Here is a 56,677-nt window from a genome sequence, read left to right on the forward strand (position 1 = left end):
GACGCCCGGTCCCGGGCACCGCGCACCGGCCACCGCCCGCAGCGCGCCCGTGTCGTCGGCCCAGCCCCACCAGTGCGTGCCCGTCGCCGCCGGGTCGAGCTCGGCGGCGGGGTTCGCGTCGTCGAGCAGCGCCCGCGCCGCGGCACGGTCCGCCTCGTCCACGAGCCCGACGACGCGCTCCTCGCCGGTCTGGTACGGCGGCGGTTCCGCCGTCCAGAACCAGTCCCACGCCGAGACCGGGTCGGTCCGCAGGTGGGCGGGGAGCGCACGCCCGGTGCGCGCCGCGAGCCCGCGTGCGGCGGCTGTCGTCCCGCGCGGGAGCGCCGACCTCGCGACGCCCGGGGCGAACCGCTCCCCGGCGTCGAGCAGCAGCCGCGCCGCCGCGTCGGCGGAGCCGACGCCCCACAGGACGTCGCCTCTGCCGGGGAGCGTGCGGTGCACGACGAGCGCGTCGTCGTCCGCGAGGACGTCGACCACGTGCCACCCGCGCGCCTCGGCCACGACGACGGGGTGCGAGGCCCACGACGACGGGACACGACGGCACGCGCCGACGGGCGAGGCCGGAGCGCCGACCGGCGTGGTCGGCGCGCCCTCGCGCGTGGTGCTGCCCGTCACTCCGCGGCGGCCGCGGGGAGGTTCCCCGGCTCGCCCTTCGGCGCGGGCTTCGCGTCGACGCCCGCCTCCTTGCGCTGCTCCGGCGTGATGGGCGCGGGCGCCTGCGTGAGCGGGTCGTAGCCGCCACCGGACTTCGGGAACGCGATGACGTCGCGGATCGAGTCCGACTGCGTGAGCAGCGCGACGATGCGGTCCCAGCCGAACGCGATGCCGCCGTGCGGCGGCGCGCCGAACTTGAACGCGTCGAGCAGGAAGCCGAACTTCTCCTGCGCCTCCTCGGGCCCGATGCCCATGACGTCGAACACGCGCTCCTGCACGTCGCGGCGGTGGATACGGATCGACCCGCCGCCGATCTCGTTGCCGTTGCACACGATGTCGTACGCGTAGGCGAGCGCCTCGCCCGGGTTCTGCTCGAACGTGTCGACCCAGTCCGGCGTCGGGGACGTGAACGCATGGTGCACGGCCGTCCACGCGGAGCTGCCGAGCGCGACGTCGCCCTCCTGCGCGGCCTCGCCCGTCGGCTTGAACAGCGGCGCGTCGACGACCCAGACGAACGCCCAGGCGTCCTCGTCGACCTGACCGGTCCGGTGGGCGATCTCCTGCCGCGCGGCGCCGAGCAGCGCGCGCGACTCGGAGGTCTTGCCCGCCGCGAAGAAGACCGCGTCGCCCGGCTGCGCGCCGGTGGCCTCGCGCAGGCCGTCGCGCTCGGCGTCGGACAGGTTCTTGGCGACCGGGCCGCCGAGCGCGCCGTCCTCGCCGAACGTCACGTACGCGAGGCCGCGGGCGCCGCGCTGCTTGGCCCACTCCTGCCACGCGTCGAACTGGCGGCGCGGCTGGGAGGCTCCGCCGGCCATGACGACGGCGCCGACGTACTCCGCCTGGAAGACGCGGAACGGGGTGTCCGCGAAGTAGTCCGTGAGCTCGACGAGCGGGTTGCCGAAGCGCAGGTCGGGCTTGTCGGTGCCGTACAGGCGCATCGCCTCGTGGAACGTCATGCGCGGGATCGGGGTCGGCACCGTGTAGCCGATCAGCTCCCACAGCGAGACGAGGATCTTCTCCGCGAGCGCGATGACGTCGTCCTGCTCGACGAAGCTCATCTCGACGTCGAGCTGGGTGAACTCGGGCTGACGGTCGGCGCGGAAGTCCTCGTCGCGGTAGCAGCGCGCGATCTGGTAGTAGCGCTCCATGCCGGCGACCATGAGCAGCTGCTTGAACAGCTGCGGCGACTGCGGCAGCGCGTACCAGGAGCCGGGCGACAGGCGCGCGGGCACGAGGAAGTCGCGCGCGCCCTCGGGCGTGGAGCGCGTGAGGGTCGGCGTCTCGATCTCGACGAAGTCCTCGGCGTCGAGCACGCGGCGCGCCGCCTGGTTGACCTTCGCGCGCAGGCGCATCGCGTGCGCCGGCGCAGGCCGGCGCAGGTCGAGGTAGCGGTGCTTGAGACGCGCCTCCTCGCCGATCGTCTCGGTGTCCGCGAGCGCCGTCGAGACCTGGAACGGCAGCGCCTCGGAGGTGTTGAGCACGACGACGTCGCTCGCCAGGACCTCGATCTCGCCCGTGGGCAGGTTGGGGTTCTCGTTGCCCTCGGGGCGGCGGGAGACCTCGCCCGTGACCTGGAGCACGAACTCGCTGCGCAGCGGGTGCGCGACGGCCTCGTCGCGGATGACGACCTGGGCGATGCCGGAGGCGTCGCGCAGGTCGATGAAGGCCACTCCCCCGTGATCGCGGCGCCGGTCGACCCATCCCGTGAGGGTGACGGTCTGACCGGTGTGCTCGGCCCGCAGTGAGCCGGCCGTGTGGGTGCGGAGCACGGAGTTCGTCCTTCCATGTGGTGCGGGGGTCTGTGGTGCGGGAGCGCGCGAGAGCGAGGCGCGCGGACGCCCGTGCGAGTCTAGTCGCTGACGTCCCCGAGCCCACCAGGAGGATCCCATGCCCCGCACGATCGCCACCGCACGCCGGGTCGGGCGAGACGAGCTCGTCGAGCTCCTGCGCTCGCGTCACGACGGCGTCCTCGTCACCACCCGCTCCGACGGCTCGCCGCAGCTCAGCCCGGTGACGTACGGCGTCGACGACGCGGGGCGCGTGGTCGTGTCGACCTACCCGGAGCGCGCGAAGGCGGTGAACCTGCGCCGTCGCCCGCAGGCGTCGCTCCTGTCGCTCGGACCGGGCTTCTCCGACCCGTGGGTGCAGGTCGACGGGACCGCCGAGGTGATCGAGCTGCCGGAGGCCGTCGAGCCGCTCGTCGACTACTACCGGGCGATCTCGGGCGAGCACCCGGACTGGGACGAGTACCGCGCCGCGATGGTCGCGCAGGGCAAGTGCCTGCTGCGCGTGACGGTCACGCGGTGGGGGCCGGTCGCCACGGGCGGCTTCCCCGCGCGCCTCGCGGGCGACTGAGCGCGGGGTGCGGGATGGCGCGCACGTGGTCGTCCGACGTGCCGCGGCCGCCGGCGGTGATCGAGCTGCCCGGCCTGCCGGCCGCGCGGCTGCGCACGTTCCGCGAGGAGCACGCCGCACTGGGGGCGGCGCTCTCGCACGTGCCCGACGTCCCGCGCTGGACGTTCGTCCCGGCACGGATGTCGGACACGGACGCCGCGCGGTGGGCGGCGCGGTCGGTGGCCCGCGCGGAGCAGGGAGCGGCGGCGCGGTTCGTCGTCGAGCGCGCCGGTGAGCCCGGGGCCGCCGAGGCCGCCGAGGCCGCCGAGGCCGCCGAGGCCGCCGAGGCCGCCGAGGCCGCCGAGGCCGTGGGGATGGTCGGGCTCGCCGGTCTCGACGGGACCGCCCCCGAGGTGTACTACGCGTTGCTGCCGGGCGCGCGCGGGCGAGGTCTGGCGACCCGCGCGGTCGTGACGCTCAGCGCGTGGGCGCTCGCGTCCGGGTACGCCGAGGTGCGCCTCCTCACGCGCGTCGGGAACGACCCGAGCGAGGCGGTCGCGCAGCGCGCCGGGTTCGTGCACGCTGCGAGGACGACCGACCACCGCGACGGCTCGGCCGTCCGGGTGTGGGTGGTGCGGCCGGCGGGGTCCTAGCGCCGCGCCTCAGAAGAGCACCTGCTCGACGCCCGCGCCCGCGACGTCGAGTCCGCCGCCGTCGACGGGCATGCCCGCGAGCGCGCCGGGGTGCTGCGCCGGCGGTGCGCCGGGGCCGGTCGGCGACGACGACCCGGTGAGGCTGCCGCAGGGGTACGCCCCGTCGACGGGTGGACCGCCGTCGCCCAGGCCACCGAGCTCGCCGCGGCGGTAGCGGCCCTCGACCCCGGCGGGCACGCGGCGGCCCGAGACGCCGAAGCCGCGCGCCTCGAGCATCGGTCGCACGCGGTCCCACAGCCAGGAGCGGTAGGCCTTCGACGCGTAGGTGCCGCGGCCGTAGACGCGCTCGTACCCGGGGACGAGCCGGGGGTGCTCGCGCGCGAGCCACGACATGAACCACTCGCGCGTGCCGGGCTTCAGGTGCAGCGGGAGCACCGTGACGCCCGTCGCGCCGGCGTCCCGCACCGCGTCGAGGAGCTCGGTGAGCGCAGGGGTCGAGTCGGTCAGCCACGGCAGCACGGGGGCGACCATGACCCCGCACGGCAGGCCCGCGTCCCGGACCGCCCGGATCAGGTCGAGCCGTGCGCGCGGCGTGGGCGTCCCGGGCTCGACCGACGCCTGCAGCTCCGGGTCGAGCAGTGCGAGCGAGACGCCGATGCCGACCTCCACGCGCGACGCCGCGTCGGCGAGGAGCGGCAGGTCGCGACGCAGGAGCGTGCCCTTGGTGAGGACGGACAGCGGTGTCCGGGAGTCCGCGAGCGCCGTGATGATCCCGGGCATGAGTCGGTAGCGGCCCTCCGCGCGCTGGTACGGGTCGGTGTTCGTGCCGAGCGCGACGGCCTCGCGCGTCCAGCTCCTGCGCGACAGCTCGGCGCGGAGCACGTCGTCGACGTTGACCTTGACGACGACCTCCCGGTCGAAGTCCTCGCCCGCGTCGAGGTCGAGGTACTGGTGCGTGGGTCGCGCGAAACAGTACGAGCAGGCATGGCTGCACCCGCGGTAGGGGTTGATCGTCCAGCGGAACGGCATGCGCGACATCGCCGGCACCTTGGACAGCGCGCTCTTCGCCGTCACCTCGTGGAACGTGATCCCCGCGAACTCGGGCGTGCGCACGCTGCGCACGAGGCCGACGCGCTCCAGCCCCGGCAGCGCGCCGTCGTCCACGCCGATCGCCTGTCCGTCCCACCGCACGACACTATCCGAACAGATGTTCGATCCGCGGTCAAGGCGCGGTCCTGAGCGCGGCCCTCCGGAGGGAGGCCCGCCGTCTCAGCCGGGCGGTTCGGCGGGCCCGACGACGGAGCGCTCGGCGGGGACGCCGCGCGCGACGATGCGCGACCCGCCCCGCGCACGTGCTCGCGGTGGTGGCGGAACGCGAGCGGCACGCCGCGCGCCGTCGTCGCGTCCGGGCCGTCCATGACCTGCACGTGCGGCTGCGTCGAGCTGCCCGAGCTCCCGCACTCCCCGAGGACGGCACCCGCCGCGACAGCGTCGGGCCTCTCACGTGGCCCGCCCGGGCGCCGGGGCCTGCGCCGTCAGCCCTCGGCGGGGACCGCCCGCGGCCACCAGTCCTCGGCCGGCGGCTCCCACGTCGCGGGATCCGCGTCCACCTGCTCGCCGGAGCGGATGTCCTTGACCTGGTCAGGCGTGGGGGTGCCGTCGTCACCGGTCCCGCCGGGGAACCACACGAACGGGATGCCGCGCCGGTCCGCGTGGCGGATCTGCTTGCCGAACTTCGCCGCGCTCGGCGCGACCTCCACGGGGATCCCGCGGGCGCGCAGCGCGGTCGCGACCGCGTCGGACGACGGCCGCGCGTCCTCGGTCGTCACCGCGACGACGACAGCGCTCGGCACCGACCGCGTCGCCCGGACGAGCCCCGCCGAGAGCAGCCGCGACACGAGGCGCGAGACGCCGATGGACAGGCCGACGCCCGGGTACGTCGTCGCGCCGTCGGACGCGAGCGTGTCGTACCGCCCGCCGGAGCAGATCGACCCGAGCTGTTCGTGGCCCACGAGGACGGTCTCGTAGACCGAGCCCGTGTAGTAGTCGAGGCCGCGGGCGATCTTCAGGTCGGCGACGACCACGCCGGGTGCGCGCACGCTCGCGGCCTCGACGATGGCCGCGAGCTCCGCGAGGCCCGTCTCCATGAGCTCGCTCGTCACGCCGCGCTCGGCGGCGAGCGCCCGGACCCGGTCGACGACGGTGACGTCGGAGCCGTGGATCGCTGCGAGGGCGAGGCACGCGTCCGCCTGGTCCGGGGTCGCCCCGGCCTCGGAGACGAGGAGCTCCCCGACCTTGGCCGGCCCGATCTTGTCAAGCTTGTCGATCTGGCGCAGCACCTCGTCGACGGCGTCGAGGCCGAGCCCGCGGTAGAAGCCCTCGGCGACGCGCCGGTTGTTGACGAGCACGCGGACCTCCGGCACGCCGATGTCGCGCAGCGCGCCGAGCGCCTCGGCCATGACGAGCGGCAGCTCGACCTCGAAGTGGTACGGCAGCTCGCCGGCGCCGACGACGTCGATGTCCGCCTGCGCGAACTCCCGGAAACGCCCGTCCTGGGGTCGCTCGCCGCGCCAGACCTTCTGGATCTGGTAGCGCTTGAACGGGAACGCGAGGTGACCGGCGTTCTCGAGCACGTAGCGCGCGAACGGCACCGTGAGGTCGAAGTGGAGGCCGAGCTGCTTGTCCGGCCGGCCCGAGCGGGCGTCGTCGCCCTCGCTCGCCTCCTCCTGGAGGCGGCGCAGGACGTACACCTCCTTGGAGGTCTCACCCTTGCGCAGCAGCTGGTCGAGCGGCTCGACGGCCCGCGTCTCGATCCCGGCGAACCCGTGCAGCTCGAACGTGCGGCGCAGCGTGTCGAGGACGTGCTGCTCGACGACGCGACCGTCGGGCAGCCATTCGGGGAAACCGGAGAGGGGTGTGGGCCTGGCCATGGGACCCGATCTTTCCAGACCGGCCGCCGCGAGGGGCAATCGCCGCGGACCGGTTGCCGGTGGGCGCGGTCAGCCGCGGGCGAGGAACGGGTTCGTCGCCCGCTCGTGGGCCACGGTGGTGGCGGGTCCGTGGCCGGGGAGCACGTCCCACCGCGGGTCGAGACCGCCGACGACGTCGCGCAGCGTGCGTGCCATCACGGCCCCGTCACCGCCGGGCAGGTCGGTGCGGCCCACGGACCCGGCGAACAGCACGTCTCCGGAGAGCAGGACACCCGTGCCGGGGGCGCCGGCGAGGAAGAGGCTCGACCCCTCGGTGTGCCCCGGCGCCGGCACCGCGTGCAGCCCGGGTGCCACGAGCGGCACCGCGACCCCAGGACCCCCGGCGAACGGGCGCACGTCCCGCGGCTCCCGGTAGTCCTCGGGACGCGCCCCGGCGTCGCGCAGCGCGGCGGCCAGCGGACCGGACACCCCGGCGCGCGCGTCCTCGATCGTCCCGAACGGGTCCGGCAACCGGTACGCGTCGTCCTCGTGCAGCACGAGCGGCACGCCGAGGCGCTCGCACAGCGCGGCCGCGTCCCAGGTGTGGTCCACGTGCCCGTGCGTCGCGAGGACCGCGCGCGGCACGAGGCCCTCGCGCTCGACGAGCCCGACCACCCGGTCGGCGACGCCCGCCCCGGCGTCGACGACGACGCACTCGGCCCCCGGGAGCACCACGACCGCGCAGTTCGTGCCGAACACCGGCGCCACGACCACGTGGACCGCGACGGGGACCGCGGCGCCGCCGGCCCCGCTCGCCCCTCCGGCCGTGCCGGGCCCGACGCCGGCGTCCTTCCTGTCCTCCACGACCGTCGAGCCTAGCCTCCCGGCTCCCGCGCCGGAGGGCGGGTCGATACCGGACCGTGACCTGCCGGGCGGGAAAGCACGAGGGGATCACGCGGGCGGTGCCTAGACTGTCCCGGTACCGACCGCGGGCCGCACCGAGGTCGTTCAGGCGCGCCGTCACGGCCGACGACGAAGGAGCTGGGGTGTCGACGAAGAGCAAGGAGCGGGAGCAGGCCCGTCGCCGGCAGGAGAAGTGGGACCGCCACGTCGCACAGCTGCGCGCCCGCCGCCAGCGCACCTGGACGCTCGTCGGCGTCGCCCTCGCCCTCGTCCTCGTCGGTGGTGCGGTCTGGTGGGCGCTGTCCGCCGCGCAGGACCCGGGCGCCGGACCGGCCACCGCGCCGACGCCGGGCGCCACCCCCACGCCCGGCCAGTACACGCTCCCCCCGCCGTCCGCGGCCGAGGGCCGCGAGTGGACGACGGCTCTCGCGACGAGCGCCGGCGACCTGACCCTCAGCCTCGACGGCGCCGCCGCGCCGCAGGCGGTCGCGAGCTTCGTCTCCTTGGCCGAGGCGGGCTACTTCGACGGCACGACGTGCCACCGCCTCACCACGGAGGGCATCCACGTGCTGCAGTGCGGGGACCCGACCGCCACCGGCACCGGCGGCCCTGGGTACAGCTTCGGTCCCGTCGAGAACGCGCCGGCCGACGACGTCTACCCCGCCGGGACGGTCGCCATGGCGCGACAGGGCGGCGCGGCCGACTCGATGGGCTCCCAGTTCTTCCTCGTCTACGAGGACTCGACCATCCCGTCCGACGCGGCGGGTGGTTACACGGTGTTCGGCACCATCACGTCCGGCCTGGACGTCGTCCAGGCAGTCGCTGACGCGGGGACGGTGGACGGATCCGGCGACGGCTCCCCCGCCACCCCGGTCACCATCGAAGGAGTTGAGACCCAGTGAGCGATCCCGCGAACCACGAGGCGAGCGTCCCGGCCGCGGAGCCCGCGCAGGCGGACGCGACCGAACGGGTCGAGACGACGGAGGCGGAGGCCGGCACGAGCCCCGACGACGCGCCGACGAGCACCGCGACCGACGAGGCCGCTCCCGAGACGACGACCTCCGCGGACACCCCCGAGCAGGAGACGCCCGCCGCCGCGGACACCTCCGAACAGAAGGCTCCCGCCGCGCGGCCCGCGCCGCGCCCGGGCCCCGGACCGCGCCCGAAGCCTTCCGCCGTCCCGCACCCGCCGCGCAAGGCACCGGCCGCAGCGGCGCCGGGGACGGCACCCGCTGCGGCGCCGCCGGAGGTCCCGGCCGTCCCGGCGCTCGCGGACGACTCCCCCGCCGCGAAGGCAGCCGCCGGGTTCGGACGGGTCGACGCGGACGGGACCGTCTACGTGCGCGAGGAGGCCGGTGAGCGCGCCGTCGGGCAGTTCCCGGGCGTGGACACCGACGAGGCCCTGACGCTGTACGTCCGTCGCTACCTCGACCTGCAGGCGAAGGTCACGCTGTTCGAGACGCGGCTCGCCGCGAGCGACCTGTCGGTCCGCGAGATCGACCAGACGCTCGCGCGTCTCGGCGAGGAGACCGCCGAGCCGTCCGCGGTGGGCGACCTCGACGCGCTGCGCGCCCAGGTCGCGCGCCTGCGCACCCTCGCCTCCGAGCGACGCGCCCAGATCGAGGCCGAGCGCGCGTCCGCCAAGGCCGCCGCGCTCGCCGCGCGCACGGAGATCATCGAGGCCGCCGAGAAGATCGCGGCCACCGACCCGGCGCGCATGCAGTGGCGTCCGGCCGGCGAGGAGCTGCGCAACCTGCTCGAACGCTGGAAGGAGGCGCAGCGCTCCGGACCGCGCATCGACCGCTCGAGCGAGGAGGCGCTGTGGAAGCGGTTCAGCCACGCGCGCACCGCCTTCGACCGTGAGCGACGCCACTACTTCGCCGAGCTCGAGCAGCGCAACAGCAGCGCCAAGGCGGCCAAGGAGAAGCTCGTCGAGGAGGCCGAGGCCCTGTCGTCGAACACGGACTGGGGTCCCACCGCGGGCGCCTACCGCGATCTCATGGCGCGGTGGAAGGCAGCCGGGCGCGCGAGCCGCAAGGACGACGACGCGCTGTGGGCGCGGTTCCGCGCCGCGCAGGACACCTTCTTCCAGGCGCGCGACGCCGCGAACTCGGCCACCGACGCGGAGTACGCGGCCAACCTGGAGGTCAAGGAGCAGATCCTGACGGAGGCGGAGGCCCTCGTCCCGGTCAAGGACCTCGCCGCCGCGAAGAGCGCGCTGCGTGACATCCAGGAGCGCTGGGAGGAGGCCGGGCGCGTCCCGCGCGGTGACCTGCAGCGCGTCGAGGGTCGTCTGCGTGCGGTGGAGAACGCGGTGCGCGACGCCGAGCAGGCGCAGTGGACGCGCAGCAACCCGGAGACCCGTGCCCGTGCGGAGGGCGCGGCGGCACAGCTCGAGTCGGCGATCGCCGCGCTCGAGTCCGACCTCGCCTCGGCCCGCGACCGGGGGGACTCCCGCGCGGTCGCCGATCTCGAGGGCGCGCTCACCGCGCGGCGGGCGTGGCTCGAGCAGGTCGTGCGGGCGGCCGAGGACTCGCGCGGCTGATCCTCCGGGCTCCTGAGCGGCCGTGACCAGGGCCGGTCCTCGTCCACAGGACCAGGACCGGCTCTTCTCACGTCCGGCCCGGTGCGGCACGGTGGAGGCATGCACGCCTACCCGCCCCTGGACCGCCTGCTCGCGCCGCCGGACCCGGACGTCGGGCTGCTCGTGCGCCCGCCGGACGTCGGGGGTGCGGGCGCGTTCCAGGAGCTGGTGCGCTCGGGCGCGCTGGTCGCGCTCCTGGACGACGTCGCGGCCCCGGCCCGCGTACCCGTCACAGCGACCCTGCGCGCGCTCGCGGTGCGCGACCAGGTGCCGACGTCGTGCGTGGTCGCGGGACGGAGCGCGGCGTGGGTGCTGTGCGGCGGCCCGCCCCCGCCGCGGCTGGAGGTCGTGTACCCCCCGGGCGCGCACCGTCCTCCCCCGCGGCACGGGCGTGTCGCGCGCCAGGCGGCGCTGCTGCGGTCCGAGACCGAGCTCGTCGCCGGGGTGCGCGTGACGGACGTGCGGCGCACGGCGCTCGACGTGGCGACACGGTCCGAGCCGGACGACGCGACGACCGTGCTGCGTCGGCTGCGCGACGAGCGGGGGCTGGACCTCGCCGGCGCGGCGCGGTCGCTCGAGCTGCGGTACCGCTGGTCCGGGCGCGACCGGGCGCGCGCCGTGCTGGACCGTCTGCTCGCCGGGGAGGTCGACCCGGGCTAGGTTGGTCGCCATGGCCGCTGCCACGACGCCGGTGGAGCTCGACGTCCGAGGACGCACGGTCCGGGTCACGAGCCCCGACCGTGTGGTGTTCCCGGCACGCGAGGTGACCAAGCTCGACGTCGTCGAGTACTTCCTCGCCGTCGGCGACGGCATCCTGGGGGCGCTCGTCGACCGTCCCACGACGCTCGAACGGTGGCCCAAGGGCGTGTTCGAGGGCGCCCGGATGAGCACCCGCACCGACAACAGCGGGGACGCGTTCTACCAGAAGCGCGTGCCGAAGGGTGCGCCCGACTACGTGCGCACGGCACGGATCGCGTTCCCGAGCGGCCGCACCGCCGACGAGGTCTGCCCCACCGAGCTCGCCGTCGTCGCCTGGGCCGCGAACCTGGGCACCCTCACGTTCCACCCGTGGCCGGTGCGCGGCGACGACGTCGAGGCGGTCGACCAGCTCCGCATCGACCTGGACCCGCAGCCGGGCACCGACTTCGACGACGCCGTACGGGTCGCGCCGCACCTGCGCGAGCTCCTCGACGAGCTCGGGCTCACCGGGTACCCGAAGACCTCCGGGGGGCGGGGCATCCACGTGTTCGTCCCCGTCTCCCCCGAGTGGGACTTCGTCGCCGCCCGCCGCGCCACCATCGCGATCGGCCGCGAGCTCGAGCGCCGTCTCCCGGAGCAGGTCACGACGAAGTGGTGGAAGGAGGAGCGCGGCGCGAAGATCTTCGTCGACTACAACCAGATGGCGCGCGACCGGACGATCGCCTCGGCCTACTCCATCCGGGCGAACGCGCGCGCGACCGTGTCGGCGCCCGTGTCGTGGGAGGAGCTCGGCGACGTGCACCCGGACGACTTCGACGTGCTGACGATGCCCGACCGGTTCGCCGAGGTCGGCGACCTGTTCGCGCCGCTGCGTGCCGACCGCGAGGACCCGGGTGCCTCCCTCGAGCCCGCGCTCGAGCTGTCCCGCCGCGACGAGGCCGAGCACGGCCTGGGCGACCTGCCGTACCCGCCGGAGTACCCGAAGATGCCCGGCGAGCCCAAGCGCGTCCAGCCCAGCAAGGACCGCGACCGGTCGCGCGTCCCCGACGCCTGACGGCGGGTCAGGCCCCGACGCCGGGGGCGCCCGGCAGCAGCCCGCCCAGGTCGTAGCGCACGGGCTCCTCGAGCTGTGCGTACGTGCACGAGCGCGGGTCGCGATCCTCGCGCCACCGGCGGAACTGCGCGGTGTGCCGGAACCGCGTGCCCTCCATGTGGTCGTAGGCGACCTCGAGCACCCGCTCCGGGCGCAGCGGCGTGAACGACAGGTCCTTGCCGGCGCTCCAGCGGGACTGCGCGCCGGGCTTGCGGTCCCCCGTCTCCGCCGCGGGGTTCTCCCACCCGGCCCACGGGTGCGCGTCGGCCTCGGGGGTGCCCGGCTCCACGACGAGCGGCGCGAGCTCGTCCACGAGCGCGGCACGGCGCGCGGCGGGGAACGACGCGGCGACGCCCACGGACTGGAGGTGGCCCTCGTCGTCGTACAGCCCGAGGAGGAGGGAGCCCAGGAGCGGCTTCGCGGGCGTCGACGTCTTGTGCAGCCGGTACCCGGCGAGCACGACGTCGGCGTCGCGCCCGTGCTTGATCTTCAGCATGGCCCGCTTGTTGGGCTGGTAGGTCCCGTCCAGCGGTTTGGCGATCACCCCGTCCAGACCGGCTCCCTCGAAGGTCTCGAACCACTCGCGCGCGACGCCGACGTCACGGGTGCGCGGGGTCGCGTAGACCTGCGGGCCGTCGAGTCCGAGCTCGTCCAGCAGCTCCTGGCGGCGAGCGAGCGGCGCGCGGGTCAGGTCCTCGTCGTCGAGCGCGAGGACGTCGAACACCACGAGGCTCGCCGGGGTCTCCTCCGCGAGCAGACGCACGCGCGAGGCGGCCGGGTGGATGCGCTGCTGGAGCACCTCGAACTCCAGCCGCCCGCCGCGCGCGACGACGATCTCCCCGTCCACGACGCAGCGGGGCGGCAGCGCCGCGCGCACCGCGTCGACCACCTCGGGGAAGTACCGCTCCATGGGCCGGGCGTTGCGGCTGTCGAGACGGACCTCGTCCCCGTCGCGGTACACGATCGCGCGGAACCCGTCCCACTTCGGTTCGTAGACGTATCCCCCGGCGACGGCGTCCGGTTCCGGCACCTCGGGGACGGACTTCGCGAGCATGGGCAGCAGGGGCGGCATGACGGGCAGGTCCATGTGCCCGATGCTGCCACCGGCACGCGGTCGCTGCCCGACGCACGCGGTCGCTGCCCGATGTCAGGCCGGCAGGGGCGGCGCCTCCTCCGCGCGCGAGCCGGTGATGCGGTAGACGTCGAATACCCCGTCGACCTTGCGGACCGCGCTCAGCACCTGCGCGAGGTGGCCCGGCTCCGCCATCTCGAACACGAAGCGCGACATCGCCACGCGGTCGTTCGACGTCGAGACGGTCGCCGAGAGGATGTTGACGTGGTGGTCGGACAGGACGCGCGTGACGTCCGACAGCAGCCGGGCCCGGTCGAGCGCCTCGACCTGGATCTGCACCAGGAACATGGTGTTGCTGCCCGTGGTCCACGAGACGTCGACGATGCGCTCGGGCTGGCTCCGCAGGCCGACGACGTTGCCGCAGTCCGCCCGGTGGACGCTCACGCCCTGGCCGCGCGTGACGAAGCCGATGATCTCGTCGCCGGGCACCGGGGTGCAGCACTTCGCGAGCTTGACCCAGATGTCCTCGACGCCCTTGACCATGACGCCGGGGTCCCCCGTGCGCACGCGGCGCGCGGTCTGGCCCGGCCGGGCGGTCTCGGCGAGGTCCTCGACCGTCGCCTCCTCGCCGCCCATGGAGTGGACGAGCTTGGACACGACGTTGGCGGCCGAGACCTGGCCCTCCCCGATCGCGGCGTACAGGGCCGTGACGTCGGCGAACCGCATCTCGTTCGCGAGCGCGACGAGGGACTCGTGGGACAGCAGGCGCTGGATCGGCAGGTTCTGCTTGCGCATCGCCTTGGCGATCGCGTCCTTGCCGTGCTCGACGGCCTCCTCGCGGCGCTCCTTGGAGAACCACTGCCTGATCTTGTTGCGCGCCCGCGGGCTCTTGACGAACGCGAGCCAGTCGCGGCTCGGGCCGGCGTTCTCCGACTTCGACGTCAGGACGTCGACCGCGTCGCCGTTCTCGAGCGTGGAGTCGAGCGGGACGAGCCGGCCGTTGACGCGCGCACCCATCGTCCGGTGGCCGACCTCGGTGTGGACGGCGTACGCGAAGTCCACCGGGGTGGACCCGGCCGGCAGCGCCATGACGTCGCCCTTGGGCGTGAAGACGTAGACCTCGGCGCCGCCGATCTCGAACCGCAGCGAGTCGAGGAACTCCGACGGGTCGGCCGTCTCGCGCTGCCAGTCCACGAGCTGGCGCAGCCACCGCATGTCGTTGGCCGCCGAGTCCGCCTTGTCGGTCTTGGCGCCGGACTTCGCGGTCTCCTTGTACTTCCAGTGCGCCGCGACGCCGTACTCCGCGCGGCGGTGCATGTCGTGCGTGCGGATCTGGATCTCGACGGGCTTGCCCCCGGGGCCGATGACCGTCGTGTGCAGCGACTGGTACATGTTGAACTTCGGCATCGCGATGTAGTCCTTGAACCGCCCCGGCACGGGGTTCCACCGCGCGTGCAGCGCACCCAGCGCCGCGTAGCAGTCCCGGACGCTGTCCACGAGGACGCGCGCGCCGACGAGGTCGTAGATCTCCGCGAAGTCGTGGCCGCGCACGATCATCTTCTGGTAGATCGAGTAGTAGTGCTTCGGCCGGCCCGTGACCGTCGCGCGGATCTTCGCGCTGCGCAGGTCTGCCGTGACCTGGTCGCGCACCACCGCGAGGTACTCCTCGCGCGCGGGGGCGCGCTCGGCGACGAGGTGCACGATCTCGTCGTACACCTTGGGGTACAGCGCCTGGAAGGACAGGTCCTCCAGCTCCCACTTGATGGTGTTCATGCCGAGGCGGTGCGCCAGCGGGGCGTAGATCTCGAGCGTCTCGCGCGCCTTGCGCTCGGCGGACGACGACGACACGTACTTCCAGGTGCGGGCGTTGTGCAGCCGGTCGGCGAGCTTGATGACGAGGACGCGGATGTCGCGCGCCATCGCGACGACCATCTTGCGCACCGTCTCGGCCTGCGCGGCGTCGCCGTACGTCACCTTGTCGAGCTTCGTGACGCCGTCGACGAGCATGGCGATCTCGTCGCCGTACTCGCCGCGCAGCTGGTCGAGGGAGTAGGAGGTGTCCTCGACGGTGTCGTGCAGGAGCGCCGCGGCGAGCGTCGACGCGTCGAAGCCGAGCTCCGCGAGGATCGTCGCGACCGCCACGGGGTGCGTGATGTACGGGTCGCCGCTCTTGCGCAGCTGGCCGCGGTGGGCGCGCTCGGCCGTGCCGTACGCGCGCTCGACGACGGACAGGTCGGAACGCGGGTGGTTGGTACGTACCGCCTGGAGCAACGGCTCGAGCGCAGGGCTGCCCCCGCCGCCCGTGCGGGTGCCGAACCGGACGAGCCGGGACCGCACGCCGCGGCTGCCGACCGGCGGCGTGCCCCCGGTCGCACCGGCCGGTGCCGGGCCCGACGGCGCGCGCGTCGTGCGGGTCTCCTCGCTCATGCGCGCCTCCTCTCGGTCCCGTCGGCGTCCTCGTCGGTCGCGCCAGGTCGGTGAGCCTCCGTGCCGGACGGTCCCGCACCGGCCGGAGTGGTCATCCTACGACCCCACGTGCAGCAGCGCGTTCACCTCGCGCCCAGCGAGGCGCTCGCGACCGCCGAGCCCGCCCAGCTCGAGCAGGAACGCCGTACCGACGACGACGCCCCCGCTCCGCTCGACCAGCTCCGCGCCCGCGGCCGCCGTCCCGCCCGTGGCGAGCACGTCGTCGACCACCAGAACGCGCGACCCTGCCGCGAGTGTTCCCGAGCGCAGCTCGATCGTCGCGGAACCGTACTCGAGGTCGTACGTCACCGTGTCCGTGGGCGGAGGGAGCTTGCCGGCCTTGCGCAGCGGCACGAACCCCACCCCGAGATGTGTCGCCAGCGGCGCCGCGAGGAGGAACCCGCGCGCCTCGAGCCCGGCCACGACGTCGACACCGCCCTCGACCGCGCGTGCCACGTCGCCGAGGCACTCGATCACGTGGCGGAACGCCTCGCCGTCGGCGAGCAGCCCCGTGATGTCACGGAAGAGGACGCCCGGCTCGGGATAGTCCGGCACCGAACGGACGAGGGACAGGACCCGCGCGGCGCGCTGGGGGCCGAGCCCGCCGAGGCCGACGGCGCGCACGCCGTCGGCCTCGGCGAAGGTGCCGGGAGCCGTCATCGAGCGCGCCGGCGGCGCGGCTGCGCCTGGTTGCCCAGGTGCGCGCCGGGCTGCAGCTGGCGGTGCCCCTCGACCCCGGCCGCGGCGAGCGCGGCGTCCTCCGCACCGGACTCGCCCTGGTCGCTGACCCGGTCGGCCCGCAGGTCGAGCACCGTGCGGGTGTGCGCGGCGATCGCCGGCTCCCGCTCGCGCAGGGCGACCTCGAGGGGCGTCGCGAGGAAGATCGACGAGTACGCACCGACCGCCATGCCGACGAACAGGGCGAGCGCGATGTCGCGCAGCGTCCCGGCACCCAGCAGGAAGGCGCCGATGAACAGAATCGAGGCGACGGGCAGCAGCGCGACGACCGACGTGTTGATCGAGCGCACCATCGTCTGGTTGACGGCGAGGTTCGCCCGCTCCGCGTACGTGCTGCGCGTCTGGTCGAAGATGCCGGCGGTGTTCTCGCGGACCTTGTCGAACACCACGACGGTGTCGTAGATCGAGTACGCCAGGATCGTCAGCACACCGATGACGGTGGCCGGCGTGATCTCCCAGCCGACGAGCGCGTAGATGCCGACGGTCACGACGAGGTCGTGGAACAGCGCGATCACCGCGGCGAGCGCCATGCGCCAGTTCCGGAAGTACACCGTCATGACGAGGCTCACGAGGAGCAGGAAGACGACGAGACCGATGATCGCCTTCTGGGACACGTCCTGGCCCCACGTCGGGCCGATGAAGGCGCTCGTGACGTCGCCGACCTCGACGTCGTACGCCTCCGCGAGGTCGACGCGGAGCTGGTCGACCTCGTCGTTGGTGAGCTCGGCGGTCTGGACGCGGACGGTGTCCGCCCCCACGGTCGAGATGCGCGGCACCTCGTCCGCGGCCACACCCTGGACGGCGGCGATGGCCGGCTCCTGCGACGTGTCGGCCGCACCGGAGACGGTGAACTCGGAGCCGCCCCGGAACTCGATGCCGAGGTTGAGCCCGCCGGACGCCATGCGCACGCCGATGACGGCGATCGACAGCAGCACGGCGACCACCGCGACCACGAAGTACCGCTTGCGGCGGCCCACGATCGCGTACGACCGGCGCCCCGTGTAGAGGTCGTTGCCCCACTGGGCGAAACCGCTGGCCATCAGTGCTTCTCCTCGTTCTCGCCCTCGGACGCCACGGCGTCCGTCGGCTGGTCCTCGACGGCGGGCTGCGCCGCTCGTCGCTGGGCCGCGCGCCGCTCCGCGATCGTCATGCGGGGCCCCTCGCCGCTCGCACCCACGCCGGCACCGACGCGCTCGCGAGCGGGCTCGGCCTGTCCGGCCGGGCTGCTCGGCGCGTCCTCGGCACCGGCCGGCGACGCCGCCCCGCCGGGCGTGACCACGCGTCCGCGGCCCGCGTACCGGAGGCTGCGGGCGCCGAGACGACGCGGGTCGAGACCGGACCACGGGTGCCCGTTCGCGAAGAAGCGCGTCCGGGACAGCAGCTGCAGCAGCGGGTGCGTGAAGAGGAAGACCACGACTATGTCGATGAGCGTCGTGAGCCCCAGGGTGAACGCGAAGCCCCGCACCCCGCCGACGGCGAGGAAGTAGAGCACGATCGCGGCGACGAAGTTCACCGCGTCGGACGCGAGGATCGTGCGGCGTGCGCGCTGCCACCCCTTCTCCACCGCGGAGTTCAGCGTGCGCCCGTCGCGCAGCTCGTCGCGGACGCGCTCGAAGTAGACGATGAACGAGTCCGCCGTGATGCCGATGGCCACGATGAGGCCCGCGACGCCGGCCAGCGAGAGCCGGTAGCCGATCGTCCACGACAGCACCGTGATGACGCCGTACGCGATGAGGCCGGCGACGCCGAGCGACGCGACCGTGACCAGGCCGAGCACGCGGTACTGCACGAGCGAGTAGATCACCACGAGCAGCATGCCGATCGCGCCCGCGAGCAGACCCTTCTGCAGCTGCTCGGAGCCGAGCGTCGCCGAGATCTGCTCCTGGCTCTGCACCTCGAACGTCAGCGGCAGCGAGCCGAAGTTGAGCTGGTTCGCGAGCGTCGCCGCGCTGTCGCGCGTGAAGTTGCCGGAGATCTCCGCCTGCCCGTTGGGGATCGGGACCTGTGAGACGGGCGCGGAGATGACGAGCCCGTCGAGCACCATGGCGAACTGGTTCTGCGGCGACGGCAGCGACGTCAGGCGCGTCGTGACGTCGCGGAACTGGTCGGTCCCCTCGCCGTCGAACTCGAGGTTGACGACCCACTCGTTCGTCACGGCGCCGGTCTGGCTGACGCCCAGGCCGGAGCTCGCGTTCGCGATCTCGGTGCCCTCGACCTCGACCGGGCCGAGGATGTACTTGGCGAGACCGTCGGCGGAGCACGCGACGAACGCGCTGTCGGTCGGGCCGCTGTCCCCGCCCACGAGGTTCTCGGGCACCGTGCAGTCGAGCGCGTCGAACTCCGCCTGGAGCTCGGGGGTGATCTGCGACAGGTCGCTCGGGTTCTCCGGCCGGGCGGTCTCCTCCGGCGTCGCGTCGTCGGTCGGCGCGTCGGTGGGGGTCTCGGTCCCGTCGGCCGGCGCCTCCGTGCCGTCCGCCGGGGTCTCGGCGGTGCCCTCCGCGGGGGACTCGGCCGACTCCGTGGCCTCCGGCGCCTCGCCCTCGGCGGCGGGGTCCTCTGCGGCGGCGTCCTCGGTCGAGGTCGCCGTGGGCGCCGCGACGGCGAGGACGGGCCGGAACCGCATCTGCGCGGACTGGCTGACGAGGTCGATCGTCTCCTGGCTCGGCTCGCCCGGGATGCCGACGACGATGTTCTGCCCGCCCTGGCTCGTGATCTCCGCCTCGGACACGCCCTGCGCGTCGATGCGCTGGCGGATGACGCGGATCGCCTGGGTGATCGTCTCACCGGTGATCTCGGAGTCGTCCGAGGTGCTCGGCTGCAGGACGATCTGCGTGCCGCCCTCGAGGTCGAGCGCGAGCCCTGGCGTGAGGCTGGCCCCGCCCGGGTCCTCCTCCGTCTGCGGGTCGAGCTTCGTCCCCGCGAAGAGGCTGCCGAAGAGGGCGATCACGAGGACGCCCAGGATGACGAGGGACCGCACGGGCCTCGCTCGTGTGCTGCTGGTGGCCAACTGTCCGTCTCTTCTCGTGCGCGTGCGGTGGGCCCGCGGGCCCACCGCGTCAGACCGGTCGCCGTGGCGACCGGCGGATGGTCACTTGCTGTCGGTGCCCTCGTCGCGACGGTCCCGGTCCTTCTCGGATCCCTCGTCGAGACCCGACAGGTCGTCCGGGACCACGAGGTCGTCGGTGCCGCGCGCCGACGACGCAGGGGTGGTGCCCTCGGCCGTGCCGTACGCGGCGGTCGCACCGGTCGCGGTACCCGTCGCCGGGGCTTCCTCGGTGCCCGGCTCGTCGCCCTCCACGGCGCTCTCCTCGACCGGCTCGTCGACGCGCTTGGCGATCGCGGCCCGCAGCCAGCGGGTGCGGCTGCCCGGGGTCGACTCGACGGTGATGATGTCGTTCTCCTCGTCGACGTCGACGATGGTCCCGAAGAGGCCGGAGCCCGTCATGACCTCCTGGCCCGGGGCGAGGTTCGCCCGGAAGTTCTGGGCCTCACGCTGCTGCTTCCGGGTGCGGCTGGTCATGAGGAACATCGCACCGGCCGCGAGGGCGAGGATGAGGATGAAGCTGATATCCATGACGGGGTCTCACGTGTCCTGTTCGTCGGGGTCTGCGCGGCAGTCTAGGCGCGCGCGCACGGTTCACCAACGAGCCGTCCGTCCGTGGAGTTCCCCGCGCCGATCCCGACCAGTCTAGGCCCTCGCCCTCACGGCCTGTGACCGCGGTCACGATGCGGACCGTCGCTCAGGCGTCGAAGAGCGTCCCGCCCTCGCGCGGCGGCGTGAGGCCGAGGTGGGCCCAGGCGGCGGGTGTCGCGACCCGGCCCCGGGGCGTGCGACCCACGAGTCCTTCCCGCACGAGGTACGGCTCGGCGACCGTCTCGACCGTCTCCGCCTCCTCGCCGACCGTGACGGCGAGGGTCGTGAGGCCGACCGGCCCGCCGTTGAACCGGGTGCACAACGCCGTGAGGACGGCGCGGTCGAGGCGGTCGAGCCCGATCGGGTCCACCTCGTAGACCTCGAGGGCCGCGCGCGCCGCGCGCAGGTCGAGCGTGCCGTCGCCGCGCACCTGCGCCCAGTCGCGCACGCGGCGCAGGAGTCGGTTGGCGATGCGCGGCGTGCCGCGCGAGCGTCCGGCGATCTCGTGCGCGGCGTCCGGGGCGAGCGCGACGCCGAGGAGCCCGGCCGAGCGCGTCAGCACCCTCTCTAGCTCGTCGCCCGAGTAGAAGTCGAGGTGACCGGTGAACCCGAAGCGGTCGCGCAGCGGAGCGGGCAGCAGCCCGGCGCGCGTCGTCGCCCCGACGGCGGTGAACGGCGGCAGGGTCAGCGGGATCGCGCTGGCGCCCGCGCCCTTGCCGACGACGACGTCCACGCGGAAGTCCTCCATCGCCACGTACAGCAGCTCCTCGGCGGGCCGGGCGAGGCGGTGGATCTCGTCGATGAACAGCACCTCGCCCTCCTCGAGCGAGGACAGGACGGCGGCGAGGTCGCCCGCGTGCTGGATCGCCGGCCCGGAGGTCACGCGCAGCGACGTGCCGAGCTCGGCGGCGATGATCATGGCGAGGGTCGTCTTGCCGAGCCCCGGAGGCCCGGAGAGCAGGACGTGGTCGGGCGCGGCGCCGCGGGCGAGGGCCGCCTGGAGGACGAGGGAGAGCTGGTCGCGCACGACGCGCTGCCCGACGAACTCCTCCAGACGGCGCGGACGCAGCGCGGCCTCGGCGGCGCGCTCGAGGTCGTCGGCACCGGCGGCGACCACCCGCTCGGACGTGAAGCCGTCCTCGCCCGGGTCGCCGAGTCCCACGCCGTCGAAGTTCGCCATCGTCAGCCCCGCTGCCCGCCGAGCACGCGCAGCGCCGCGCGCAGCGCCCCCGCGACGTCCGCGGCCTCGACGACGTCGACGCCGGCCTGCGCGAGCACGGTCGCAACTGCGTCGTCGGCGGCCTTGACGTTCCAGCCGAGGCCGACGAGCGCCTCGACGACCTGGTCCCGCCGGTCCTCCGCCTGCGGCGACGCGGCCGGGGCCGCGCCGGTGGCGGGGTCCGTGCCCGTGGGCGCCCCGAGCTTGTCGCCGAGCTCGAGCGCGATGCGCTGGGCACCCTTGTTGCCGATCCCCGGCACCCGCACCAGCGCGGGGATGTCGGGGCCGGCGACCGCCCGGCGCAGGGCGTCGGGCGTGTGCACCGCGAGCATCGCGAGCGCGAGGCGCGGCCCGACGCCGCTGACCGTCTGGACTGTCTCGAAGACCGCGCGCTCGTCGTCGTCGGCGAAGCCGTAGAGCGTGAAGGAGTCCTCGCGCACGACGAGGCTCGTCGCGAGCCGGGCGCTCTCGCCCACGCGCAGCGTGGCGAGCGTCGCGGGGGTGGCGTGCACGAGGTACCCCACTCCCCCGACCTCGAGCACCGCCCGGTCGAGGCGGACGCTCGACACGGTCCCGCTCAGCGAGGCGATCACGCAGGCTCCTTCTCAGATCGGCGTCGAACACCCGTACGACGCGGCGCCACTCTAGCAACGGCCCCGGACGCCGCGGACGACCGACACCCTCGTCGCGCCGGGCCGACGCGACGCTCGTCCACGACGCTCCGCGACGGCGTGACGGCGGGTGGTCCTGACCTACCGCGGTGCGCGCGTCCGCGTGCGTGCCGTGCGCTCGGCGGCCGCCCAGGCGCGCTGCGCGGGGGTGAGCTCGTGCCGCTCGCCGCCCTGGAGCGCTCCGGCCGGGCGCCACAGGTGGCAGATGGCGAGCGCGAGGGCGTCGGCGGCGTCGGCGGGCTTGGGCAGCTCGCCCAGACCGAGGATCCCGGCGACCATGCGCTGCACCTGCTCCTTGCCCGCGCGTCCGCTCCCGGTGACGGCCGCCTTCACCTCGGAGGGCGTGTGCATCGCGACGGGGACCCCGCGGCGCGCGGCGCCGAGCATCGCGAGGCCGGCGACCTGCGCCGTCCCCATGACGGTCCCCACGTTGTGCTGGGCGAACACGCGCTCGACGGCGACGACGTCGGGCACGTGCTCGTCGAGCCACGCGTCGAGCCGCTCGGCGATCCGCAGCAGCCGCAGGTCCACGCTCAGCTCCGGGTCGGACCGCAGCACCCCGACGGCCACGAGCTCGGCCCTCCGCCCGGGCCGAGAGTCCACGACCCCCACCCCGCACCGCGTCAGACCAGGGTCCACTCCGAGCACGCGCACACGCTCACCCTTTCACGAGCCGACGACACGCGACGCCCGCCACGCGGTGGCGAGGCGTCGCGGGCGGGGCGGGGCGGGATGCGCGCGGTCGTGGACGGGCCTGGCGGGAGCGGCGCGAGGGACGAGCGGCGCGGATGGTAGACCGCGCGCACGATCCGTCCCGGGCCGCCGGTGACCCGACCCCCGGCGGCCGACGGCGACGACAAGTCAGTCGTCGTTCTCGAGCTCCGCCATCACCTCGTCCGACGCGTCGAAGTTCGCGTAGACGTTCTGCACGTCGTCGCTGTCCTCGAGCGCGTCGATGAGCCGCAGGATCTTGCGCGCACCGTCGGCGTCGACCTCGACCTGCATGGACGGGTGCCACACGGAGTCGGCGGAGTCGTACTCGATGCCGGCGTCCTGGATGGCGGTGCGCACGGCGACGAGGTCGCTCGCCTCGCACAGCACCTCGATGACCTCGCCCTGGTCGGAGACCTCCTCGGCCCCGGCGTCGAGCGCGGCGAGCATGACGTCGTCCTCCGTGACGCCGTCGGCCTTGGGCACGACGACGAGTCCCTTGCGGGAGAACAGGTACGACACGGAGCCCGGGTCGGCGAGGCTGCCACCGTTGCGGGAGAACGCGGTGCGGACCTCGGCGGCGGCACGGTTCTTGTTGTCGGTGAGGCACTCGACGAGCACGGCGATGCCGTTGGTCCCGTAGCCCTCGTACATGATCGTCTGGTAGTCGACGGCGTCGGCGCCCTCGCCGGAGCCGCGCTTGACGGCGCGGTCGATGTTGTCGTTCGGGACCGACGACTTCTTCGCCTTCTGGACGGCGTCGAAGAGCGTGGGGTTGCCGGCGGGATCGCCCCCGCCGGTGCGCGCGGCGACCTCGATGTTCTTGATCAGCTTCGCGAAGAGCTTGCCACGCTTGGCGTCGATCGCCGCCTTCTTGTGCTTGGTCGTGGCCCACTTGGAGTGCCCGGACATGCGTACTTACCCCTTCGCGATCTCGACGAACAGCTCGTGCACGCGCGTGTCCCCGGAGATCTCCGGGTGGAACGAGGTGGCGAGCAGCGATCCCTGCTGGACTGCGACGATCCTACCGGCGGCGGCCTCCGGGATGCCGGGGGTGCTCGCGTCGGGGATCCGCGCGAGCACCTCGACGCCCTCCCCGACGTCCTCCACCCAGGGCGCGCGGATGAACACGGCGTGCAGCGACGGGTCGTCACCGGGCAGGCCGGCGAACGGCAGGTCGGTCTCGAACGAGTCCACCTGGCGGCCGAACGCGTTGCGCCGCACCGTCACGTCGAGGCCGCCGACGGTGCGCTGGTCGGCCGTGCCGGCGAGGATGCGGTCCGCGAGGAGGATCATCCCGGCGCACGAGCCGTAGACGGGCAGCCCGGCGTCGATGCGTGCGCGCAGCGGCTCGGCGAGGTCGAAGATCCTCAGCAGCTTGTCGATCGTCGTCGACTCGCCGCCGGGCAGCACGATCCCGTCGACGCGCGCGAGCTCCTCCGGACGTCGCACCGTCACGGCGCGCGCTCCGGCGGCCTCGAGCGCGGCGAGGTGCTCGCGCACGTCGCCCTGGAGGGCGAGGACACCGATCGTGATCGTCACGAGGGGTGATGATACGTCGGCCGGTAGCCTCGCCGACGTGACGTTCGCCCCGCCCCCGCAGCCCGTCCCTCCGTACGGTTCCCCGCCCGGCGCGCGGGTCCCGCCCCCGCCCACGGGGCCGCGCCGCGCCGCGCGGGGTGCGACGGCGCTGGTCGTCACCGGTGCCGCCCTGCTCGTGGCGGCTCTCGTGGCGGGGGTGCTCGCCGTGGTGCTGTTCGTGCGCGCCGTCCCGGTCGGGGTGGTCGACGCCGCGGGCGGTCCCGGGTCGGCCGCGCTCGCGTCCGGACCGGTCCCGGGCGCGGCGGAGCTCGCCGTGTCGGGCGGTACGACGTACGCGGTGTGGGCGGTGGACGGCGGGTCGCTCGGTCCGCGGGAGGTCGCGGTCGACTGCGGGGGGTCGGGCGTGCCGACGGTGTCCGCGCCGTCCGTGTCGGGTTCCTCGTCGGCAGGCGGGGCGACGGCGGAGACGGTCGCCGAGTTCACCGCGGCCACCGACGCGACGTGCACCGTCTCCGTCGCGTCCGCGCCGGGCACGTCGGCGTTCGTCGTCACCGAGGGCTGGCGGTTCGGAGAGTTCTTCGCGACCGTCGGGGGGACCGTGGCCGCGGCGGTCGTCGCGGTCGGCGGCGGTGTGGTGGGCGCCGGTCTGCTCGCGGGCGGGATCGTCTGGCGCGTGGCCGCGCGGCGCTGAGCGGCACCCTCCGGGCGCTGCACCCGCCCCGACGGCGCCGGCGCGGCGCTCCCGCTGTCAGTGCTCGTGCGCGAGCCCGAGGTGCCGGGTGACGCCGTCCCAGCCGCCCAGCAGGGGCCGCACCAGGTCGGCCAGGCCTTCGGGGAACACCTCGATGTCGACCTGCGCGAGGTCGTCGAGCGACCACCACCGCAGCTCGTCGACGACGTCGACCTCGACGTCGGTCCAGCCGTCGCGGCTGAGCTGGTGCCCGGCGAGGACGGCACCGCGCAGCCGCGCGACGTAGAACACCTCGTCCTGGCGGCAGTGCTGCCGGTAGAAGTCGAAGATCGCGCTGCGGGTCAGGACGGGGCCGACGAGCGCGTCGGGGTCGAGCGCGATCCCCGTCTCCTCGCGCACCTCGCGCAGCGCTGCGTCGGCGTCGCTCTCGCCGTCGTCGATCCCGCCGCCGACCGTGAACCACCACGACCGCTGGGGCTGGTCGACGTCGTGGCCGCGTACGAGCAGCAGGCGGTCGGCGTCGTCGAGCAGCAGGACGCGCGCGCCGCGCCGGAAGTACAGGCCGTCGTCCCCGAGCACCCAGTCGGGGCCCAGGGACGACGGCGCTGCACCGTCGTGCGTCACCGCAGGACGTCCGCGCGCGAGGGGATCACCAGCCGCGCTCGGCCAGCCGGTGCGGCACCGGGATGTCGTCGACGTTGATGCCGACCATGGCCTCGCCGAGGCCGCGCGACACCTTCGCGATGACGTCGGGGTCGTCGTAGAACGTGGTGGCCTTGACGATCGCGGACGCGCGCTGCGCCGGGTTGCCCGACTTGAAGATGCCCGAGCCCACGAACACGCCCTCGGCGCCGAGCTGCATCATCATCGCGGCGTCGGCGGGCGTCGCGATGCCGCCGGCCGTGAACATCACGACGGGGAGCGTGCCGGTGGCCGCCACCTCCCGGACGAGCTCGTACGGCGCCTGCAGCTCCTTCGCCGCGACGAACAGCTCGTCCTCGGGCAGCGAGGTGAGCCGGCGGATCTCGGCGCGGATCGTGCGCATGTGCGTCGTGGCGTTCGAGACGTCGCCTGTGCCCGCCTCGCCCTTGGAGCGGATCATCGCCGCGCCCTCGGTGATGCGACGCAGGGCCTCGCCGAGGTTCGTCGCCCCGCACACGAACGGCACCGTGAACTGCCACTTGTCGATGTGGTTCGCGTAGTCCGCGGGCGTGAGCACCTCGGACTCGTCGACGTAGTCGACGCCGAGGGACTGCAGCACCTGCGCCTCGACGAAGTGGCCGATGCGCGCCTTCGCCATCACCGGGATCGAGACGGCCTCGACGATCCCGTCGATCATGTCCGGGTCGGACATGCGCGAGACGCCGCCCTGGGCACGGATGTCGGCCGGGACCCGCTCGAGGGCCATGACGGCGACGGCGCCGGCGTCCTCGGCGATCTTCGCCTGCTCGGGCGTGACGACGTCCATGATCACGCCGCCCTTGAGCATCTCCGCCATGCCGCGCTTGACCTTCGCGGTGCCGACGGCGGCGGTCGATCGACCGGTCGGGGCGCCTGCGGCGTCGGACGGGGCGGGGGTGCTGGTGTCGGACACGTTGGTCACCGGGATCTCACACCTTCGGGTCGGGGCGTCGCGGCCGGCACGGCCGACCGGCCGCGAGAGCCGGCGGGGAGGCGAGCACGCACGGGTGCGGGCTCTCCTGCGGCCCGCGCAACGGGGCCATCGTACTGCCGCTCAGGACACGCCGGACGCGAGCTCCACGGGTCGCCCGAGCCCGGGCGGCCACGTGTCGTCGAGCTCGACCGTCACGGGCATCGGGGCGTGCCCCGCGAGGCGGAACAGGCGCACCCACCACTTGTGCCGCACACGCTGGGCCTGGGCGACCGCCTCGTTGTGGAACCGGCGTGCGAGCTGCGCGCGGTACCAGGCCGCGGCGAGGTGCCCGAGGAGCTCCTCGCCGACCGGGCCGGAGCGGAGCTCGGCGACGTCGTCCGGGCTCTCGAACGCCGAGCGCAGCGTCGCGGACAGGTCGGACTCCGCGAGGGCGCGCGACGGTGCCATCCCGCCGAGCAGCCGTCGCGGACGCGCACCGCTCTCGTCGCCCAGCCCGGGCACGCTCTCGACGAGCCGGCGGGCGTCGGCGTCGTCGTCGAGGACGGCGTGGGCCGCCTCCGCGAGGAGCACCGACGTGGCCGGGTCGAGCTCCCCGGACGCGGCGAGGTCGACGGTCGCCGACGCCCGCCGCACGAGCTGGGCGTCGAGCGCCAGCCGGGACGCCATGACCTTGCGGTGCAGCCGGTCGAGGCGGGACGCGGCGACCCACAGGGTCCAGCCGAGAAGCAGCGCGACGGCGACGACGAGGACCGCCGTCTCGGACCACGTCATGCGGTGCTCCCCTGCTCACGTTCGGTGCGCACCCGCCCGAGCAGCCGGCCGCCGCGCACCGAGCGCGGGTCCTCGTGGACCGGGATGACCGCCTCGGACGCGGCCAGGACCATGTCGTACACGGCGAGCACCTCGGCGGTGACGGTGGACCAGTCGAAGCGCCGCACGAACTCGCGGGCGCGCGCCCGGTAGGCCTCGGTCCGTGCGCCGTCCGCGAGGACCTCGAGCACCGTCGTGGCGAGCGCCTGCCCGTCGCCGACCGGGAACAGCGCCCCGGCGTCGCCGCCGTCGAGCACGCGCCGGAACGCGCCGAGGTCGCTCGCGACGACGCACGCCCCGGCGCTCATCGCCTCGACGAGGACGATGCCGAAGCTCTCGCCACCGGTCTGGGGCGCGACGTACAGGTCGACGGAGGCGAGCAGGCTCGCCTTCTCCGCGTCGCTCACGCCGCCGAGGAACTCGACCGACGACGCGTGCGCGCCCAGCGCGGCGACCGCCTGGTCGCGACCGTCGTCGCCGCGCCCGGCGACGAGGAAGCGGGCGCCGGGCAGGTGCTCCAGGACGCGCGGGATCGCGTCGGTGAGGACCGGCAGGCCCTTGCGGGGCTCGTCGAGCCGACCGAGGAACGCGATCGTCGGGGCGTCCGGCGTGCCCTGCCAGCGCGGGTCCGGCGTGGCGGACGCGAACGTGTCGACGTACACGCCGTTGGGGATGACGACGGCGTCGCCGCCGAGGTGGTCGACGAGGGTGCGCCGCGCGTCCTCCGACACGGCGATCCGGGCGTCGATCTTCTCCAGGCTCTGGCGCACCAGCGGGTAGGCGACCTGGAGCGCGCGCGAGCGCACGAGCGAGGAGTGGAACGTCGCGACGATCGGCCCCTGCGCGATCCAGAGCGCGCTCATCGACAGCGACGGGTTGACGGGCTCGTGCAGGTGCAGGACGTCGAAGCGGCCGGCGTCGAGCCAGCGTCGTACCCGCCCGACCGACCGCGGGCCGAACGTGACGCGCGCGACCGACCCGTTGTAGCGCACCGGGATGGCACCGCCCACGGGCGTGAGGTAGTCCGGCACGGGGGTGTCGTCGTCGGCCGGGGCGAGCACCGAGACCTCGTGCCCCAGCGACATCAGCGACTCCGCGAGGTCGCGGATGTGGAACTGCACGCCGCCGGGTGCGTCGAAGGAGTACGGGCACACGATCCCGACGCGCAGGCTCATGCGGCGCGCTCCGGGTCGCCCTCGCGCTGTCCCGGCGTCCGGGCGGGCACCTCCCCGGCGGCCTCCTGCGTGCGGGCGTAGCGCTCCGGGTCGAGGTCCTCCACGAACACCTTCTGCAGCATGTGCCAGTCCTCCGCGTGCTCGCGGATGGCGACGCCGAGCGCGTCGACCCAGCCCTGCGTCATCGCGGCGACCTGCTCGGACCGCGGCAGCGCGGCGGGCACGTCGACGCGCGGGAAGAACCGGATGACCAGCCCCCAGGGCGTCCCGGCGGCCCGGCGCCTGGCGCCACGCAGCCGCTCGTAGTAGATCCCGGCCGGGACGAGCGGCGCGCCGGTGCTCACGGCCAGCGCCGCGGGCCCGGCGGCCACGCGGGCACGCCGCCCGAAGAGGTCGACCTCGACGCCGCGCGCGGTGAGGTCGCGGTCGGCGAGCAGCGGGATGATGCGACCCGGTGACCGCGCGCCGCGCACGAGGTCGCGGAACACGTCGCCGTCGCCGAGGGCGAGGATCTCCAGACCGACGGACGTGCGGAAGGACAGGAACTCCTGGAACAGCTCCTCGGGCTCGAGCCGCTCGGCGACGGTGAGCACCGGGGCGATGTTCGGCGTCGCGTACGCACCCGCGAGGTCCCAGTTGCCCTGGTGCGACAGGGCGAGCACGGGGCTGCGGTCGCCGTCGAGGTGGACGGTGAGGTTGTCGTAGCCGACGAGCCGCACGCGCGCGCGGATCTGCTCCGGCGTCCACGCGGGCAGGGTGAACGCCTCGCGGTAGTAGCGCATGTACGAGCGCATGCCCGCGCGCGAGAGGCGCCGCAGCGCGCGGGGCGTGAGACCGGGCCGCACGCGCGCGAGGTTCTTCTCGAGCTGACGCACGCCCCCGCCGTGCAGGAGCCACGTGACGTCGGCGACGGCGGTGAACACGCCGCGCAGCAGCGGCTCCGGGACCTTGTGGGCGTGGCGCCACGCGAACGTGAACGCCGTGCCGGTGTCGAGCGCCATCGTCAGCGGGTACCTCCGGTCGGGCGGGACGGGTCGGCGGGCCCCGCGTCCGCGCCGAGGGCGAGCGCCTGCCTGCGCACCACCGCCACGCGCTGGACGATGGTGACGGCGCTCGCGAGGGCGAGCAGGCCGAGGACCGCGACGAGCACGACGGGCGGGACGCCGAGGCCGACGAGCCCCGCGGCGACGAGCGCGGCGACCAGCCGGTCCGCCCGCTCGGCGATGCCGACCTGCGCCGTCATGCCGACGCTCTCGGCGCGCGCCCGGGCGTAGGGCACGACGGCGCCCAGCGCGAGGCACGCGAGCGCGACCCCCGTGCCCCACGAGGCGAGCTCGGACGACAGCCGCGGGTCGTCGGCGCGCACGAACCACAGGGTGAGGCCGACGAAGAGCGCCGCGTCGGCCAGCCGGTCGAGCGTGGAGTCGAGGAACGCGCCCCACGGCCCGGAGCGGCCGGCACGGCGGGCCATGACCCCGTCGAGCACGTCGGAGAAGGCGAACACCATGACGACCATCGTCCCCGCGAAGAGGTGGCCGGTCGGGAACAGCCACAGCGCCCCGGCGACGACGCCGAGCGTCCCGGCGAGGGTGACGGCGTCGGGGCTGACGCCGAGCCGCAGGAGCACGGCGGCGAGCGGGGTGAACAGGCGCGTGGTGACCGCGCGCAGCTTGCCGAACATCAGGCGTCACCCTCCCCCGCGCCCGGCCAGGCGGCGGCGAGCTTGGCGCGCGTGTCGGCGAGCAGCTCGGGCACGGCCTTCGTCTGCGCGACGATCGGCAGGAAGTTCGCGTCGCCGGACCACCGGGGCACGACGTGCTGGTGCAGGTGCGCGGCGATGCCGGCCCCGGCGACCGCGCCCTGGTTCATGCCGAGGTTGAAGCCGTCCGGGGCGGACACCGCCCGGACCACCCGCATGGCGGTCTGCGTCAGGTGCGCCACCTCGACCGTCTCCGTCTCCGTGAGGTCGGTGTAGTCGGAGACGTGGCGGTACGGCACGACCATGAGGTGGCCGGGGTTGTACGGGTAGAGGTTGAGCACGACGTACGCCGTGGCGCCGCGCGCGACGACGAGGCCGTCGGCGTCGGGCAGCGCCGGGATCCGGCAGAACGGGCACTGGCCCGCGGTGTCGTCGACGGGCTTGTCCTGCCCGCCGATGTAGACCATGCGGTGCGGCGTCCACAGCCGGTCCAGCCCGTCGTCGACCCCGGGACGTCCGCCCCGGGGCTCGACGACGGGACCGGGCACGGCGTCCGTGCGCTCGTCGTCCACCGTGGCGTCAGACCTGGACGCGGTCGCGGACGGCCGACACGACGCGCTCGATCGCCTCGGCGACCGGCACGCCGTTCTCCTGGCGCCCGTCGCGGTAGCGGAACGACACGGCTCCCGCCTCGACGTCCTCGCCGCCCGCGATGAGCGTGAAGGGCACCTTCTGCGTGCTCGCGTTGCGGATCTTCTTGCCGAAGCGGTCGTCGGAGTAGTCGACCTCCGCACGGATGCCCTGCGCGCGCAGCTGCGCGACGACGTCGGCCAGGTAGTCGTTGAACGGCTCCGCGACAGGCACCGCCACGACCTGGACGGGCGCGAGCCACGCCGGGAACGCGCCCGCGTAGTGCTCGAGCAGCACCGCGAAGAAGCGCTCGATCGAGCCGAACAGCGCACGGTGGATCATCACCGGGCGCTGGCGCGAGCCGTCGGCCGCCGTGTACTGCAGGTCGAACTTCTCCGGCAGGTTGAAGTCGAGCTGGATGGTCGACATCTGCCACGTGCGCCCGATCGCGTCCTTGGCCTGCACCGAGATCTTGGGGCCGTAGAACGCGGCACCACCCGGGTCGGGGACGAGCTCGAGGCCCGACGCCGTGGCGACCTCCTCGAGCGTGCGGGTGGCCTCCTCCCACGTGGCGTCGTCGCCGACCGACTTCTCGGGGTCGCGCGTGGACAGCTCGAGGTAGAAGTCGTCGAGCCCGTAGTCCTTGAGCAGGTCGAGCACGAACGTGAGCAGCGACGTGAGCTCGTCGCGCATCTGCTCGCGCGTGCAGTAGATGTGCGCGTCGTCCTGGGTGAAGCCGCGTGCGCGGGTCAGGCCGTGCACGACGCCCGACTTCTCGTACCGGTACACGGTCCCGAACTCGAACAGCCGCAGGGGCAGTTCGCGGTAGGAGCGCCCTCGCGCGTCGAAGATCAGGTTGTGCATCGGGCAGTTCATGGGCTTGAGGTAGTAGTCCTGCCCGGCGCGGCGCACGGTGCCGTCGTCGTCGAGCTCCTCGTCGAGGTGCATGGGCGGGTACATCCCGTCCGCGTACCAGTCGAGGTGGCCCGACACCTGGAAGAGCTTCGCCTTGGTGATGTGCGGGCTGTTGACGAACGAGTACCCCGCCTCGACGTGGCGCTTGCGCGAGTACTCCTCCATCTCGGAGCGGATGATGCCGCCCTTGGGGTGGAACACCGCGAGCCCGGAGCCGATCTCGTCGGGGAACGAGAAGAGGTCCATCTCGCTGCCGAGGCGGCGGTGGTCGCGGCGCTCGGCCTCGGCGAGCCGCTCGAGGTACGCCTTGAGCTCGTCCTTGGTGGGCCACGCGGTGCCGTAGACCCGCTGGAGCTGCGGGTTCTTCTCGCTGCCGCGCCAGTAGGCCGCCGCCGAGCGCATGAGCTGGAAGCCGTTGCCGATGTGGCGCGTGGTCGGCAGGTGCGGGCCGCGGCACAGGTCCTTCCACACCACGGTCTCGGTCTCGCGCCCGGCGCCGCGCACGTTGTCGTAGATCGTCAGCTCGCCGCCGCCGACCTCGACGCTCGCGCCCTCGGCTGAGGACGCAGAGGTGTCGACCGCGTTCTTCAGCCCGATGAGCTCGAGCTTGTACGGCTCGCCGGCGAGCTCGGCGCGCGCCTCCTCCTCGGTGACGACGCGGCGGCGGAAGGTCTGGCCCTCCTTGACGATGCGCGCCATCGCCTTGTCGAGCGCCTTGAGGTCCTCGGGGGTGAACGGCGTCTCGACGTCGAAGTCGTAGTAGAAGCCGTCGGTGATCGGCGGACCGATGCCGAGCTTCGCGTCCGGGTTCACCTGCTGCACCGCCTGCGCGAGCACGTGCGCGGCCGAGTGGCGCAGCACGGCGAGGCCGTCGGGCGAGTCGATGCTCACCGGTTCGACCTCGTCGCCCGCGGCGAGCGCGGTGTCGAGGTCCTTGAGCACGCCGTTGACGCGCACGACGACGACCTCGCGGCGACCGGCGAAGAGCTCCGTGCCCGTCGTGGCCGTCTCCACCGTGACGGTCCCGGCCTCGGGGACGGTGGTGACTGGCGGCTGGACGACGTCCGACACGTGCTGCTCCTTGCGGGTGGGAGGGCGCCGCGGTGGCGCGCTCGGTGAGCGGTCCGTGCGCCGGTGGACGGTGTCCGGGGCGCTCGGAGGGGCGCCGTCGTCGACGGCGCCCCTCGATCGTACCGACCCGCTCCCGCAGGACGAACCGGGCACGCGGCCCGTACCGTGCCGGTCGCCCGGCAGCGCCCTACGCGCGCGTCCACCGCCGGTACCGCCCGCGCCGCGCCCGCGCCCACGCGACCTCGTGCTCCTCGAGCGCCCGGTCGGCGCGCTGCCGCTCGATCCCCACGAGCAGCCCGTAGCTGAACCCGTTCTCCCCCGACAGGTTCGCCTGCATGCCGAGCGCGCGCAGGTCCCGGCCGAGCGCGACGGCGTCGTGGTGGTCGCCCAGCGCGTCCTGCACGGCCTCGAACCGACGCGCGAACCGTCCGGCGTCCTTGCCGATCACGCCGGACATCGCCTCGCCCGCGTACCGGGCGCGCTTCGCCGCCTTGCGGACGTCGTGGAGCAGCTCCTCCCGGCGGGGCCCGTCCGCGGCGGCGGCCGCCCGCGCGCGCCGGCGGGTGCGCTTCCACGCCTTGCGGGCGAGCGACGGCAGGACGTCCGCCGCGGGAGCGGACGCGCCGTCGGTCAGCGGCGGTGTGGCCGCGATCGCCTCGAGCGACGTGAGCAGGTCGAGGTAGCGGCGCTCGGACATCTGCGCGACGGCGCCGCGCAGCGCGTCGCGGTAGCGCGCATCGAGCTCGTCGACGACGCGTGCGCGCACCGGGCCGACGACGAGCTCCTCGGGGAGCCGCTCGAGGACGTCGTGCACCCGGTCGCGCGCCACCTCGGCGTCGCGCGCCTCGCCGAGCACGCGGCCCCACCAGGCCAGCTCCTCGCGCACCGGCTCAGTGGCGTCGCGGTCGAGCACCGGTCGGAAGGTGGCGAGCGCGCTGCGCAGGCGCCGGGCGGCGACGCGGGACCTGTGGACGGCGTCCGGGACGTCCCGGCGCACCTCGGGGTCGCGGCGCACGAGCGCGTCGACCTGCTCGCGCAGGTACGCGACGACGACCTCGCCCGCCGTCGTGGCCTTCCGGGTGCGGCGGCCGGCGCCGGCGGTCCGCGGACGACCCGCGTCGTGCGGGGCGCCGAGCGCGCGGGCGAGCTTCGGCCCGCCCGGTTCCTCGGACGCGCCGGCGGCGACGAGCGCGTCCACGACGGCGGCGAGGAGTGCCTCGGGGTCGTCCGTCCCGAGCCCTGCGGGTGCGAGCTCGACCTCGATCTCTCGCCACGCGCCGGTCTCGCCGGCGTGCGGGGCGGTGTTCGTCGGGTGGGCGCGCGCCCCGGGCGGCGCGACGCGCTCGGTGGCGACCTTGTCCTCGGCGACCTCGACGAGGGGTGCGTCGTCGTCCCCGGTGCGGCGCAGCACCGTCGTCCGACGTTCGGTGCGGACGCGTGCGACGGGCACGAGCGTGTCTCCGCGCGCGAGGCCGACCACGAGCCGGGTGAGCTCCTCGGGTGGCACGGGCGTGCCCGCGGGGCCGGGGAGGACCGTCGGCAGCGCCTGCGCGTCGGCGCCGAGCGGGCGCCGCAGCTCGTCGCGCGCGTCGCCGGGCGCGGGCAGCTTGAGGTGCCACCCCGCGTCGTCCCCGCCGGTCCGGCGTCGCAGCGTGACGCCGTGGGCGAGCAGCCGCAGGTCGGGGGTGTCGTAGTAGAGCGCGTCGAGGTGCAGCGGCTCACGGTGCTCGGCGGTCGTGCCGTCGAGCGCGAGCACGGGCACGCTCCAGTCCTCGGGGGCGCTCAGCGTGCGCTCCCGCTCGCGGTACGTCATCGGGGATCCCCTCGGCCCTGGGGCGACACGGGGCGCGTCGCACCGCCGACCCTAGGAGCGGCGCGGCCTGCCCGCACGACCGGGCCTCACCCGCCGACGAGGCGCTCCATGTCGGGCCCGTCCGCGAACCCGACGACGTTGCCGGCGGGGTCGGTGCACCAGGCGCCGTCGCCACCCTCCATGAACCCGCGCACGATCCCCTTCTCGTCCTGCTGGAACCCCTCGTACCGCTCGAAGCTCACGCCCTTCGCGGTGAGCTCGTCGACGACCTCGTCGACGTCGTCGACCGTCAGGTGCATGACGGTGTACGTCGCCGGCCGGTGGTCCTCCTTGGGGTAGACGAACACGTCGGCACCGCCCTCGAGGTGGAGCACGAGCCCGTTCCCGTCCTCGAGCGCCGTGACGCCCAGGCCGAGGGTGTCGCCGTAGAACGCCCGCGCCGCGTCCAGGTCGTCCGCCGAGAAGCTGGAGAACCCGCGCCGGATGGTGACCATCGCTGCCTCACTCCTTCGTGACCCGCCGGCGACCGCGCTGGACCTCCGGGTGCCGGATAACCCCAGGGTGCCACCGTCGCGACCGCGGCGACACCGTCGCGGACCCTCGGGCTCAGGGCAGGCCTCAGGCCCGGAACCGGCGCCGGGAGACGACCGCCGCAGTTCCCGCCGCGACGAGGACCAGAGCGCCCAGCGACGCGACCGCGAGCGAGGTGCCGGTCGCCGGCAGGCCACCCTTCGGCGTCGTGGCGGGCGGCGCGTCGGCGGTGTCGGACGGCTCGTCCGTCTCGTCCGGCGGCATCTGCGTGACCGCCTCGTTCGTCAGCACGACGCGCACGGTCGTGGAGGCACCGACGACGACGCGCGCCGTGCCGTCGTCCAGCGCCTCCACGCCGGCGCCCGCGAAGCTCGGCCGCTGCCACGCCACGCCGTCGACGGGTCCGGGCCGCGCCTCCGAGAGGGTCACCACGGTGCCGGCGGGGAGGTCCGTGAGCTCCGTTGTCGACCCGTCGCTGACGACCAGCTCGCCGGACACCTCGCCGTCGGCGTCCTCGTACGCGTAGTCGACCGTGAACGGCGTGCCGTCCGGGACGAGGCCGGCGCCCGTGCCCGTGACGCGCTTGGTCACGGCGAGCCCGCCGGCGTGGGTGTCGAACGTGTTGGTCGCGACGACGTCGATGGTCATGGGCGAGTCCGCCGTCACGGCGATCGGGCCCGCCGGGGCGAGCGCCACCCGGTCCGCGCCGCCGTCCTCGGTCTCGGTGAGCGCGCACAGGGCCCCCACGGGCACGTCCGTGAACGTCGTCGTCGCGCCGGTGGAGACGGCGGCCGCGCGGGGGAACCCGTCGAGCGTCGTGCCGTCCGTGCCGCGGCAGACGAGCTCGAACACGAACGGGCCGGTGACCGCCCCCGAGTCGTCGCCGTCGACCTGCTTGGTGAGCCGGATCGACCGCACGGCCTCGCCCCGGCCCGTGCCCGCCCCGCCGGCGTACACCGCGGTCGCCACCGCCTCCGCGAAGCCCGTCCCGCTGATCGAGTTGCGGTACCGGTCGCCGTCGCGGGCGTCCTCGGGGACCTCGGTCGCGTAGACCAGCACGTAGACGTGGTCGTCGCCCAGGGCGCCGGGAACGCTGAACCGGAACTGGTTGGCCGCGGGGCCGGTCTCGATCACGTACTGGGACCTGTCCAGCCAGAACCCCCCGCCCCAGAAGTCGCCCCGGTTCCACCGGTCGACGGGGACGGCGACCGCGCGCATGCTGTCGACGACCAGGGTCAGGCGCGGGTCGAACGTGTCGGTGACCACGACCGGCTCGCCGTCCGGTCCCGTCAGGTACTGACCCGGGACGTTCACCTGCCAGTGGGCACGGCCGTCCTCGGCGTCGAACCAGGCGTTCTTGACCGGGGACGCGGGCGGTCCCCACCCCCAGGTGTCGCTGTCGCCGATGCCGCCGGGGACGTCGACGTGGATCTCGGCACCGCCGCCCGTGCGGAAGACCAGCACCTCGGACGTGCTCGTCTCCGTGACCTCCGCCCAGAAGAACAACGTCCCGGCGACGGCCGTGTGCGTGGCGACGTACTCGCCGAGCGTGCACAGGATCTGGGTCGCGTCGACCGCGCAGGTCCCGACGACGGACCCGGCGGGGTCGGCGAGGTCGAACGCGTCCGGGGTCCCCACCACGCGAGGCGCCGTCGGGAGCACGAGGCGGAACGTGTCGCCCGCGCTCGCGTCGTCGGGCACGCTCCACGTCGCGTCGAGACGGATCGAGTCCCCGCGCTGGAGCTCCCCGGTGGGACGGGTGATCTCCACGCCGGTGATCGCGTCGAGCTCCGCGGCGCTCGCCGGCGCGGGGACGGCGGTGAGCCCGAGCAGGACGAGCAGCAGCGGGAGCGCGCCCGGAAGGGCACGTCGCAGGACCGGTCGGCGTTTCGCCCGAGATGGTCGGGGGGTGGTGGGGGGCACGCGTTCTCCTCGCTCCTGGACGGTCGTCCAGGAGCAAGGACGCACGGCGAGGACGATGCATGACGCGACGCAGGTGTGACAGAGGACACGGTCCACCCCGGCGCATCGATCGCCGGGGTGCAGAGCGGACACGAAGAGGCCCGCCCCCGCTGGTGCGGTGACGGGCCCTCGGTGCTGCCGTGACGCTCGGTGGGCGATACTGGGTTCGAACCAGTGACCTCTTCGGTGTGAACGAAGCGCGCTACCACTGCGCCAATCGCCCGAGTGCGAGGTCGATACTAGCCTGAACCGGACCCGATCGGAAAACCGGCGCGATCGCGCGGCTCGCCGCACCGCAGGTGAGCGCCCGGGGACCTCACCTCGGCACGACGCACGGCGTCACGGGTCGAGGCGCTCCCGCCGACGCCGCTCGAACAGCTCGCGCGCGGCGAGCGACACCGAGCCCGCGTGGACGTCCACGCCGTCGATCCAGGTCACCGGCTGGACGTTGCGCACGGACCCGGTGAGCAGCAGTCCCGCGCGCCCGTCGCTCACCTCGTCGAGCACGTCGAACGGCAGCTCGCCCGGCCGCGCCTCGCGCACCGGCAGCCCGTCCTCGGCGGCCCACTCGAGCAGCAGCTCGCGCGTGATCCCGGCGAGGCAGCCCGACGAGAGCGGCGGGGTGACGAGCTCGCCGTCGCGCTCGACGAACACGTTGGCACCCGTGCCCTCGCACAGCTCGCCGGCCGTGTTGGCGAGCAGCGCCTCGTCGCCGCCCTTCGCCACCGCGTCGGCGAGCGCCACGACGTTCTCGGCGTACGACGTCGTCTTGAGGCCCGCGACGGCCGAGCGCTCGTTCCGGGTCCACGGCGAGCGGACGGCGCGCCCGCGCGCCACGATCGTGGCGGGCCCGGCCGCGACGACGAGGGTCTGCGCCCCGGGCGTGCGCCCCGAGCCGAGCGGGCCGAGCCCCGCGGTCACCGTGATGCGCAGCCGCCCGACCTCCCCCGCGCCGGCCGACGCGCGCTCCCGGGCCTCGGCGAGGACCTCGTCGACGGCCGAGCGCACCGCCGCGTCGTCGGGCGCGTCGAGCCCGAGGCCGGTCGCGGACCGCGCGAGACGGCGCAGGTGCCGCGTCAGCGCGAACGCGCGGCCGTCGAAGACCGCGCACGTCTCGAACACCCCGTCGCCGACGGTGATCCCGTGGTCGACGGCGCTGAGCGCCGCGTCGGCCGGGTCGACGAGACGGTCGCCCGCCCACACGACGAGGTTCTCCGGCGGCGCCGCGGGGGCGCCCGGCGTGGGCAGGGGCTGCGTCATGGCTCCAGTGTGCCGGAGGCGAGCCCGACGAGGCGGTGCGCCTTGAGCTCGGTCTCCTCCCACTCGCGCGCCGGGTCGCTCCCCCACGTGATGCCGGCACCGGTGCCGAACCGCAGGACGCCGTCGGACCACCAGAACGTGCGGATCCCCACCGCGAGGACCGCCTCGTCGCCGTCGACCCACCCGACGGCCCCGCAGTACGGGCCGCGCGGCACGGGCTCGAGCTCACCGATGAGGCGCAGCGCCGAGGACTTGGGCGCCCCGGAGACCGACGCGGGCGGGAACGTCGCGCCGAGCACGCGCGCCCAGCGGTCGGGGGCGGACAGCACGTCGTCGCGCACCTGCCCCGCGACGCGGCTCACGAGGTGGACGAGGCCAGGGTGCTCCTCGACGGCGAGCAGGTCGGTGACCTCCACCGTCCCCGGCAGGCACACGCGCTGCAGGTCGTTGCGGACCAGGTCCGTGATCATGACGTTCTCGGCGCGGTCCTTGGCGGTGAGGGCGGCCGCCGTCGCCGCGGTGCCCTTGATCGGGCCGGAGGTCAGCACCCCGTCGGCGAGCCCGAGGTAGAGCTCGGGCGACGCGCTGACGACCCACGCCGGCTCGACGCCGCTGCTCGCCGGCACGTGCAGCACGCCGGCGTACGGGGCAGGGTTGCCCCGCGCGAGCCGGCGGGCGAGGGCCAGGGCGTCGGGTTCGAGGTCGCCGTCGGGTGCCAGCGGGGCGCTCAGCACGCGGCACACGTTCGCCTGGTACACCTGCCCCTCCCGGACCTCGGCACGCACGCGCGCCACCGCCGCCTCGTACGAGGCGCGGTCGAGGGAGCTCGTCCACGCCGACGGCGACGGCCCCCGCCACACGCCCGTCGCACCGTCGCCGGGAGTGCCGGTCGGGTCCTCGGTCGGGTCCTCGGTCGGTTCCTCGGCCGGGTCCTCGGCCGGGTCGGTCCGCTCCGCGAACCGCCAGGCGCGGGCGCGCCCCCGCGGGGCGTCGAACTCCGCGACGACGAACCACGGACCGTCCTCGAGGAGCCGCTCCGGCGCGCTCAGCACGTCCACGCACTCGACGACCCCGCGCGCTGCTCGGCCGGCGAACCGCGCCACGCCGTCGCCCGACGGGGTGCCCGGCACGGCCCCCTCCGTCGCGGTCGGCGGCGTCGTCGGCGGCACCCTCCGCGGCGTCGTCCCTGGTCGTGGCACGGGCTCACGCTACCGAGCACCGCGCCACGGCGACGCGGACCGTGCGCACGGCGCTGCCGGGGCGTCGTCGAGCACGCCCCCGGAGCCAGTTGGACGCCGAGCGCTCCGGTCGACTAATGTCTGGGACGCGCCGGAACGCCGGGGTCGCGGAGAGAGTCCACATCGGGTCTCGCTCCTGCCCCACGAGCCGGTCGCGCGGATGTGGCTCAGTTGGTAGAGCATCACCTTGCCAAGGTGAGGGTCGCGGGTTCGAGTCCCGTCATCCGCTCGGAGACCACTCCCCGACTCTCTCTCCCGAGAGCACAGGAGAGGGACGAGTCACGGTGGAGTGGCCGAGAGGCGAGGCAGCGGCCTGCAAAGCCGTATACGTGGGTTCGAATCCCATCTCCACCTCGCAGCACTGGGCGATTGGCGCAGCGGTAGCGCGCTTCCCTGACACGGAAGAGGTCACTGGTTCGATCCCAGTATCGCCCACCACCACGAAGGCCGTCCCGGACACCGTCCGGGACGGCCTTCGTCGTCCCGCCTCCCCGACCCGCTCTCCCCGTCCCGCCGCCGGATGCACGGATCGTCGCAGAAGTCGGCTAGTATGTGGGACGCGCCGGAACACCGGGCCTGCGACCGACGTGTCGGTCGGGGCACGGAGCACCGGCCGCGCGGATGTGGCTCAGTTGGTAGAGCATCACCTTGCCAAGGTGAGGGTCGCGGGTTCGAGTCCCGTCATCCGCTCGGAGGCCACTCTCCGGCCGGTTCGTCCGGCCGCCGGGAGGACGAGTCTCGCGGTGGAGTGGCCGAGAGGCGAGGCAGCGGCCTGCAAAGCCGTATACGTGGGTTCGAATCCCATCTCCACCTCGCAGCAGCACCCTCGGGCGATTGGCGCAGCGGTAGCGCGCTTCCCTGACACGGAAGAGGTCACTGGTTCGATCCCAGTATCGCCCACCACCACGAAGGCCGTCCCGGACACCGTCCGGGACGGCCTTCGTCGTCGCGGAGCACGCAGGCCCTAGGCTCTCGGCCATGGTCCGCGACGCGTCCCGTGACGAGCTCCTCCCCCTCGGCCGTGCACCACGCCCGACGACGGGCGCCGAGCTCGCCGTGCGCGTCCACCAGGCGGTCCGCGACGAGGTGGGCGACCGTGCCGCCCACCTCGACAGGCTCCGGGTGGAGGCCGCGCTGGACGGCCCCGACGTCGCCTCGCTCGCCGTCGACGCCTCCGGAGTGGTGGCCGCCGTGCGCTCCGGGGTGCCGGCCGCGTCCCGTGAGCCGTGGCGCCCCGAGCAGCCCCGGTCGAGCGAACCGGCCACGCTCCGCAGCCTGCGCGTCGACGCGCACCCGGTCGTCGTCGAGGACGTCCCGGTCGACGTCACCGCGGAGGCCGAGGGGTTGCGGTTCGCGTGGGTCGAGACGTCCGACGCGCGGCTCGGCATCGCATTCGTGGAGCCGGACGAGGCGCACCCCGTCAGCGGCCACGTGCGCGTCGCGGTTCCCCAGGGCGCGCTGGTCGCCACCGCGCGTCGCCTGCTCACCGAGGAGCTGGCGACGCGCGGCGTCGCGCTCTCCTCCCTCGACGTCGAGATCACGTCGGCCGGCCCGCGCTCGGTGGCGGTGCGCGCGTTCGGGCGCGTGCGCAAAGGCATCCTCTCGGCGAGCGTCCACGCGGTCCTCGCCGCGGACGTCGACGACCGGTCGGTGCTCAGGGTCCGCGAGCTCGACCTGTCGAGCCGCAACCCCGCCGTCGCGGCACTCCTCGTCGCCGCTCGGGGCCACGTCGACGCACTGCGCGGTCGGACCTTCGACCTCACGGCCGACCTCCCGCCCGGCCTGCGGCTGGCCGACCTCCGCCTGGACGTCGACCCGCGCGGGACCGTCGCTGCGTCCGCACGCTTCGCCTGACGCCCCCGCCCCTTGTGACGCTCGCCACACGCCCGTAGCGTCGTGGCATGTGCCGGAACATCACCACCCTGCGCGGTCTCGTCCCTCCTGCGACCGAGGAGGAGGTCGAGGCCGCGGCACGCCAGTTCGTGCGCAAGGTCACGGGCATCCAGCGCACGAGCGCGACGACCGAGGAGCCGTTCGAGCGCGCCGTCGTCGAGGTGTCGGCGATCGTCTCGCGGCTGCTGGAGGAGCTGCCCGAGCGCCGTCAGCCGCCGACGACGGTCCCGCCGCTGCGGCGCGAGGAGGTGCGCGCCCGCATCGCCGCCCGCGAGGCGGCGGAGCGGGCGCACGAGCGCGCCCACGCGCTCGGCCTGCCGCACGACCACGGCGACGAGCACGACGGGCACCACGACCGCCCGGACGACGGCGTCGCGCCGGCCCGCGTCGGGAGCGGTGCCGCGGGCGTCTAGGCTCGGTCCCGTGGATGCCGCTCGCCCGACCTCGCACACCGGCCGCCGCGGGAGCACCGCGGAGCGCGAGGACGCCGTCCGGCCCGAGCCGGTGAGCGCGTCGATGCGCCGCGCGAAGGCCGGCGCGCGGGCCGCGCACGTGACGACGGGCCAGGTGGTGGAGGACGCGTCCGGGCGCGTGACCATCGAGTGCTCGTGCGGCATGGTGCTGACGAACGGGCCGGACTGGACGGTCGACGAGCACATCCGGCTGCACCGCGCGGAGGCCCGCTACCTCGCGGTCAGCGCCGTCGCGCCACCCGGCATGCCGCGCATCCTGCCGGTCGACGCCGACCGGCTCCCCCGCCTCGACTGACGCGGACCGCCGCCGTGGCGCAGGAGCCGGGGCGGGAGCGTGTCAGAGCTCGTCCGGGTCGTCCCACGACGTGCCCGACGACGCGCCCTCGATCGGCCGGCGCTCCGTCTCGGACAGCGAGTGGGGCGCCTTCGCCGGGTCGCCACCGGTCAGGACGTCGCCGTGCTCCTCGCCCTCCTCGCGCGGCGGGGACAGGCGGGCGGAGGCGATGTCGGACGTGTTGAGGTCGTCCTCGGGTCGTGCGTCGGTGCTCATGGATCGGGTCTACCAGGTCGGCTCGGCGCTCGCACCCGAACCCCACGCGCTTGGCACACTTTTTCTTTTCGTGCTCCAGACGTGACGTGCGTCTCATCGAACCGTCCACATCTCCTGAGCGACGTCCCGCGCCGCATGACATCCTCAGGGGATGCAGACCTGGCCTGGCCATCCCTACCCCCTCGGGGCCACGTACGACGGCACGGGCACGAACTTCGCCCTCTTCTCCGAGATCGCCGACCGCGTCGAGCTGTGCCTGCTCGACGACGACGGGACCGAGCAGCGCGTCGAGGTCGAGGAGGTCGACGCGCACGTCTGGCACGTCTACCTGCCGGGCGTCGCCCCGGGCACGCGCTACGGCTACCGGGTGCACGGCCCGTACGACCCGGCGAACGGGCACCGGTGCAACCCCGCGAAGCTGCTCCTCGACCCGTACGCCAAGGCGATCGAGGGACAGGTCGACGGCGACGAGTCCCTGTACTCCTACCGGTTCGGCGAGGCGCAGGACGCCGCCGACCCGGACGACGAGAACGGTGACGAGCAGGCACCGCCCCCCGCTCCCCCGCTCAACGACGACGACTCGGCGGCGCACACCATGGTGTCCGTCGTGGTCAACCCGTTCTTCGACTGGGGCCACGACCGTCCGCCGAACCGCGACTACCACGACAGCGTGATCTACGAGGCGCACGTCAAGGGCATGACGATGCGCCACCCCGACGTGCCCGAGGAGCTGCGCGGCACCTACGCCGGCATGGCGCACCCCGCGGTCATCGAGCACCTCAGCTCGCTCGGCGTCACCGCGGTCGAGCTCATGCCCGTGCACCAGTTCGTCAACGACCCCCACCTGGTCGACCAGGGGCTGTCGAACTACTGGGGCTACAACACCATCGGCTTCTTCGCGCCGCACAACGGCTACGCGGCGTTCGGCACGCGCGGCGAGCAGGTCATGGAGTTCAAGTCCATGGTCAAGGCGCTGCACGAGGCCGGCATCGAGGTCATCCTCGACGTCGTCTACAACCACACGGCCGAGGGCAACCACCTCGGCCCCACGCTGAGCTTCCGGGGCATCGACAACAAGGCGTACTACCGGCTCGTGGACGGCGACGAGGCGCACTACTTCGACACCACCGGCACCGGCAACTCGCTGCTCATGCGCTCGCCGCACGTGCTCCAGCTCATCATGGACTCGCTACGGTACTGGGTCACGGAGATGCACGTCGACGGCTTCCGCTTCGACCTCGCCGCGACCCTCGCCCGGCAGTTCCACGAGGTCGACCGGCTCTCCGCGTTCTTCGACATCGTCCAGCAGGACCCGGTCGTCTCCCAGGTCAAGCTCATCGCCGAGCCGTGGGACCTGGGCGACGGCGGATACCAGGTGGGCGGCTTCCCGCCGATGTGGACCGAGTGGAACGGCGACTACCGCGACACCGTGCGCGACTTCTGGCGCGGCGAGCCCTCCACGCTGCCCGAGTTCGCGAGCCGCCTCACGGGCTCCTCCGACCTCTACGAGCACAGCGGCCGCAAGCCCATCGCGTCGATCAACTTCGTCACGGCCCACGACGGCTTCACGCTCAACGACCTCGTGTCCTACAACGAGAAGCACAACGAGGCGAACGGCGAGGGCAACAACGACGGCGAGAGCCACAACCGCTCGTGGAACTGCGGCGCGGAGGGGCCCACGGACGACCCGGAGGTGCTCGCGCTGCGCGCGCGGCAGCGCCGCAACTTCCTCACCACGCTCCTGCTGTCCCAGGGCGTGCCGATGCTCGCGCACGGCGACGAGATCGCGCGCACGCAGGGCGGCAACAACAACGGGTACTGCCAGGACGACGAGATCACCTGGATGGACTGGAGCTTCCTCTCGGACGCCGGTGCCGACGAGGCGTCCAACGGGGAGGCGGGGGTCGGTGCCGGCGGGCGCGACGAGCGGGACGAGCGGCGCGCGCTGCTCGACTTCGCGCGCCACGTCGTGTGGCTGCGGCGCGACCACCCGGTGCTGCACCGCCGCCGGTTCTTCGTGGGGCGCGACGGCGGCACGGGCGCGGACGACCTGCCGGACATCGAGTGGCTCGACATCACCGGCTCCCGCATGACCCAGGAGGACTGGGACCACAGCTACGCCCGCACCGTCATGGTGTTCCTCAACGGCGACGCGATCCCCGAGAAGGACCGGCGCGGCGAGCCGATCGTCGACGACTCCTTCCTCCTGCTCCTCAACGCCCACTCCGAGGAGCTCGAGTTCACCGTGCCGCCCGAGCGCTACGGGACGTCCTGGGACGTGGTGCTCGACACCGACGGCACGCTCGACGCCGGCGACGCGCTGCAGCCCGGGGACACGATCCCCGTGACCGGCCGCAGCGTCATCGTCCTGACCCGCCCGCCGGCGTCGTGACGGCGCCCGCCACCACCGGGTCGCGGGCGCCCCGCGACGGTGCCCGCCGTGCCGCACCCGTCTCGACGTACCGTCTGCAGCTCGGCCCCGACCTCACGTTCGACGAGGCGGCGCGCCAGGTGCCGTACCTCGCCTCGCTCGGCGTGACCCACCTGTACCTGTCCCCCGTGCTGCAGGCCGCACCAGGGTCGACGCACGGGTACGACGTCGTCGACCACGGGCGCATCAGCGTCGAGATGGGCGGGCGTGCCGGTCTCGAGCGCCTCGCCGAGTGCGCCCACGCCGCCGGGCTCGGCATGGTGCTCGACGTCGTCCCGAACCACATGGCCGTCCCCACCCCGGCGTGGCACAACCGCGCGCTGTGGTCGGTCCTGCAGCACGGGCCGCAGTCGCCGTACGCGTCGTGGTTCGACGTCGACTGGTCGACGGACGACGGCGCGGTGCTCATGCCCGTGCTCGGCGTGCGCCTCGGCGACGCGCTGGCCGCGGGCGACCTCGTGCTCGACGAGATCGTGGTCCCGCACGTGCCGCGGGACGCCGGCGTCGCGGACGCAGCGGTGGACGGCGGCACGCCCACGACCGTGCTGCGCTACTACGAGCACGTCTTCCCCGTGCGCGAGGGCACGGAGGACCTGCCGCTCGCCGAGCTCGTGGAGCGCCAGCACTACCGGCTCGCCTACTGGCGCGTGGGCGACGAGGAGCTCAACTACCGCCGGTTCTTCGACGTCGGCACCCTCGCGGCGGTGCGGGTCGAGGACGAGGACGTGTTCGACGCGACGCACGCGCTCGTGCTCGACCTCGTGCGCACCGGCGTGGTGGACGGGCTCCGCATCGACCACCCCGACGGGCTCGCCGACCCCGCCCAGTACCTCGAACGGCTCGCGCAGCGCACCGACGGCGCGTGGGTGGTGGTCGAGAAGATCCTCGCGGGCGAGGAGCAGGTCCCGCCCGACTGGGCGACCGTCGGGACGACCGGTTACGACGTCGCCTGGCGTCTGCAGCAGCTGTTCGTCGACCCGGGCGGCCGCGCCGGCCTCGACGCCACGATGACCCGGCTCACGGGTGCGCCCCCGGGAGGGCTCGAGGGCGTCGTCGAGCAGGCGAAGCGCGAGGTGGTCGCCGGGCCGCTGTACGCGGAGGTGCACCGCCTCACCGATCTCGCGGCCGCCGTCTGCCACGACGACCCGCGGCTGCGCGACCACACGTGGCGCGGGCTGCACCAGTGCCTGCGCGAGCTCCTCGTCGCGTTCGACCGGTACCGCGCGTACGTCGTCCCCGGGACGCCGCCGCGGCACGAGGCCGTGCGCGCCGTCGAGGAGGCGGCCGAGCGGGCGCGCGTGCACCTCGACCCGCAGCGCGCGGAGACGCTGGACGTCGTCGTCGACCTCGTGCTCGGGCGCGAGACCGGCAGCGCCGGACGCCGCCGCGAGCCCCGCCGGGACGAGCTCGTCGTGCGCTTCCAGCAGGTGTGCGGGGCCGTCATGGCCAAGGGCGTGGAGGACACCGCGTTCTACCGCTGGACCGAGCTCGTGAGCCTGTGCGAGGTGGGCGGAGAGCCCGACCGGTTCAGCGTCGGGGTGCACGACTGGCACGCGTTCGCGCAGCGCGTCGCCGCGCTCACCCCGCTCGCTCTCACCGCGGGGTCGACCCACGACACCAAGCGCGGCGAGGACACGCGCGCAGCGCTCGGCGTCCTGTCGGAGGACACCGCCGGATGGGCGCGGGTCGTCGACGCCGTGCGTGCGGCGAGCGCCCCGTACCGCGGTGTGCTGGTCGACGGCCTCGCCGAGAACCTGCTGTGGCAGACCGTCGCCGGGACGTGGCAGCCGGACGCGCCGGCGCTGCCCGGGGCCGACACCGACGTCGAGCGGGACGGGCCACGGAGCGCGTCCGGCGCGATCGACGCCGAACGGCTCGTGGACTACCTGCGCAAGGCGCTGCGCGAGGCGAAGGTGCGCACGTCGTGGACCGGCACCGACGAGGCGTACGAGCGCGCCGTGAAGGACCTCGCACGCAAGGCGCTCGAGGACCCGGACGTGCTGCGGGCGTTCGAGCGCTGGTCGCACGACCACCGCGAGGAGCTGCGTGCGGCGAGCCTCGGGATCAAGCTCGTGCAGCTCACCGCGCCCGGCGTGGCGGACGTCTACCAGGGCAGCGAGTCCTACGGACCCACGCTCGTCGACCCCGACAACCGGCGGCCCGTCGACGTCGAGGACCTCGCGCGACGCCTCGCCCGCCTCGACGACGGCGGGGTGGCGCGCACGCTCGGCGACGAGAAGCTGCTCGTCACGTCCCGCGCCCTGCGCCTGCGCCGAGCGTCGCCCGAGGCGTTCGTCGGCCCCGAGGCCGGCTACGCCCCGCTCGCGACGTCGACCCCGTGCGCGCTCGGGTTCGCGCGCACGGTCTCCGGTGCGGCACGGGTCGTCACCGTCGCGACCCGTCTGCACGGCACCGTCCGGCGCCTCGGCGGCTGGCGCGACCACGTCGTGACGCTCCCGGACGCGCCCACCGGCTGGCTCGACGTCCTGACCGGGCGCCGGCACGCCGCCGGGACCGTGCCGCTCGAGCGGCTCTTCGAGGAGCTGCCCGTCGCGCTGCTCGTCGAGGACGGTGACGCATGACGTCCGTACCCCCGCCCCGCGGGACGCCGATGCTCCCGGTGCCCGGGGCCCGCCCGCTCGTCTGGGCGCCCGCGGCGCGCCAGGTGGAGCTGCTCGTGCCCGAGCACGGCGCCGGGACGTTCGAGGGTGCGCGCCGTACCCCGCTGCGGCTCGTCGGCGCGCACGTGCCGGGCTGGTGGGGTCACGACCACGAGCTGCCGTGGGGTACGGACTACGGCTTCGCCGTCGACGGCGGCCCGGGCCGGCCGGACCCGCGCAGCCCCTGGCAGCCGTACGGCGTCCACGGCCCGAGCCGCACGTTCGACCCGGCGTTCGCGTGGACCGACGACGCCTGGCCCGGCCGCGACGTGCGCGGCGAGGTGGTCTACGAGCTCCACGTCGGGACGTTCACCGCCGAGGGCACGCTCGACGCCGCGACCGGCCGTCTCGACCACCTCGTCGAGCTCGGCGTCGGCGCGGTCGAGATCATGCCGGTGGCGGCGTTCGGCGGACGGTGGGGCTGGGGCTACGACGGCGTGCACCTGTACGCCGTGCACGACCCGTACGGCGGACCGCGCGCGCTGCAGCGCTTCGTCGACGCCGCGCACGCGCGCGGGCTCGCGGTCGTGCTCGACGTCGTCTACAACCACCTGGGCCCCTCGGGGAACTACCTGCCGGAGTTCGGCCCCTACTTCACCGACGCCCACCACACGCCGTGGGGCGCGGCCGTCAACCTCGACCGCTCGGGCAGCCGCGAGGTGCGCGAGTGGATCGTCGACAACGCGGAGCGGTGGTTCGTCGAGTTCCACGTCGACGGCCTGCGCCTGGACGCGGTGCACGCCCTCGTCGACGAGTCGCCGACCCACGTGCTGACCGAGCTCGCGCGCCGCGTCGAGCGGGTCGCGCAGGAGGTCGGGCGGCCGCTCACGCTGATCGCGGAGTCGGACGAGAACGACGTCGCGACCGTGACCGGGTCCGAGCAGGGCGGGCGCGGCATGGCCGCGCAGTGGGCCGACGACGTGCACCACGCGCTGCACGCCCTGCTCACCGGCGAGCGGCAGGGCTACTACGTGGACTTCGGACCGGTCGCGGTGCTGCGCAAGGCGCTGACCGGCGTCTTCGTCCACGACGGGTCGTGGTCGACGTTCCGCGGCGCGCCGTGGGGCCGCCCCGTGCCGGCAGGCACCGACGGGCACGCGTTCGTGGTGTGCGCGCAGAACCACGACCAGGTGGGCAACCGGGCGCAGGGCGACAGGCCGTCGTCGACCCTCGACGCGGGCGGCCTCGCGGTCGCTGCCGCGCTCGTCCTCGTCTCGCCCTTCACCCCGATGCTCTTCATGGGCGAGGAGTGGGGCGCCTCGACGCCGTGGCAGTACTTCACCGACCACGACGACCCCGAGCTGGCCCGCGCGATCCGCGACGGACGCGCGGCGGAGTTCTCCGACCACGGCTGGGACGAGGGGGCGCCCGCCGTCCCCGACCCGCAGGACCCGGCGACGCGCGACGCGAGCGTGCTCGACTGGTCCGAGCCGGAACGGCCGGAGCACGCGCGGCTGCTCGCCTGGTACCGCGCGCTCGTCGCGCTGCGCCGCCGCGACGACGTCCGGTCCGGGGACCTGTCCGTCGTGCGGCTGCACGGGCCGGACGGCCCCGAGGACGACGCGTCGGGCGAGGACGCGCGGAAGGGGCCGCACGACGGCCCGGCCTTCGTCGTCGAGCGGGGCACGGTCGCGGTCGCGGTGAACCTCGGCGCCGGGCCGCGCACGGTGCGGGTCGCGCTGGGCGGTGCGCCCCGCGTCCTCGCAGCGTGGGACCCGGCGACCACGGTCGAGGGACGGCTCGTGCACCTCCCGGCGCGCTCGGTCGCGGTGCTGTCCTGGGTGTGACTACGCTCGCCCATGGCTGCGGCGAAGAAGGCGAAGAGCGCGAGGACCGGCACGACGAAGCAGACCCGCAAGGAACCCCGCCCGAAGGACGCCGGCACGAAGCGCGTCCGGAAGAAGGACGCCCGGAAGAAGGCGGCGACCCCGGTCGCTCCCGGCTGGGACGCCGCACCCACCGACGTGCTGAGCGTCGCCGACGGCTTCGACCTCGCGACGGTGGACCGGTCGGCCGCCCCCGGCTTCCGGGGCGGCAAGGCGGCCGGCCGCGCGCTCGTCGAGCACCACGCCGACGAGCTGTCCGAGCTCCAGGAGCGGCTGTTCGCCGAGGGCCGCTCGGGCGGCTCCCGGTCGGTGCTCCTCGTCCTGCAGGGGATGGACACCGCGGGCAAGGGCGGCATCGTGCGTCACGTCGTCGGCCTCGTGGACCCGCAGGGCGTGGCGCACCGGTCGTTCGGGGTCCCCACCGCGCAGGAGCTGCGCCACCACTTCCTGTGGCGGGTGCGGCGCGAGCTGCCCGCCCCCGGGTACATCGGCGTGTTCGACCGCTCGCACTACGAGGACGTCCTCGTCGCACGCGTGCGCGAGCTCGTGGAGCCCGCGGTGCTCGACAAGCGGTACGACGAGATCAACCGCTTCGAGGAGAAGGTCGTCGCGTCCGGCACGACGGTGATCAAGGTCGCGCTGCTCGTGTCCTACGAGGAGCAGCGCGCACGCCTCGCCGAACGTCTCGAGCGTCCCGACAAGCACTGGAAGTACGACCCGTCCGACATCGACTCCCGCGCGCTGTGGCCCGCCTACCAGGACGCGTACCAGGTGATGCTGGACCGCACGAGCACCGAGGCGGCGCCGTGGCACGTCGTCCCCGCGGACCGCAAGTGGTACGCGCGCCTCGCCGTGAGCGAGCTGCTGCTCGACGCGCTGCGGCGCCTGGACCTGGGGTGGCCCGCGGCCGACTTCGACGTCGAGGCGGAGAAGAAGCGGCTCGCCGCGACCTGACCGGCGTGCTCGGGACCGCCGCGGTCGGCCGGACGCCCGGGGACCTCGGACGGCGGGAGACGCTGTCCGTCAGGCCGAGCGGGCCAGGGTGCGCCCCTCCTCGGCCAGCGCGCCGAGCCTCGACAGGGCGCGGTAGTACTTCTTGCGGTACCCGCCGCGCAGCATCTCCTCGGTGAACAGGCCGCTCTCCCCCGCACCGCCGAGGAGCACGGGCACGTCCCGGTCGTACAGGCGGTCGACGAGCACGACGAGCCGCAGCGCGGCAGCCTGCTCCGTCACCGGGCGCACGCCGGTGAGCGCGACCGCCTCGACGCCGTCGAGCATCGCGCCGTACCGGCTCGGGTGCACCTGCGCGAGGTGCGCGAGGAGCTCCTCGAACGAGTCGAGGGTCGTGCCGGGGCGGGTCGACGCCGCCGCGCGCACCGCGTCGTCGGGCAGCGGCGCGGAGTCGGTGACGACCGAGCGGTGGCGGTAGTCCTCGCCGTCCACGCGCAGCACCTCGAACCGGGCGGCGAGCGCCTGGATCTCGCGCAGGAAGTCCTCCGCGGCGAACCGCCCCTCGCCGAGCGCCTCCGGCAGGGTGTTCGACGTCGCCGCGAGCGCCACGCCGCGGTCGGCCAGCTCCCGCAGGAGGCGCGACATGAGCACGGTGTCGCCCGGGTCGTCGAGCTCGAACTCGTCGATGCACACGAGCTTCTTCTCGGCGAGCGCGTCGACCGTGGGGGCGAACCCGAGCGCGCCGACGAGGTTGGTGTACTCGACGAACGTGCCGTACGCGCTGACGTCAAGCCCGACGGCGTGCGCGAGGGAGGTGAGCAGGTGCGTCTTGCCGACCCCGAAGCCGCCGTCCATGTACACCGCCGGGGCGGCGGCGCGACGCGTGCCGAACAGGCCGCGCCGCGGCGGCCGGGCGATCGCCGCGGCGGCCTCCTCGAGCCGCGCGACCGTGGTGGCCTGGCTCGGGTGACGAGGGTCGGCGCGGTACGTCGAGAAGCGCGCGCGCGCGAAGTGGCGCGGGGGCACGAGGTCGGCGAGCAGCCGGGACGGCGACACCGAGGGCCGCACGTCGGCGAGCGCGCGCACGGGCCGTGCGGTCGCGGGATCGGGGTGGGCGGGACCCGCCGAGGCGGCGGCGCCGCCGGGCGCTGGCGCGGAAGTCACGAGGATCCAGCCTACGCCTGCGGCTACCGTGGCGGCTGTGAGCACCGCCACGCCCCCGAGCGTCCCCCACCTCGACCTGCTCGTGCCGCAGGTGCGCCACGTCCCGCCCGAACCGGGGGAAGCCACCCTCGCGGCCCTGTACGCGCACGACGAGTCGGCGCGGGGCCCGGCGACCGTCCGGGCGAACATGGTCGCGAGCCTCGACGGCGCCGCGTGGGGTCCCGACGAGCGGTCCGGCACGATCAACGACGCGGCCGACGGTCGCGTGTTCCGCGTCCTGCGCGCGCTCGCCGACGTCGTCCTGGTCGGCGCGGGGACCGCGCGCGCCGAGGGCTACACCCCGCTGGACCGCCCGCGCGGGCTCGAGCACCTGCACGGGGCGCCGCTCGAGCTGGCCGTGGTCACGCGCTCGGGGCGCGTCCCGGAGCGGCTCTCGGGCACGGACCGGCCGCCGTTCGTCCTCACGGGGTCCGACGGCGCGGCTCGTGCACGGGCCGGGGTGCCGCCCGAGCGCGTGCTCGAGGTCGGGTCGGGCACGGACCTCGACCTGGCCGCGGGGCTGCGCGCGCTGTCGGACCGCGGGCTGACGCGCGTGCTCGCGGAGGGCGGGCCGACGCTGCTCGCGCAGCTGCTCGCCGCCGACCTGGTGGACGAGCTGTGCGTGACGACGACGCCCCGGGTCGTGGGTCCGGGGCCGGGCCGCATCGTCGCGGGCGCCCCCGCACCGGGCGCGGGGCGCGCGCGCGTGGCCCTCCCCCGGCACGCGCGCCTGGCGCACCTGCTCCATGCGCCGCAGGACGAGGACGGCTCCCCCGCCGGCACGACGCTCGCGCGCTGGCTGCTGCCGATAGTCTGATCCGCGTGACCGACACCATCCTCGTCCTCACCGAGGACACCCTGAACCCGGCCGACGTCCAGCACATCCTGTCGCTCCACGAGGGGGAGAGCCTGGGCTACCGCGTGCTCGTGCCCGCGGACACCGAGCGCAACGTCCTGTCGGGCATCATCGACCACCTGAGCGTCGGAGAGCTGAAGGCGGCGTGGGACGAGGTGGTCGGCCGCGAGCCCACGCGCGCGCAGGCCACGGCGACGGCCGCGGAGCAGCTCGAGCTCAGCGTCGCGGAGCTGCGCGCCGCGGGACGCGAGGCCGACGGCTCGATCACGGAGGACGACCCGCTGCCCGCGCTGCGCAAGGCCGTGGCGTCCGGCGACGTCCGGGAGGTCGTCGTGGTGACGTACCCGCACGCCGTCGAGGACACGTTCCACACGGACTGGGCGTCGCGCGCCCGGGACGACCTGCACGTGCCGGTGCTGCACCTGTACTCGGGGACGAGCGAGCTCGGCTGAGCGCTCGGGGCGACCGCTCGTTCCGGTCAGTCCCGGACGCGGTGCCCCGCGCGCCGGATCGTCGCGCGCGCGAGCTGGTCCATCGAGTCGAGGTAGACCGGGTCGGCGAGCAGGCCGTGGTCGACGGCGACGACGGACAGCTCCGTGCAGCCGAGGACCACGACCGACGCTCCGCGCTCGACGAGGTTCGCCGTCACGCCGCGGAGCGCGTCGAGGTCGACGGGGCGGCCCGCCTTGACCTGCTCGTAGATGATCCGCGACACGACGGCCTGGTCCGCGTCGTCGGGCACGAGGGTCTGCACGCCGTGCGCCGCGAAGGCGTCCTGGTAGACGCCCGACGCCGTGGTGCCGGCGGTGGCGAGCAGGCCGACCGTCGTCAGGCCGGCGACGCGCTCGCGCGCCGCGGCGACCGTCGTGTCGATGATCGACACGAAGGGCACGCGCACCGCGTCGAGCACCTGCTGCGTGAAGTAGTGCGCCGTGTTGCAGGGCATGACGAGGAACGAGACGCCGAACGCCTCCAGGCGCCGCGCGTCGCGCGCGAGCACGGGGCCGGGGTCGTCCTCGGACCGGCCGAGCACGAAGGCCGTGCGGTCCGGGATCGTGGCGTGGTTGAGCACCACCATGTCGAGGTGGTCCTGGTCGCGCTCGGCCTCGGTGAGCGCGACGACGAGCTGGAGGAAGTACGCGGTGGCGAGCGGGCCCACCCCGCCGATCACCCCGACCGGGGCCCGCTCGCCGGGGGTCTCCTGCGGGCGGGCGCCCGCGACCGGCTCAACCACGCGCGTCGCCCTGCGACGCACCCCGGTAGGCGGCGGCCCGGAACGCGGAGACGGGGTAGAACCGCGCGAACTTGCGGACCTGGCGCAGCTCGGACAGCCGGACCCACAGGTCGCGCCGCCAGGCGCGGTCGCCGCGGTACTTCAGCGGGTGGCCCACCCGCTTGACCTTGCGCAGGCGAGCCGTCAGGGTCGGGTCGCCGGCGGCGCGCACGTAGCGGCGCAGCAGGAACCCGGGGACGATCCGGTACAGCACCGGGACGCGCCGCGGGTCGGGCACGCGGCCGTCCTGCAGGTGCTCGCCCACCCAGTACATGGCCGGGTTGATGCCGCTCGACGTGAGGTAGAAGTTCGAGCGTCCCGTGCGCGGGTTGAGCTCGAAGAAGTACCCCTGGCCGTCCCGCGGGTCCACCTTGACGTCGAAGTTGGCGAACCCCGTCCAGCCGAGGTGCTCGACGAGCCGGCGCGCGTCGGCCTCGATCTGCGGGAGGGGGCCGGTGAGGATCGCGGCCGGGTTCCCGAGGGTCCCGGGCGTGTGCTCCTCGATCAGCACGTGCCCGCCGTGCGCCATGCGCACCTGGCCGTCCGAGTCCGAGAACGTCGTCATGATGCGCATCTGGGAGTCGTTGCCCGGCACGAACTCCTGGACGACGAACGGCTTGCGGTACCCGGCCTCGCCCGCGGCGCGCAGCAGCCACTCGAGCTGCTCGCGGTCGGCGAGCTCGTGCACCTTGCGCTTGCCCGCGAACTGCGTGTGGTGCCAGGCGACGTTGTCGCCCGGCTTGGCGACGATCGGGAAGCGCAGGTCGAGGTCGCCGACCGGGTCGCCGCCGTGCCGCACGACGGTGCGCGGGTGCGGCACACCGAGCTCGAGGCACAGCTCGGAGAACCGCTGCTTGTCCATGACGCGGTCCAGCAGGTCCGTGCTGGTGTACGGCACCACGGCGACGTCCTCGATCTTCGCGCGGTGCTCGGCGAGCGCGCGCACGTACCAGTCGGTGCACGTGACCACCATCGCGGGTGCCTTCGCGCGCGACGCGACGTCACGGATCGTGGCGACCATGACCTCCGGGTCGTCGAGCCGCGGCTCGACGACGTTGCTGAGGATGGTCGAGTACCGCACGTTGCGCGTCGGGACGATCGTCACGACGGTGCTGCGCACCCCGTACGCCTCGTGGAACGCGCGCGCAAGGCTGTACGCGCCGGCGTCGCCACCCAGGATGATCGGGTGGACGACCGCCGGGCGCAGGACGCGTCCGCTCACGCGTCGCCTTCGCGCGTCTCGCTCCGGTCGCGCGACCACTCGGTGTGGAACACGCCGGGCTTGTCGACGCGGCGGTAGGTGTGCGCGCCGAAGAAGTCGCGCTGCGCCTGGATGAGGGCCGCGGGCAGGCGCTCGGCGCGGACGCCGTCGTAGTACGCGAGCGACGACGCGAAGGCGGGCGTCGGCACGCCGTTGAGCGCCGCCTGCGCGACGACGCGGCGCCACGCCGCGAGGCCGTTCGCGACCGCGCCGGTGAAGTACTCGTCGGACAGCAGCAGCGGGAGCTGGACGTTGCGCTCGTAGGCCTCGGTGATGCGGTTGAGGAACCGTGCCCGGATGATGCACCCGCCGCGCCAGATGCGCGCCATCGCGCCGCGGTCGATGTCCCAGCCGTACTCCGCCGACGCGGCGGCGATCTGGTCGAAGCCCTGGGAGTACGCGACCACCTTCGACGCGTACAGCGCGAGCCGCACGTCCTCGACGAACGCCTCGCGGTCGGTGACGTCCCACGACTGCGTGTCCGCGGGCAGGGCCGCGCGGCCCGCCTCGCGCTGCGGCACGGAGCCCGACAGGGCGCGCGCGAACGTCGCCTCCGCGATGCCCGTGATCGGCACGCCGAGGTCGAGCCCGTTCTGCACGGTCCAGCGCCCCGTGCCCTTCTGCTCCGCCTGGTCGAGCACGACGTCGACGAACGCGCTCCCCGTCTCGGCGTCGACGTGCTGCAGCACGTCGGCGGTGATCTCGATGAGGAACGACTCGAGGTCGCCCGTGTTCCACTCGGCGAAGATCTTGCCGATTTCGGCCGCCGACGCCCCGAGCCCCTGCTTGAGCAGGTCGTACGCCTCGGCGATGAGCTGCATGTCGGCGTACTCGATGCCGTTGTGCACCATCTTGACGAAGTGGCCGGCGCCCTCGGGGCCGACGTACGTGCAGCACGGGACGCCGTCGACCTTCGCCGAGATGTCCTCGAGGATCGGGCCGAGGCTCGCGTACGACTCGCGCGTGCCGCCCGGCATGATCGACGGGCCGTTGAGCGCGCCCTCCTCGCCGCCGGAGACCCCGGTGCCGACGAAGTGCAGGCCCTTCGCGCGCAGCGCGTTCTCACGACGGATGGTGTCCGGGAAGTGGGCGTTGCCCGCGTCGACGACGATGTCGCCCTCCTCCAGGAGGGGCAGGAGCTCGTCGATGACGGCGTCGGTCGCCGGGCCGGCCTTGACCATGATCACGACCTTGCGGGGCCGCTCGAGCGAGGCGACGAAGTCGGCCATGGACTCGGACGGCACGAAGTCGCCCTCGTGGCCGGCCTCCGCGACGAGCGACTGCGTCTTGGCGTACGAGCGGTTGTGCACCGCGACCGTGTAGCCGTGGCGGGCGAAGTTGCGGGCCAGGTTGCGGCCCATGACCGCGAGTCCGGTCACGCCGATCTGTGCACGTGCTGCCATCTGCTTCCCTGCTCCTCCAAGATCGGTACCGGTCCACCGGCGCGCGCGGACGCCGTCGAGAGCGCAGTCGCACGGGTGCTGACGGTACGGGGCGGATACCCGGGACAGCCTAGTCCCCCGGCCACCGCCCGCCCCGATCCGGCCAGCATGCGGGCGATGGAGCCGACGACGGTGCGACCGGTCACGATTCGATGACGCCTGCGCGTCACGACGAGGAGCCGCCGGGTGGGGCTCGTAGTGTGCTGCGGGTGATCACCGCTCACGGGATCGACGCCCCCGCGGAGTTCCGCGCGGCGCTCGAGACGATCGGCGCACGACGCGTGCGCCCCGAGGTGGCGCTGCACGAGGTGCCCGCCCCGCGCCGCGTCGCGCCGTTCTCCGCAGCGCTCACCGGCCACGTCGCCGGACCGGGCGGCGACGACCCCGACCTCGCGTCCGGGCGCTTCGTGCTCCTGTACGACCCCGAGGGCCAGGAGGCGTGGCGCGGACGGTTCCGCGTCGTGACGCTCGTGCGCGCGACGGTCGAGCCGGAGATGGCCACCGACGCGATCTTCGCCGAGGTCGCGTGGACGTGGCTGACCGACGCCCTGCACGAGTCCCGCGCC

The 56,677-nt window shown here is 74.3% G+C and carries 51 protein-coding genes and 7 tRNA genes (2 of these 58 cut by a window edge); 23 read left to right on the plus strand and 35 right to left on the minus strand.

What is annotated here, in order from left to right; all coding sequences use genetic code 11:
• Together ACFTZA_RS12175 and aspS are read right to left on the minus strand one after the other, a co-directional pair.
• Positions 1 to 501, minus strand: partial view of a GNAT family N-acetyltransferase gene (locus tag ACFTZA_RS12175; RefSeq protein WP_378194861.1) — the 5' portion only. The gene continues 204 nt to the left of window position 1, outside the view; 501 of the gene's 705 nt are visible here — the first part of the coding sequence; it begins with the start codon at positions 499 to 501; the stop codon falls past the left edge of the window.
• A gap of 110 nt (positions 502 to 611) precedes the next feature.
• A complete protein-coding gene (gene aspS / locus ACFTZA_RS12180; protein WP_378194864.1) occupies positions 612 to 2,423 on the minus strand; it encodes an aspartate--tRNA ligase in 1,812 nt (603 codons plus the stop codon).
• Between the two features lie 118 nt (positions 2,424 to 2,541).
• Between aspS and ACFTZA_RS12185 the strand changes: the two genes are divergently transcribed.
• Positions 2,542 to 3,009: a PPOX class F420-dependent oxidoreductase gene (locus ACFTZA_RS12185; RefSeq protein WP_378194867.1), complete on the plus strand. Its 468-nt coding sequence runs from the start codon at positions 2,542 to 2,544 to the stop codon at positions 3,007 to 3,009.
• Positions 3,010 to 3,023: 14 nt separating this feature from the next.
• Positions 3,024 to 3,641 carry a GNAT family N-acetyltransferase gene (locus ACFTZA_RS12190; RefSeq protein ID WP_378194870.1) on the plus strand — a complete coding sequence of 206 codons (618 nt, stop codon included), beginning with the start codon at positions 3,024 to 3,026 and terminating at the stop codon, positions 3,639 to 3,641.
• 9 nt (positions 3,642 to 3,650) lie between these two features.
• On the opposite strand, the gene ACFTZA_RS12195 is transcribed toward ACFTZA_RS12190, so the two are convergent.
• The 3 genes from ACFTZA_RS12195 to ACFTZA_RS12205 all read right to left on the minus strand — a co-directional run bounded on the left by ACFTZA_RS12195 (position 3,651) and on the right by ACFTZA_RS12205 (position 7,414).
• Entirely contained in the window at positions 3,651 to 4,832 is a 1,182-nt protein-coding gene (locus tag ACFTZA_RS12195; protein ID WP_378194873.1) for an Rv2578c family radical SAM protein, read from the minus strand.
• Positions 4,833 to 5,176: 344 nt separating this feature from the next.
• Positions 5,177 to 6,571: a histidine--tRNA ligase gene (gene hisS, locus ACFTZA_RS12200; RefSeq protein ID WP_378194876.1), complete on the minus strand. Its 1,395-nt coding sequence runs from the start codon at positions 6,569 to 6,571 to the stop codon at positions 5,177 to 5,179.
• Positions 6,572 to 6,640: 69 nt separating this feature from the next.
• Positions 6,641 to 7,414: an MBL fold metallo-hydrolase gene (locus ACFTZA_RS12205; RefSeq protein WP_378194879.1), complete on the minus strand. Its 774-nt coding sequence runs from the start codon at positions 7,412 to 7,414 to the stop codon at positions 6,641 to 6,643.
• 182 nt (positions 7,415 to 7,596) lie between these two features.
• Here ACFTZA_RS12205 and ACFTZA_RS12210 point away from each other — a divergent pair, with 182 nt between their 5' ends.
• From ACFTZA_RS12210 to ligD, 4 genes are all read left to right on the plus strand, one after another.
• On the plus strand, positions 7,597 to 8,355 hold the full coding sequence (locus tag ACFTZA_RS12210; protein ID WP_378194882.1) for a peptidylprolyl isomerase: 759 nt from the start codon (positions 7,597 to 7,599) through the stop codon (positions 8,353 to 8,355).
• The gene (locus ACFTZA_RS12215) at positions 8,352 to 9,998 is read left to right on the plus strand and encodes a DUF349 domain-containing protein (protein WP_378194884.1); all 1,647 of its coding nucleotides are present in this window, start codon (positions 8,352 to 8,354) and stop codon (positions 9,996 to 9,998) included. Before ACFTZA_RS12210 ends, ACFTZA_RS12215 begins: the two co-directional genes overlap by 4 nt.
• Positions 9,999 to 10,097: 99 nt before the next feature.
• A complete protein-coding gene (locus ACFTZA_RS12220) occupies positions 10,098 to 10,697 on the plus strand; it encodes a hypothetical protein (RefSeq protein WP_378194886.1) in 600 nt (199 codons plus the stop codon).
• Positions 10,698 to 10,707: 10 nt separating this feature from the next.
• Positions 10,708 to 11,790 carry a non-homologous end-joining DNA ligase gene (gene ligD / locus ACFTZA_RS12225; protein WP_378194889.1) on the plus strand — a complete coding sequence of 361 codons (1,083 nt, stop codon included), beginning with the start codon at positions 10,708 to 10,710 and terminating at the stop codon, positions 11,788 to 11,790.
• A gap of 7 nt (positions 11,791 to 11,797) precedes the next feature.
• On the opposite strand, the gene ACFTZA_RS12230 is transcribed toward ligD, so the two are convergent.
• The 11 genes from ACFTZA_RS12230 to pdxT form a co-directional block, all read right to left on the minus strand.
• Positions 11,798 to 12,916, minus strand: coding sequence for an ATP-dependent DNA ligase (locus ACFTZA_RS12230; protein ID WP_378194892.1), 1,119 nt, complete (start codon positions 12,914 to 12,916; stop codon positions 11,798 to 11,800).
• 60 nt (positions 12,917 to 12,976) lie between these two features.
• Complete coding sequence (locus ACFTZA_RS12235; protein WP_378194895.1) at positions 12,977 to 15,328, minus strand: RelA/SpoT family protein; 2,352 nt, start codon at positions 15,326 to 15,328, stop codon at positions 12,977 to 12,979.
• Positions 15,329 to 15,424: 96 nt separating this feature from the next.
• Positions 15,425 to 16,027 carry an adenine phosphoribosyltransferase gene (locus ACFTZA_RS12240; RefSeq protein ID WP_378194898.1) on the minus strand — a complete coding sequence of 201 codons (603 nt, stop codon included), beginning with the start codon at positions 16,025 to 16,027 and terminating at the stop codon, positions 15,425 to 15,427.
• A complete protein-coding gene (gene secF / locus ACFTZA_RS12245; protein WP_378194901.1) occupies positions 16,024 to 17,145 on the minus strand; it encodes a protein translocase subunit SecF in 1,122 nt (373 codons plus the stop codon). Before secF ends, ACFTZA_RS12240 begins: the two co-directional genes overlap by 4 nt.
• Positions 17,145 to 19,082, minus strand: a complete 1,938-nt coding sequence (gene secD / locus ACFTZA_RS12250; RefSeq protein WP_378194904.1) for a protein translocase subunit SecD — start codon at positions 19,080 to 19,082, stop codon at positions 17,145 to 17,147. The genes secF and secD overlap by 1 nt, the downstream gene beginning before the upstream one ends.
• A 111-nt stretch (positions 19,083 to 19,193) precedes the next feature.
• Positions 19,194 to 19,679: a preprotein translocase subunit YajC gene (yajC, locus tag ACFTZA_RS12255; protein ID WP_378194907.1), complete on the minus strand. Its 486-nt coding sequence runs from the start codon at positions 19,677 to 19,679 to the stop codon at positions 19,194 to 19,196.
• A gap of 166 nt (positions 19,680 to 19,845) precedes the next feature.
• On the minus strand, positions 19,846 to 20,919 hold the full coding sequence (gene ruvB / locus ACFTZA_RS12260) for a Holliday junction branch migration DNA helicase RuvB (RefSeq protein ID WP_378194910.1): 1,074 nt from the start codon (positions 20,917 to 20,919) through the stop codon (positions 19,846 to 19,848).
• A 2-nt stretch (positions 20,920 to 20,921) separates the two neighbouring features.
• Positions 20,922 to 21,551, minus strand: a complete 630-nt coding sequence (ruvA, locus tag ACFTZA_RS12265; protein ID WP_378194913.1) for a Holliday junction branch migration protein RuvA — start codon at positions 21,549 to 21,551, stop codon at positions 20,922 to 20,924.
• 159 nt (positions 21,552 to 21,710) lie between these two features.
• Entirely contained in the window at positions 21,711 to 22,283 is a 573-nt protein-coding gene (gene ruvC, locus ACFTZA_RS12270; protein WP_378194916.1) for a crossover junction endodeoxyribonuclease RuvC, read from the minus strand.
• Between the two features lie 207 nt (positions 22,284 to 22,490).
• Entirely contained in the window at positions 22,491 to 23,252 is a 762-nt protein-coding gene (locus ACFTZA_RS12275; RefSeq protein WP_378194919.1) for a YebC/PmpR family DNA-binding transcriptional regulator, read from the minus strand.
• A gap of 6 nt (positions 23,253 to 23,258) precedes the next feature.
• Positions 23,259 to 23,882: a pyridoxal 5'-phosphate synthase glutaminase subunit PdxT gene (pdxT, locus tag ACFTZA_RS12280; RefSeq protein WP_378194922.1), complete on the minus strand. Its 624-nt coding sequence runs from the start codon at positions 23,880 to 23,882 to the stop codon at positions 23,259 to 23,261.
• A gap of 37 nt (positions 23,883 to 23,919) precedes the next feature.
• Here pdxT and ACFTZA_RS12285 point away from each other — a divergent pair, with 37 nt between their 5' ends.
• Complete coding sequence (locus ACFTZA_RS12285; RefSeq protein ID WP_378194925.1) at positions 23,920 to 24,573, plus strand: hypothetical protein; 654 nt, start codon at positions 23,920 to 23,922, stop codon at positions 24,571 to 24,573.
• Between the two features lie 57 nt (positions 24,574 to 24,630).
• Here ACFTZA_RS12285 and ACFTZA_RS12290 read toward each other — a convergent pair whose 3' ends face one another.
• The 14 genes from ACFTZA_RS12290 to ACFTZA_RS12355 all read right to left on the minus strand — a co-directional run bounded on the left by ACFTZA_RS12290 (position 24,631) and on the right by ACFTZA_RS12355 (position 39,184).
• Positions 24,631 to 25,197 carry an NUDIX hydrolase gene (locus ACFTZA_RS12290; RefSeq protein WP_378194928.1) on the minus strand — a complete coding sequence of 189 codons (567 nt, stop codon included), beginning with the start codon at positions 25,195 to 25,197 and terminating at the stop codon, positions 24,631 to 24,633.
• A gap of 25 nt (positions 25,198 to 25,222) precedes the next feature.
• A complete protein-coding gene (pdxS, locus tag ACFTZA_RS12295) occupies positions 25,223 to 26,167 on the minus strand; it encodes a pyridoxal 5'-phosphate synthase lyase subunit PdxS (protein ID WP_378195078.1) in 945 nt (314 codons plus the stop codon).
• Positions 26,168 to 26,308: 141 nt separating this feature from the next.
• Entirely contained in the window at positions 26,309 to 26,959 is a 651-nt protein-coding gene (locus ACFTZA_RS12300; RefSeq protein ID WP_378194932.1) for a hypothetical protein, read from the minus strand.
• Positions 26,956 to 28,167, minus strand: coding sequence for a glycosyltransferase family 4 protein (locus ACFTZA_RS12305; protein ID WP_378195081.1), 1,212 nt, complete (start codon positions 28,165 to 28,167; stop codon positions 26,956 to 26,958). Before ACFTZA_RS12305 ends, ACFTZA_RS12300 begins: the two co-directional genes overlap by 4 nt.
• A 2-nt stretch (positions 28,168 to 28,169) precedes the next feature.
• Positions 28,170 to 29,174, minus strand: a complete 1,005-nt coding sequence (locus ACFTZA_RS12310; protein ID WP_378194935.1) for a phosphatidylinositol mannoside acyltransferase — start codon at positions 29,172 to 29,174, stop codon at positions 28,170 to 28,172.
• 2 nt (positions 29,175 to 29,176) lie between these two features.
• Entirely contained in the window at positions 29,177 to 29,854 is a 678-nt protein-coding gene (gene pgsA / locus ACFTZA_RS12315) for a phosphatidylinositol phosphate synthase (RefSeq protein WP_378194938.1), read from the minus strand.
• Positions 29,854 to 30,420, minus strand: coding sequence for an HIT family protein (locus ACFTZA_RS12320; RefSeq protein ID WP_378195084.1), 567 nt, complete (start codon positions 30,418 to 30,420; stop codon positions 29,854 to 29,856). Before ACFTZA_RS12320 ends, pgsA begins: the two co-directional genes overlap by 1 nt.
• Before the next feature lie 31 nt (positions 30,421 to 30,451).
• Complete coding sequence (thrS, locus tag ACFTZA_RS12325; RefSeq protein WP_378194941.1) at positions 30,452 to 32,488, minus strand: threonine--tRNA ligase; 2,037 nt, start codon at positions 32,486 to 32,488, stop codon at positions 30,452 to 30,454.
• Positions 32,489 to 32,675: 187 nt separating this feature from the next.
• Positions 32,676 to 34,301 carry a CHAD domain-containing protein gene (locus tag ACFTZA_RS12330; RefSeq protein ID WP_378194944.1) on the minus strand — a complete coding sequence of 542 codons (1,626 nt, stop codon included), beginning with the start codon at positions 34,299 to 34,301 and terminating at the stop codon, positions 32,676 to 32,678.
• 86 nt (positions 34,302 to 34,387) lie between these two features.
• Positions 34,388 to 34,795 carry a VOC family protein gene (locus ACFTZA_RS12335; protein ID WP_378194947.1) on the minus strand — a complete coding sequence of 136 codons (408 nt, stop codon included), beginning with the start codon at positions 34,793 to 34,795 and terminating at the stop codon, positions 34,388 to 34,390.
• Between the two features lie 124 nt (positions 34,796 to 34,919).
• Positions 34,920 to 36,755 carry a DUF5979 domain-containing protein gene (locus ACFTZA_RS12340; protein ID WP_378194950.1) on the minus strand — a complete coding sequence of 612 codons (1,836 nt, stop codon included), beginning with the start codon at positions 36,753 to 36,755 and terminating at the stop codon, positions 34,920 to 34,922.
• A gap of 190 nt (positions 36,756 to 36,945) precedes the next feature.
• Positions 36,946 to 37,017: transfer RNA gene (locus ACFTZA_RS12345), tRNA-Val, on the minus strand.
• Positions 37,018 to 37,133: 116 nt separating this feature from the next.
• A complete protein-coding gene (locus ACFTZA_RS12350; protein WP_378194952.1) occupies positions 37,134 to 38,054 on the minus strand; it encodes an aminotransferase class IV in 921 nt (306 codons plus the stop codon).
• Complete coding sequence (locus tag ACFTZA_RS12355) at positions 38,051 to 39,184, minus strand: chorismate-binding protein (RefSeq protein WP_378194955.1); 1,134 nt, start codon at positions 39,182 to 39,184, stop codon at positions 38,051 to 38,053. Before ACFTZA_RS12355 ends, ACFTZA_RS12350 begins: the two co-directional genes overlap by 4 nt.
• A 264-nt stretch (positions 39,185 to 39,448) precedes the next feature.
• Here ACFTZA_RS12355 and ACFTZA_RS12360 point away from each other — a divergent pair.
• The 9 genes from ACFTZA_RS12360 to ACFTZA_RS12400 all read left to right on the plus strand — a co-directional run bounded on the left by ACFTZA_RS12360 (position 39,449) and on the right by ACFTZA_RS12400 (position 41,953).
• Positions 39,449 to 39,521 (plus strand) — tRNA-Gly (locus tag ACFTZA_RS12360).
• Positions 39,522 to 39,575: 54 nt separating this feature from the next.
• Positions 39,576 to 39,646, plus strand: a tRNA-Cys gene (locus tag ACFTZA_RS12365).
• Between the two features lie 9 nt (positions 39,647 to 39,655).
• Positions 39,656 to 39,730 (plus strand) — tRNA-Val (locus tag ACFTZA_RS12370).
• A 179-nt stretch (positions 39,731 to 39,909) separates the two neighbouring features.
• Positions 39,910 to 39,982: transfer RNA gene (locus ACFTZA_RS12375), tRNA-Gly, on the plus strand.
• Positions 39,983 to 40,034: 52 nt separating this feature from the next.
• Positions 40,035 to 40,105: transfer RNA gene (locus tag ACFTZA_RS12380), tRNA-Cys, on the plus strand.
• 15 nt (positions 40,106 to 40,120) lie between these two features.
• Positions 40,121 to 40,195 (plus strand) — tRNA-Val (locus ACFTZA_RS12385).
• A 75-nt stretch (positions 40,196 to 40,270) separates the two neighbouring features.
• The gene (locus ACFTZA_RS12390) at positions 40,271 to 41,146 is read left to right on the plus strand and encodes a hypothetical protein (RefSeq protein ID WP_378194958.1); all 876 of its coding nucleotides are present in this window, start codon (positions 40,271 to 40,273) and stop codon (positions 41,144 to 41,146) included.
• A gap of 47 nt (positions 41,147 to 41,193) precedes the next feature.
• Complete coding sequence (locus ACFTZA_RS12395; RefSeq protein ID WP_378194961.1) at positions 41,194 to 41,598, plus strand: DUF2277 domain-containing protein; 405 nt, start codon at positions 41,194 to 41,196, stop codon at positions 41,596 to 41,598.
• 10 nt (positions 41,599 to 41,608) lie between these two features.
• On the plus strand, positions 41,609 to 41,953 hold the full coding sequence (locus ACFTZA_RS12400; RefSeq protein ID WP_378194964.1) for a hypothetical protein: 345 nt from the start codon (positions 41,609 to 41,611) through the stop codon (positions 41,951 to 41,953).
• 42 nt (positions 41,954 to 41,995) lie between these two features.
• Here the strand turns inward: ACFTZA_RS12400 and ACFTZA_RS12405 are convergent, their stop codons facing one another.
• Positions 41,996 to 42,208 (minus strand): hypothetical protein, encoded by a 213-nt coding sequence (locus ACFTZA_RS12405; RefSeq protein ID WP_378194967.1) that lies wholly within the window; start codon positions 42,206 to 42,208, stop codon positions 41,996 to 41,998.
• A gap of 151 nt (positions 42,209 to 42,359) precedes the next feature.
• On the opposite strand from ACFTZA_RS12405, the gene glgX reads away from it, so the two are divergent.
• Genes glgX through ACFTZA_RS12425 form a run of 4 tightly spaced genes read left to right on the plus strand, consistent with a single transcriptional unit; the run spans position 42,360 to position 50,079 of the window.
• Complete coding sequence (gene glgX / locus ACFTZA_RS12410) at positions 42,360 to 44,600, plus strand: glycogen debranching protein GlgX (RefSeq protein ID WP_378194970.1); 2,241 nt, start codon at positions 42,360 to 42,362, stop codon at positions 44,598 to 44,600.
• Positions 44,597 to 47,221 carry a malto-oligosyltrehalose synthase gene (treY, locus tag ACFTZA_RS12415; protein ID WP_378194973.1) on the plus strand — a complete coding sequence of 875 codons (2,625 nt, stop codon included), beginning with the start codon at positions 44,597 to 44,599 and terminating at the stop codon, positions 47,219 to 47,221. Before glgX ends, treY begins: the two co-directional genes overlap by 4 nt.
• Complete coding sequence (treZ, locus tag ACFTZA_RS12420; RefSeq protein WP_378194976.1) at positions 47,218 to 49,086, plus strand: malto-oligosyltrehalose trehalohydrolase; 1,869 nt, start codon at positions 47,218 to 47,220, stop codon at positions 49,084 to 49,086. Before treY ends, treZ begins: the two co-directional genes overlap by 4 nt.
• A gap of 12 nt (positions 49,087 to 49,098) precedes the next feature.
• Positions 49,099 to 50,079: a PPK2 family polyphosphate kinase gene (locus ACFTZA_RS12425; protein ID WP_378194979.1), complete on the plus strand. Its 981-nt coding sequence runs from the start codon at positions 49,099 to 49,101 to the stop codon at positions 50,077 to 50,079.
• A 69-nt stretch (positions 50,080 to 50,148) separates the two neighbouring features.
• Here the strand turns inward: ACFTZA_RS12425 and zapE are convergent, their stop codons facing one another.
• Positions 50,149 to 51,240, minus strand: a complete 1,092-nt coding sequence (gene zapE / locus ACFTZA_RS12430) for a cell division protein ZapE (RefSeq protein ID WP_378194982.1) — start codon at positions 51,238 to 51,240, stop codon at positions 50,149 to 50,151.
• 37 nt (positions 51,241 to 51,277) lie between these two features.
• On the opposite strand from zapE, the gene ACFTZA_RS12435 reads away from it, so the two are divergent.
• Positions 51,278 to 52,096, plus strand: a complete 819-nt coding sequence (locus ACFTZA_RS12435) for a dihydrofolate reductase family protein (RefSeq protein WP_378194985.1) — start codon at positions 51,278 to 51,280, stop codon at positions 52,094 to 52,096.
• A 5-nt stretch (positions 52,097 to 52,101) separates the two neighbouring features.
• A complete protein-coding gene (locus ACFTZA_RS12440; protein ID WP_378194987.1) occupies positions 52,102 to 52,587 on the plus strand; it encodes a hypothetical protein in 486 nt (161 codons plus the stop codon).
• Between the two features lie 26 nt (positions 52,588 to 52,613).
• On the opposite strand, the gene ACFTZA_RS12445 is transcribed toward ACFTZA_RS12440, so the two are convergent.
• The 3 genes from ACFTZA_RS12445 to gndA are packed head-to-tail and all read right to left on the minus strand — an operon-like array spanning position 52,614 to position 56,072.
• On the minus strand, positions 52,614 to 53,369 hold the full coding sequence (locus ACFTZA_RS12445) for an aspartate/glutamate racemase family protein (protein WP_378194990.1): 756 nt from the start codon (positions 53,367 to 53,369) through the stop codon (positions 52,614 to 52,616).
• Positions 53,362 to 54,630, minus strand: coding sequence for a carboxylate--amine ligase (locus ACFTZA_RS12450; protein ID WP_378194993.1), 1,269 nt, complete (start codon positions 54,628 to 54,630; stop codon positions 53,362 to 53,364). Before ACFTZA_RS12450 ends, ACFTZA_RS12445 begins: the two co-directional genes overlap by 8 nt.
• Entirely contained in the window at positions 54,627 to 56,072 is a 1,446-nt protein-coding gene (gndA, locus tag ACFTZA_RS12455; RefSeq protein ID WP_378194996.1) for an NADP-dependent phosphogluconate dehydrogenase, read from the minus strand. The genes ACFTZA_RS12450 and gndA overlap by 4 nt, the downstream gene beginning before the upstream one ends.
• A gap of 248 nt (positions 56,073 to 56,320) precedes the next feature.
• Here gndA and ACFTZA_RS12460 point away from each other — a divergent pair, with 248 nt between their 5' ends.
• A protein-coding gene (locus ACFTZA_RS12460) for a DUF3000 domain-containing protein (RefSeq protein WP_378194999.1) crosses the window boundary here: on the plus strand, positions 56,321 to 56,677 show its 5' portion. The gene runs 237 nt beyond the window's last position; the window shows 357 of its 594 coding nt (coding positions 1-357); it begins with the start codon at positions 56,321 to 56,323; its stop codon lies beyond the right edge, outside the window.

It is taken from the genome of Cellulosimicrobium sp. NPDC057127, assembly GCF_042670945.1.
Taxonomy (GTDB): Bacteria; Actinomycetota; Actinomycetes; order Actinomycetales; family Cellulomonadaceae; genus Cellulosimicrobium.

Coding starts and splice junctions, on each gene's coding strand:
- ACFTZA_RS12425 (WP_378194979.1), top strand. CDS start 49,099: ATGGCTGCGGCGAAGAAGGCGAAGAGCGCGAGGACCGGCACGACGAAG.
- ACFTZA_RS12330 (WP_378194944.1), bottom strand. CDS start 34,301: ATGACGTACCGCGAGCGGGAGCGCACGCTGAGCGCCCCCGAGGACTGG.
- ACFTZA_RS12275 (WP_378194919.1), bottom strand. CDS start 23,252: ATGTCCGGGCACTCCAAGTGGGCCACGACCAAGCACAAGAAGGCGGCG.
- ruvB (WP_378194910.1), bottom strand. CDS start 20,919: ATGGCGAACTTCGACGGCGTGGGACTCGGCGACCCGGGCGAGGACGGC.
- secF (WP_378194901.1), bottom strand. CDS start 17,145: ATGGCCAGCGGTTTCGCCCAGTGGGGCAACGACCTCTACACGGGGCGC.
- ACFTZA_RS12240 (WP_378194898.1), bottom strand. CDS start 16,027: ATGACGGCTCCCGGCACCTTCGCCGAGGCCGACGGCGTGCGCGCCGTC.
- ACFTZA_RS12220 (WP_378194886.1), top strand. CDS start 10,098: ATGCACGCCTACCCGCCCCTGGACCGCCTGCTCGCGCCGCCGGACCCG.
- ACFTZA_RS12230 (WP_378194892.1), bottom strand. CDS start 12,916: ATGGACCTGCCCGTCATGCCGCCCCTGCTGCCCATGCTCGCGAAGTCC.
- ACFTZA_RS12390 (WP_378194958.1), top strand. CDS start 40,271: ATGGTCCGCGACGCGTCCCGTGACGAGCTCCTCCCCCTCGGCCGTGCA.
- ACFTZA_RS12190 (WP_378194870.1), top strand. CDS start 3,024: ATGGCGCGCACGTGGTCGTCCGACGTGCCGCGGCCGCCGGCGGTGATC.
- ACFTZA_RS12185 (WP_378194867.1), top strand. CDS start 2,542: ATGCCCCGCACGATCGCCACCGCACGCCGGGTCGGGCGAGACGAGCTC.
- yajC (WP_378194907.1), bottom strand. CDS start 19,679: ATGGATATCAGCTTCATCCTCATCCTCGCCCTCGCGGCCGGTGCGATG.
- ligD (WP_378194889.1), top strand. CDS start 10,708: ATGGCCGCTGCCACGACGCCGGTGGAGCTCGACGTCCGAGGACGCACG.
- gndA (WP_378194996.1), bottom strand. CDS start 56,072: ATGGCAGCACGTGCACAGATCGGCGTGACCGGACTCGCGGTCATGGGC.
- ACFTZA_RS12335 (WP_378194947.1), bottom strand. CDS start 34,795: ATGGTCACCATCCGGCGCGGGTTCTCCAGCTTCTCGGCGGACGACCTG.
- treZ (WP_378194976.1), top strand. CDS start 47,218: ATGACGTCCGTACCCCCGCCCCGCGGGACGCCGATGCTCCCGGTGCCC.
- ACFTZA_RS12395 (WP_378194961.1), top strand. CDS start 41,194: ATGTGCCGGAACATCACCACCCTGCGCGGTCTCGTCCCTCCTGCGACC.
- ACFTZA_RS12350 (WP_378194952.1), bottom strand. CDS start 38,054: ATGACGCAGCCCCTGCCCACGCCGGGCGCCCCCGCGGCGCCGCCGGAG.
- pgsA (WP_378194938.1), bottom strand. CDS start 29,854: ATGTTCGGCAAGCTGCGCGCGGTCACCACGCGCCTGTTCACCCCGCTC.
- ACFTZA_RS12405 (WP_378194967.1), bottom strand. CDS start 42,208: ATGAGCACCGACGCACGACCCGAGGACGACCTCAACACGTCCGACATC.
- ACFTZA_RS12235 (WP_378194895.1), bottom strand. CDS start 15,328: ATGAGCGAGGAGACCCGCACGACGCGCGCGCCGTCGGGCCCGGCACCG.
- hisS (WP_378194876.1), bottom strand. CDS start 6,571: ATGGCCAGGCCCACACCCCTCTCCGGTTTCCCCGAATGGCTGCCCGAC.
- glgX (WP_378194970.1), top strand. CDS start 42,360: ATGCAGACCTGGCCTGGCCATCCCTACCCCCTCGGGGCCACGTACGAC.
- ACFTZA_RS12300 (WP_378194932.1), bottom strand. CDS start 26,959: ATGACGTGGTCCGAGACGGCGGTCCTCGTCGTCGCCGTCGCGCTGCTT.
- ACFTZA_RS12310 (WP_378194935.1), bottom strand. CDS start 29,174: ATGGCGCTCGACACCGGCACGGCGTTCACGTTCGCGTGGCGCCACGCC.